The sequence below is a fragment of the Streptomyces sp. NPDC089919 genome, from assembly GCF_040684615.1.
Lineage (GTDB): Bacteria > Actinomycetota > Actinomycetes > Streptomycetales > Streptomycetaceae > Streptomyces.
Genome location: NZ_JBFBGK010000061.1, coordinates 1 through 49,261, shown reverse-complemented (window position 1 = coordinate 49,261; position 49,261 = coordinate 1). Strand labels below are relative to the sequence as shown.

Genomic DNA, 49,261 nt, shown 5'->3' with positions numbered 1-49,261 from the left:
CGCGCTGCCGCTGCCGCTCACCGTCATCTGCGAGTACCTGGGCATCCCGGTCGAGGACCGGCCGCTGTTCCTGCGGTGGAGCCACGTCCTGAGCCCGGCGAGGGGGAACGGCAGACCCCCGCGAGGGGGGAAAGGCAGAGCCCGGCGAGGGGGAACGGCAGACCCCCGCGAGGGGAAAGGCAGAGCCCTACGTGAACGACCCCACGTTCCGTTCGTACACCAGCCGCAGGCCGATCAGCGTCAGCCACGGTTCGTGGTCGTCGATGGCGGTGGCCTCGCCGAGGACCATGGGGGCCAGGCCGCCGGTGGCGATGACGCGGACGTCCGAGGGGTCGCCCTCGGGGCCGACCAGTTCGCGAGTCATCCGCGCCACCACGCCGTCGACCTGGCCCGCGAAGCCGTAGACGATGCCGGACTGCATGGCCTCGACGGTGTTCTTGCCGATGACGTTCCGCGGCCGGGCCAGTTCGATCTTGCGGAGCTGCGCCCCGCGCACGCCCAGCGCCTCGACCGAGATCTCGATGCCCGGGGCGATCACCCCGCCGACGTACTCGCCGCGCGCCGAGACCGCGTCGAAGGTGGTGCCGGTGCCGAAGTCGACCACGATCGCCGGGCCGCCGTAGAGCTCGACCGCGGCGACCGCGTTGATGATGCGGTCCGCGCCGACCTCCTTGGGCTGGTCGGTGAGGATCGGGATGCCGGTCTTGACCCCCGGCTCGACCAGGACGGCCGGCACGTCGCCGTAGTACCGGCGGGTGACCTCGCGCAGCTCGTGCAGCACCGACGGCACCGTCGAGCAGATCGCGATGCCGTGGATGCCGTCGCCCAGCTCGCTGCCGAGCATCGGGTGCATGCCCATCAGGCCCTGCATCAGCACGGCCAGTTCGTCGGCGGTCCGGCGCGGGTCGGTGGAGACGCGCCAGTGCTCGACGATCTCCTCGCCGTCGAACAGGCCCAGCACCGTCTGGCTGTTGCCGACGTCGATGGTGAGCAGCATCAGCGCGCCTCTCGCAGGTCGAGGCCGATGTCCAGGACCGGGGAGGAGTGGGTCAGCGCGCCCACCGCGAGGTAGTCCACGCCGGTGTCGGCGTACGCGCGGGCGTTGGCGAGGGTCAGGCGGCCGGAGGACTCCAGGATCGCGCGGCCCTGGTTGTGCTCCTTGTTGAGGGCCACCGCCTCCTCGGTCTCGGTCGGCGTGAAGTTGTCGAGCAGGATCAGGTCGGCGCCCGCGTCCATGACCTCGCGGGCCTGGTGCAGGGTGTCCACCTCGACCTCCACCGGTACGCCGGGGAAGGCCTCGCGGACGGCCTTGAAGGCCTGGGCGACGCCACCGGCCGCGACCACGTGGTTGTCCTTGACCAGCGCCGCGTCCGAGAGGGACATGCGGTGGTTGACGCCGCCGCCGCAGCGCACCGCGTACTTCTCCAGGGCGCGCAGCCCCGGGGTGGTCTTGCGGGTGTCGCGGACGCGCGCGGCGGTGCCCTCCAGGGCGTCGGACCAGGCGCGGGTGGCGGTGGCGATGCCGGAGAGCCGGCAGAGGATGTTCAGCGCGCTGCGCTCGCCGGTGAGCAGGTCCCGGGTGCGGGCGGTGACGGAGAGCAGGACCTGGCCGGGCTCGACGCGGTCACCGTCCTCGGCGTGCCGCTCGACCTCGAAGGCGTCCTCGCAGACCACGGAGAGCACGGCCTCGGCGATCCGCAGACCGGCGACCGTACCGGCCTCGCGGGCGGTGAAGTCGGCGGTGGCGACGGCCTCTTCGGGGACGGTGGCGACCGTGGTGACGTCCACCCCGCCGTCCAGGTCCTCGGCCAGGGCCATGTGCGCGATGTCCTCGACCTCGATCGGGTCCAGGCCCGCGTCGGCCAGCAGCTGCGCGAGCGCCGGGTCCAGGCCGCTCTCGGCGGGGCCGCAGGCGCAGTCGTCGCCGCAGCCCTCGTCGGTGCTCACAAGGGGGAGTTCGGGGGTGCTCACGGTCACTGCTCCTGCATCAGAGGGTGGCGTACGGACGGGAAGTCCGCCGTCTCGGTGGTCGTCACGACCAGCGCGCGCCGCTGCGACGCCGACAGCCGTACGACGAGGTGGCGGCGCCAGGCCGCGTCGTCCCGGTCGGGGTGGTCCTCGCGCCAGTGGCAGCCGCGGGTCTCCGCGCGCCGCTGGGCCGCCGCGACCAGGACGCGGGCCACGCAGAGGAGGTTGGTGGCCTCCCAGGTGTCCACGCCGGGCTCGGCGGTCTTGCCGTGGGTCTCGAGTTCGTTCAGGGCGCGGCAGTACAGGGACTCCAGCGCGTCGGCGGCGTCCCGCAGGCTCTCGGCGGAGCGCAGCACGCCGGCGCCCTCCGTCATGATCCGCTGGATCTCGAAGCGGGTCTCCCCGGACAGCAGCGGTCCGTGGGCGGGCACCGGGCCGCCGCCCGGGAGCGCGGCGGCCGTGCCGGCGCCGTCGCCGGCCCCCGCGATGATGTCCTCGGCGATCCGCTCGGCGAACACCAGGCCTTCGAGGAGGGAGTTGGAGGCCAGCCGGTTCGCGCCGTGCACGCCGGTGCAGGCCACCTCGCCGCAGGCGTACAGGCCCGGCACGGTGGTCCGGCCGTGCAGGTCGGTCCGGACGCCGCCGCTGGCGTAGTGCGCGGCGGGGGCGACCGGGATCGGCTCGGTCACCGGGTCGATGCCGTGGGCCCGGCAGGCGGCGAGGATGGTGGGGAAGCGCTGTTCCCACATCTGCGCGCCGAAGTGCCGGGCGTCCAGGTACATGTGCTGGGTGCCGGTCTCCTGCATGCGCCGCATGATGCCCTTGGCGACGATGTCGCGCGGGGCCAGCTCGGCCAGCTCGTGCTGGCCGGTCATGAAGCGCACCCCGTCGGCGTCGACGAGGTACGCGCCCTCGCCGCGCACCGCCTCGGAGACCAGGGGCTGCTGGCCCTCGGCGTCCGGGCCGAGGAAGAGCACCGTCGGGTGGAACTGGACGAACTCCAGGTCGGAGACCTCGGCCCCGGCGCGCAGCGCGAGGGCGACGCCGTCGCCGGTGGAGACGGCCGGGTTGGTGGTGGCGGAGAAGACCTGGCCCATGCCGCCGGTCGCCAGGATCACGGCGGGCGCGTGCACCGCGCCGACGCCGTCGTGCTGGCCCTCGCCCATCACGTGCAGGGTGACGCCGGCGGTGCGCCCGGCCTCGTCCTGGAGCAGGTCCAGGACCAGGGCGTTCTCGACGGTCTCGATGCCGGAGGCGTGCACCGCCTCGACCAGGGCCCGGGAGATCTCGGCGCCGGTGGCGTCGCCGCCGGCGTGCGCGATCCGGCGGCGGTGGTGGCCGCCCTCGCGGGTCAGCTCTATCTCGCCGGAGTCGGAGGTGTCGAAGACGGCGCCGGTAGCGATCAGGCGGCGGACCGCGTCGGGGCCCTCGGTGACCAGGAGGCGGACGGCGGCCTCGTCGCAGAGGCCGGCGCCGGCCACCAGGGTGTCGTCCAGGTGCTGTTCGGGGGTGTCCCCCTCGCCGAGGGCGGCGGCGATGCCGCCCTGCGCCCAGCGGGTGGAGCCGTCGTCCAGCCGGGCCTTGGTGACGACCACCGTACGGCGGCCCGCGGCCGCGCAGCGCAGTGCGGCGGTCAGGCCCGCGACGCCGGAGCCGACGACCACGACGTCGGCCTCCAGCGCCCAGCCGGGGGCCGGGGCGTGCAGGCGTATGCCGGTGCGGGTGCCGGTCGCGGCCGGGCGGGCGCCCGTACCGGTCCGGCTGCTGGGGCTGCCTGTGGTGGTCACGTGTGCGCTCCGAAGTCCAGCGGGATGTTGTCGATGAGCCGGGTGGTGCCGACCTTCGCGGCGACGGCCAGCACGGCCGGGCCGGCGAAGCCGTCGGGCACCTCGGTGAAGTCGGCGGGGTCGACCAGCGCCAGGTAGTCGAGGACCAGCGGCGGTTCGGCGGTGGCGGCCTCGGCCAGCACGGCCCGGGCGGCGGACCGCACGGCCTCGGGCAGGCCGTTGCCGGCCACCGAGACGGCGTGCGCGTCGGCGGAGGCGCGGGCCTCGCCCATCTTGGCCAGGGCGGTGGCGCGTTCGTCGGTGGCCGGGGCCGAGGAGGCCCGGGCGGCGAGCGCGGCCTGGGCGGCGAGCCGGTCGCGGCCGGCGAACAGGGCGCGGGAGAGGGTCAGTGCGGTGGTCCGCTCGGCGTCCGAGAGGTAGCGGTTGCGGCTGGAGAGGGCCAGGCCGTCGGTCTCCCGGACGGTCGGCACCCCCACCACCTCGACACCGAAGTTCAGGTCCCGCACCATCCGCCGGATCAGCGCGAGCTGCTGGGCGTCCTTCTGGCCGAAGAGCGCGAGGTCGGGGCGGGTGAGGTGGAGCAGCTTGGCGACGACGGTGAGCATGCCGTCGAAGTGGCCGGGGCGGGTGGCGCCTTCGAGGCGGCCGCCCATCGGTCCGGCGGTGATCCGGACCTGCGGCTCGCCGCCCGGGTAGACCTCCTCGACGGTCGGCGCGAAGACGGCGTCGGCGCCGGCCGCGCCCGCGATCGCCAGGTCGGCGTCGAGGGTGCGGGGGTACCGGTCCAGGTCCTCGCCGGCACCGAACTGGAGCGGGTTGACGAAGACGGTGACGACCACCTGGCCGTCCGGGCCGGCGCTCTCGCGGGCGGTCCGGACGAGGGTGGCGTGGCCCTCGTGCAGGGCGCCCATGGTCATCACGACCGTACGGCGGCCCTTCGCGGGGAGGGCGTCGAGCTCGGCGGCGGTGCGCAGCACCGGCGGGAGCGGGCGGTTCATCGGTCCCCTCCCTGGGGGTCGTGCGGGTCGCCGGCGGCGGGCGGCGGCTCCGGGGCGGGGCCCGGGGGGCGGCCCGCCTCGCCGAGTACGCCGAGCAGGTCCTCGGCCAGTTCCGGCTTGAGGAGGCCGTGCGCGAGGGCGCGGTCGGCGGTGGTGCGGGCCATGGCCAGGTAGCCGGCGACCGTGCCGGGGGCGTGCTTGCGCAGCTCGGAGACGTGCGCGGCGACGGTACCGGCGTCGCCGCGGGCGACCGGGCCGGTCAGGGCGGCGTCCCCGGAGCGCAGGGCGTTGTCGAGGGCGGCGCCGAGCAGCGGGCCGAGCATCCGGTCGGGGTGCTCGACCCCGGCCTTGCGGAGCAGTTCCATCGCCTGGGCCACCAGGGTGACGAGGTGGTTCGCGCCCAGTGCCAGGGCGGCGTGGTAGAGCGGCCGGGCCTCCTCGGCGATCCACTCGGGCTCGCCGCCCATCTCGATGACCAGCGCCTCGGCGGCCAGCCGCAGCTCCTCGGGGGCGGTGACGCCGAAGGAGCAGCCGGCCAGCCGCTGCACGTCCACGGCCGTGCCGGTGAAGGTCATGGCGGGGTGCAGGGCCAGCGGCAGCGCCCCGGCCCGGCGGGCCGGGTCGAGCACGGCGGTGCCGTACCGGCCGGAGGTGTGGACGATCAGCTGCCCGGGGCGCACCGCCCCGGTCGCGGCCAGTCCCTCGACGAGCCCGGGCAGGGCGTCGTCGGGCACGGTCAGCAGCACCAGGTCGGCCAGGGCCAGGACCTGGGCGGGCGGCACGAGGGGGACGTCGGGCAGCAGGGCCGCGGCGCGGCGCCGGGAGGCGTCGGAGACGCCGGAGACGGCCACCGGACGGTGTCCGGCGAGCTGCAGGGCCGCGGCGAGGGCCGGGCCGACACGGCCGGCACCGACGACTCCCACGGTGAGCCGGGCGGGGCGGGGCTGCGGTGTTGCGTTCACGCGGGGCGGGCCTTCCGTTCCAGTCCGCGGGGGGTACCGGACGATACGTCGCCATGCTATCCGCTGGGCCCCGCGCCGGAATTTCCGTGGCCGGGGTGCACGCTGCCGGGTGATGATCGGCGGCATGGACGACGTGACGGACGGTGTGGTGGACGGGGTGGCTCCGGTGACGGACGAGCAGGCGGAGGCAGCTGGTGAGGACGCGGCGGCGGCCGGGTCCGGAGTGGACGAGGCGGCGCTGCGGCGGCGCCGGGCGGCGGCCTGGCGGTCCTGCCGGCGGGTGCTCTCGCGCAACGCCTTCGAGCCGACCATCGCCGAGCAGCTGGCCGACCTGAGCGCCGCCGCGGGCTCGGTGTACGACCTGGACCAGCCGCTGGACCGGTACGGCGACGGGGTGGTGGCCGAGCTGGAGCGCCGGGTGGCGCAGCTGCTGGGCAAGGAGGCGGTGGCCTTCTTCCCGTCCGGGACGATGGCGCAGCAGGTGGCCCTGCGGTGCTGGGCCGGACGGACCGGCAATCCGGTGGTGGCGCTGCACCCGCAGTCCCATCCGGAGATGTGGGAGGACGACGCGTTCTCGATCGTCTCCGGACTGCGGGTCACCCATCCCACGACCGAACCGCGGCAGATGACCGCCGAGGAGGTGCGGGCGGCGCCGGAGCCCTTCGGGGCGCTGATGGTGGAGCTGCCGCTGCGGGATCCGGGCTTCCTGCTGCCTTCCTGGGAGGAGCTGACGGAGCTGGTGGCGGCGGCCCGGGAGCGGGACGCGGTGGTGCACTTCGACGGGGCGCGGCTGTGGGAGTGCACCGAGCACTTCGGGCGGCCGCTGGCGGAGATCGCGGACCTGGCGGACACCGTCTACCTCTCCTTCTACAAGTCGCTGGGCGGCTACTCGGGGGCGGTGCTGGCCGGGCCGGCGTCCCTGGTCGAGGAGGCGCGGGTGTGGCGGCACCGGTACGGGGGCCTGGTCTTCCAGCAGTTCCCGCAGGCGCTGGCGGCGCTCGTCGGACTGGAGCGGGAGCTGCCGCGGCTGCCGTCGTACGTGGCGCACGCGAAGGTGGTCGCGGGGGCGCTGGCGGACGGCCTCGCGGCGGCGGGGGTGCCGTACTTCCGGCTGGTGCCGGAGGTACCGGTGACGCACCAGTTCCACCTCTGGCTGCCGTACCCGGCGGACGTGCTGTCGGCGGCGGCGCTGGCCCAGGCGGAGGAGGACGGGGTGTGCCTCTTCACCCGCTTCTTCGCGGAGGGCCCGACGGGGCTGGCGCTGACGGAGATCACCGTGGCCTCCGAGGCCCTGGACTGGACGGCGTCCGAGGTCGCGGAGGCCGTCCGCGGCTTCGTGGCCCGCCTCCCCCGCTAGCGGGAGCCGCCGCCGCGGGGCCGGGAATCCGGCCCCGCGCAGGGCCGGGGCACAATGGGGCCATGGGGGTCACGATCGAGGTGGGGGGGCTGCCCCCGGAGCGGATCCGGTTCGCCGTGTCGCCGCTCGCGGAGCTGTGCATGGTGCTGCACGCCCTCGCCCAGCCCGACCACCACCCCCGCCTCGCCTCCTGGACCACCGCCACCAACGCCCGGCTGGCCCCCGACCTCGCCGACCGGCTGCTGGAGGCCGGCACGCTCTGGCAGACGTCGTTCTCGGACGTCTTCATGCCCTTCGCCGGGATCGAGGGCGGCGACGGCCTGCCGCACCCGACCCTGGCCGGCGAGCTGGACCGGCTCGACCTCCTCCCGGAGGAGCGGTTCGTCGGCGCGGCCCTCGAACACTGCGCCCTGACCCACTACAACGAGGGCGGCGGCCCCTCGCCCCTGACGGACGCCGGGGCCCGGGCCCGGGCCCTGGAGATAGCCGCCGCCCGGGGCCCCCGGCAGCTGGACTTCACGGTCCGGCTGCTGGAGGACCCGCCGGGCGTGCGGGCCTGGCTGCGCCGGCTGCTCGAGGACTGCGAGAGCGCCTTCTTCGGGGAGACCTGGGAGCGGATCCGGCCCGGGCTGGCCGCCGACGCCCGGCACAAGACCGAGGTGCTGCGCCGCAAAGGCCTGCCCGCCGCCCTGGAGGCCGTCTCGGCCGCGCTCTCCCTGGACCCGTCCGGCACCCTGATCACCGTCGACAAGATGACCCGGGGGGACGCCACCGCCCTCGATCCGGAGCTGGGCCCGGGGCTGGTCCTCGTCCCCTCGACCTTCGGCTGGCCGCACCTGATGGTGCTGCACGCCCGCGGCTGGCGCCCGGTGGTGCACTACCCCGTCGGCTCGCCCGAGCTGCCCGGGCCCGGCCAGCTCGAACTGCTCCAGCTGCGGATGGAGGCGCTTGCGCACCCGCTGCGGATGCACCTGTGCCGGACCCTGGCCCGGGGCCCGTACACCACGGGCGAGTTGGCGACGACGTACGGCATCACCGCGCCCGAGGTCTCCCGGCACCTGTCGGTCCTCAAGAAGGCGGGCCTGCTGACCACCCGCAGGCAAGGACGGTACGTCCACCACCAGTTGGACCTGACCGTGGTGGCCCGTCTCGGCTCCGACTTCCTCGAGGGCATCCTGCGCTGACCGGCTCCGGGGCCGCCCCGGGGGCGCCCGGAGCGGTGCAGGAGTGGTCGAGGAGCGGCTGGGATCCGGTGGCGGATTGGGCCATCCGGCCCCACTGACCCGCCGTCACCACTCGCGCAACAGTGCGGTCATACCGATATATGGAATTCATAAACCGGAATCAGCGAAAACCCTGGCGCCGCAGCCGCCTCCTGCATAGCGTGCGTCCACCGATCATCCGCACCGTGCGCGCTTCTTCCTGCCTGTCGTGAAAGGACCTCCATGCCCTCACGTCGTATAGCCGCAGCGACCGCCGCCCTGGCAGCCGCGGCTCTCGTCTCCCCGCTGCTGCTCTCGGGCCCGGCCGGCGCCACCCCCGGCCCGGACAGCCCCAGCTGGGCCAACAAGGGAGACGCCCTGGCCAGGAAGCTGGTCAAGGACGCGACCGCGAAGGACGCGTACAAGCACCTCCAGGTGCTCCAGTCGATCGCCGACTACAACAACGGCACCCGCGTGGCCGGTTCCAAGGGCCACGAGCAGTCCGCCAAGTACATCGAGGCGGTGCTGCGCGGCGCCGGCTACCAGCCGGTCCGGCACGAGTTCGACTTCGTCTACACGGAGACGATCGCCGAAACCCTCGAGGTGGTCTCGCCGACCGGCCGCCAAGTGCCGATCAAGCTGATGTCGTACACCGCGAGCGGCCCCGAGGGGGGCATCACCGCGGCCCTCGCGGCGGCCCCGGTCGACGCCGACGGCACCAACGGCTGCGACGCCGGGGACTTCGCGGCCGGCGCCTTCACCGGGAAGATCGCCCTGATCAAGCGCGGCGGCTGCACCTTCGCCGTCAAGCAGGCCAACGCCGCGGCGGCGGGTGCGGTCGGCGCGGTCATCTACAACAACACCGCGGGCGCCCTCAACGGCACCATCGGCGACCCGGCCGCGGGCAAGATCCCCACCGGCGGCGTCACCCAGGCGGAGGGCGAGGCGCTGGCCGCCGAGGTGGCCGCCGGCCCGGTCGAGGTCAGCCTGGACATCCGCGAGCTGCGGGAGAACCGCAAGACCTTCAACGTCATCGCGGAGACCCCGGGCGGCGACGCCGACAACACGGTCTTCCTCGGCTCGCACCTGGACTCGGTGACCGCCGGTCCCGGCATCAACGACAACGGCTCCGGCTCGGCGGGCATCCTCCAGGTCGCCCTCAAGCTCGCCAAGTCGAAGGAGAAGATCAAGAACAAGGTCCGCTTCGCCTGGTGGTCGGCGGAGGAGTTCGGCCTGCTCGGCTCCGAGGCGTACGTGGGCTCGCTGACCGAGGCGCAGAAGAAGCAGGTCAAGCTCTACCTGAACTTCGACATGATCGCCTCGCCGAACCCGGCGTACTTCGTCTACGACGGGGACGACTCGGACGGCGTCGGCTCCGGCCCGGGCCCCGAGGGCTCGGCGCAGATCGAGAAGGGCATCACCGACTTCCTCGACTCGAACTCCGTCCCGCACGAGGGCACGGACTTCACCGGCCGCTCGGACTACGGGCCCTTCATCGAGGCCGGCATCCCGGCCGGCGGCACCTTCACCGGCGCCGAGGGGATCAAGACCGCGGCCCAGGCGGCCCGGTACGGCGGCACCGCCGGGGTGGCCTACGACGTGAACTACCACGCCAAGGGCGACACGATCGAGAACATCAACATGCCGGCCTTCGACGTCAACATCGACGTCATCGCCGACGCGGTGGGCCACTACGCCTACGACCTGTCCCCGCTGTCCCGCCCGGTGGCCTCGGTCCCGACCGGCGGCGAGGCGGGCAGCGGCGGCGGCCTCCACGAGGGCCACGGCCCGGAGGCCACCGAGTAACCACCCCGCTCACGGGCAAGGGGGCCGGCCTCACGCCGGCCCCCTTCCCCGTACCCGCACGCCCTACAGCACCGACCCGATCCCCCGGCCCTCCAGCAGCCAGCCGAAGTCCCCGAGCCCGCCGCGGGCCGTCAGTTCCGCGGCTTCGCCGGCTGCGGACAGGGCTCGGACGTAGGCGGTGGGATCCGAGGACGCCAGGGTCAGGGGTGGGCGGCTGCCGGAGACGCCGAGGGCGGTCAGGGCCTCGCGCTGGGTCAGCAGGCGGGCGCCGGGGCCCGCGCAGGCGTCCAGGGCCACGTGCGCGGTCACGTCGCAGCCGCCGTCCGGGACCGGGCGCACCTCGCGGCCCTCCCGGAAGCCGGTCAGCGTGCCGTAGGGCGGGCGGGCGTCGCGGGCGTGGGCGTAGTCCACCGCCACCGCCAGCCCCCGCTCCAGGCAGCCGGCCGCCGCGGCCCAGGCCTCGTCCCGGGGCCGGCCGATCTCGGCCCGGCCGGTCCGCCAGCCGGGCCACCACCGCTCCAGCCAGGCCAGGTCGGCCCCGGTGACCTCCTCGCCGGGGCTTTCGGCGCCGTCCGCGCAGACCAGGACGTACCGGCCGTCCTCGGTGACGTCGAGCGGGACGTTGTCCAGCCACTCGTTGGCGAAGAGCAGGCCGGTGACCCCGGCCGGCGGCTCCGGCAGCCACCGCACCCGCTCGTCGAGCCCGGCCGGCCGGGCCGCACGCTCCACCGCGTACGGACGCACCCGTCCGGCGGTCTGCGGTCCGAGCGCCGCCAGCACCCCGGTGACCAGCTCGCCGCGGCCCGCGGCCATGTCGACGAAGGCCAGCCGCTCCGGCCGGCCCAGCGCCTCGTCCACCCGCTCCAGGAGGGCCGCGACCGCCCCCGCGTACAGCCCCGAGGCGTGCACCGAGGTCCGGAAATGACCGGCCGGACCGGGCCCCTCCGGGCGTACGTAGAACCCCCCGGGCCCGTACAGCGCCCGCTCCATCGCCCGGTGCCAGCGCACCGGGCCCGCCTCTTCACCCTCGGTCCACATCCCACAAAGGCTAGGTTCACCGTCCACCTTGGGGAGTACGCGCCCGCGGAGTGGATCGCTCCTGCGGTTGACTCCGGCACCTATTCCTTTTCCCTACGCTGGGTCACGTGCAGCGCTTCTATGACTTCCTCCGCCGACACCCGACGGGTGTGGACAGCCTCTGGGCCGTCCTGCTCTTCGGGATCTCGACGCTGGAGATCGCCTCGGAGCAGAGCATCAGCGGCATCAGCCCGCTCGTGGACCGGCTGCTGGCGATGGTCTCGGTCACCGCCCTCTGCGTGGTCCTCGCCCTGCGGCGGCGCTTCACCGCCCCGATGTACTGGCTGGCCGTGGGCGCCGGCGCGTACCAGCTGGCCCTCGGGGTCCGGCCGGACTCGGCCGACCTGGCGATGCTGGTCATCCTCTACACCGTCGCCGCCTCCGCCGAGGTGCCGCGCTGGCTGTCCCGGGTCGCCTTCGGCTCCGGGCTGCTGGCCGCCCCGCTGGCGGCCGCCCGCTGGGGCTTCAACAAGGCCGACTCGGCCAACGACATCGCCATGATGGTGATGGTCATGGTGCCCTTCGCGCTGGCCTGGGTGCTCGGCGACTCGATCCGCACCCGGCGGGCGTACTTCGCCCAGCTCGAGGAGCGCAACCGGCGGCTGGAGAAGGAGCGCGAGGCCCAGGCGAAGGTCGCGGTGGCCGCCGAGCGGGCCCGGATCGCCCGCGAGCTGCACGACGTGGTGGCGCACAACGTCTCCGTGATGGTGGTCCAGGCCGACGGAGCGGCGTACGTCATGGACGCCGCCCCGGACCAGGCCAAGCAGGCCCTGGAGACGATCTCGGGGACCGGCCGGCAGGCGCTGGCCGAGATGCGCCGGCTGCTGGGCGTGCTGCGCACCGGCGAGCCGCAGGAGTCCGAGGACTACGTGCCGCAGCCGGACGTGGAGCAGATCGAGGTACTGGTCGAGCAGGTGCGCACGGCCGGCCTCACGGTCGACTTCGACGTGGAGGGCACCCCCCGGCCGCTGCCCAGCGGTGTGGAGCTGACGGCCTACCGGATCGTCCAGGAGGCCCTGACCAACACGCGCAAGCACGGGGGCCCCGACGCGAAGGCGCGGGTCCGGCTGGTCTACTTCGACGACGGGCTGGGCCTGCTGGTCGAGGACGACGGCCGGGGCGCGGCCCACGAGATGTACCGGGACGGCGGCGCGGACGGCGCCGGCCACGGCCTGATCGGGATGCGCGAGCGGATCGGGATGGTGGGCGGCACGCTGGACGCCGGACCGCGGCCCGGCGGGGGCTTCCGGATCAGCGCACTCCTGCCGCTGAAGGGAAAGGGAAACTAGGAAATGTCCATCAGAGTCATGCTGGTCGACGACCAGGTGCTGCTGCGCACCGGCTTCCGGATGGTCCTCGCGGCCCAGCCGGACATGGAGGTCGTGGCGGAGGCGGGCGACGGGCTGGAGGCGCTGGAGGTGCTTCGGGCGACCACCGTCGACGTGGTGCTGATGGACGTGCGGATGCCCAAGCTCGACGGGGTCGAGGCGACCCGGCGGATCTGCGAGCCGGAGACCCACCCCAAGGTGATCATCCTGACCACCTTCGACCTGGACGAGTACGCCTTCTCCGGGCTGAAGGCCGGGGCGAGCGGCTTCATGCTGAAGGACGTGCCGCCGGGCGAGCTGCTCGCGGCGATCCGCTCGGTGCACAGCGGTGACGCGGTGGTCGCGCCGTCGACGACCCGGCGGCTGCTGGACCGGTTCGCGCCGATGCTGCCGAGTTCGGTGGCGGAGCCGGAGCACAAGGAGCTGGAGCGGCTGACGGAGCGCGAGCGGGAGGTCATGCTGCTGGTGGCGCAGGGCCTGTCCAACGGCGAGATCGCGGCGCGGCTGGTGCTCTCCGAGGCCACGGTCAAGACCCACGTGGGCCGCATCCTGACGAAGCTGGGCCTGCGCGACCGGGTCCAGGTGGTGGTCCTCGCCTACGAGACCGGCCTGGTCCGGGCCGGCGGCGGCCACCCGTCCTAGCCGGGGGCGACCGGCCGGCCCCGCCGGCTACCCGGCGGGGCCGGTCATCCAGCGGTCCGGGGCGGCGGTGCGGCGGCCGGTGTGGGAGCGGGCGGCCTGGGCCGTGAGGAGTTCGGCGGCGGCCGGCGCGGGGCGCAGCCGGGCGGTGACCGTGCCGTTCGCGCCGTGGTCCACCGACACGTCCGCCACCCCCCGTACCCGCTCCCAGGGCCCCTGCGTCAGGCGGACGCTCTGTACCTTCGCGTGCGGCACGATCTCGGTCCGCCGGCACAGCCGCCCCCGCCGCGCCGCGAAGACGGCCGGGGTGACGGCCAGCCCGTACCCCTTCCACCACACCGGCACCACCCAGCGCGACCCGCGCCGCGGCGCCGGCTCGAAGACCAGGGCCGGCAGGTCCACGCCCGGCAGCACCCGCGCCAGCACCGCCTCGGCCGCCTCCCGGGCGGCCACCGGTACCAGGACGTCGTTGCTGGAGCCGGCCACCGCCAGCTCCACCCGCACCCACCCGCGGCGCCGCCACAGCAGCGGCTCCACCAGCCGCACCGCCTGCACCCGCCCGGGCGGGACGGTCTCGTGGGCCCGGTCGAGCAGGCCGTGGTCGATCCGCAGCCCGTCGGGGGACTCGGCGACCGTCCAGTCGTACTCGCCCAGGAAGCGTCCGCCGGTGGCCGCCCAGATCCCGCCCAGCACCGGCAGCAGCACCGCGGCCGCGGCGAAGGCGCTGCTGCTGAACGTCCAGATGAGGACCGGCGCCGCCAGCCCGGCCGCCAGCGCGCCCAGCACCGACAGGCTCAGCAGCAGGGAGAGGACCAGCTGCCGGGGCGCCACCCGCAGCAGCTCCCGCATCGGCGCCTCGCCGACCTCCCGGGCCTGCTCGGGGGCGAAGCCGGCGGCCCGGGCCAGCAGTTCGGCGCGCAGCGCGCGGGCGTCCCGCTCGCCGAGGTACGCCAGCTCGTCCTTGGCCTCGGTACCGACCACGTCCAGCTTGAGCTTGGCCACCCCCGCGATCCGGGCGAGCAGCGGGCGGGTGACGTCCACGGCCTGGAGGCGGTCCAGCCGCAGGTGCGCGGTGCGGCGGAAGAAGAGGCCGGTGCGGATCCGCAGCTCGGTGTCGGTCACGGCGTAGTGGGTGAACCACCAGCTCAAGAATCCGTACAGGCCCGCCAGCGGAACGGCCGCGGCCACGATGAGCGCACCGGTGGCCGAGGACAGCCCCTCGCCCCAGGTCCGGGCCCGCTCGGGGTCCTGGAGGCCGAGGCCGGCGACCAGCGCGACCGGCGCCCAGGCCCGGCGCAGCGGGGTGACGGGGTGCAGCCGGCGCTCCCCCGGAGCGGCCGGCGCATCCTGGGCGTCGGGCGCGTCCGTCCCGGACTTCTCGAAGGCGCTCACAGGCCCGCCGACCTCGCCTCGCCCAGCTCCGTGAGCCGGTCCCGCAGGCGTTCCGCCTCGCGGGGCTCCAGCCCCGGGATCCGGGCGTCGGTGGCCGCGGCGGCCGTGTGCAGCTGGAGCGAGGCCAGCCCGAAGCGGCGTTCCAGCGGGCCGGAGGTGACCTCGACCAGCTGCATCCGGCCGTAGGGCACCACCGTCTCCTCCCGCCACAGCACGCCCCGGCTGATCAGCAGGTCGTCGGCGCGCTCCGCGTACCGCCAGGAGCGCCAGTTGCGGCCCAGCAGCACCCATCCCCAGCCCAGCAGGGCCAGCGGCAGCAGGGCGACGGCCGCCCAGCCGGGGCCCGCCAGCACCCCGAGGAGCACCCCCGCCGCGAGGGCCAGCGCCCCCAGCCAGAACACCAGCAGCAGCCGGCGCACCGTGAGCAGCCCCCTGGGCAGCCCGCTCCACTCGGGCGCCGCCCGCTCAGGTCCCGTCCCCGTATCCATCCACCCAGACTAGGGCTGCGCCCGAGGTTGCGGACGGGGCTGAGACACTGTCCCCATGACGGAGACCACGGTCGGCATCGGCGGTGCCGCGGAGAGCACCGACATGGTGCTCAACATCGGCCCCCAGCACCCTTCCACGCACGGCGTGCTGCGCCTGCGCCTCGTCCTGGACGGCGAGCGGATCATCAGTGCCGAGCCCGTAGTCGGGTACATGCACCGCGGCGCCGAGAAGCTCTTCGAGGCCCGGGACTACCGGCAGATCATCATGCTGGCCAACCGGCACGACTGGCTCTCCGCCTTCTCCAACGAGCTGGGCGTGGTGATGTCCGTCGAGCGGATGCTCGGCATGGAGGTCCCGGAGCGGGCGGTGTGGCTGCGCACCCTGCTGGCCGAGCTGAACCGCGTGCTCAACCACCTGATGTTCCTCGGGTCGTACCCGCTGGAACTGGGCGGGATCACGCCGATCTTCCACGCCTTCCGGGAGCGCGAGGAGCTTCAGGCCGTGATGGAGGAGGTCTCCGGCGGCCGGATGCACTACATGTTCAACCGGGTCGGCGGCCTCAAGGAGGACCTGCCGCTGGGCTGGCTGGGCCGCGCCCGGGCCGCGATCGCGGACGTCTCCACCCGCATGCACGTCTACGACGACCTGGTCCGCGGCAACGAGATCTTCCGGGGCCGCACCCGCGGGGTCGGCGTCCTGTCGGCGGAGACGGTGCACGCCTATGGCGTGAGCGGGCCGATCGCCCGGGCCTCGGGCGTGGACTTCGACCTGCGCCGGGACGAGCCGTACCTGGCGTACGGCGAGCTCCAGGACGTGCTGAAGGTCGTCACCCGCCAGGAGGGCGACTGCCTGGCCCGGTTCGAGTGCCTGCTGGAGCAGACGCACAACGCCCTGGAGCTGGCGGTGGCCTGCCTGGACCGGCTCGAGCAGCTGCCGCCGGGGCCGGTCAACCAGCGGCTGCCGAAGGTCCTGAAGGCGCCCGAGGGCCACACCTACGCGTGGACCGAGAACCCGCTCGGGATCAACGGCTACTACCTGGTGTCCAAGGGCGAGAAGACCCCGTACCGGCTCAAGCTCCGGTCGGCCTCGTACAACAACATCCAGGCGCTGGTCGAGCTGCTGCCGGGCACGCTGGTCGCGGACATGGTCGCGATCCTGGGCTCGTTCTTCTTCGTGGTCGGCGACATCGACAAGTAGCCGTACCCCGGTACGTACGCCGACGGGCCCGGAGCGCTGGTGGAGCGCTCCGGGCCCGTCGGCGTACCGGGTGCTACGAGATGGCGGTGCGCAGCGCCGCCACGTCGATGACCTCGGTCTCGTCGTGCGCGGTGAGGTCGATGACCTGGCCGGCGTCGGGGAGCGCGGGGTCGCGGGGCTTGAACTCGGGGTCGGCCGACTCGGCCTTGTGGACCGCCAAGGCCTCGGCGCCGACCACGTCCGCGAGGTCTTCGTTCTGCACGGCCTCGATCGCGGCCCGGGCCTGGGCGGCGGTCTTGGTGCCGAAGAAGTCGAAGCCGCCCTCGACGCGGGAGGCGGTGCGGCGGGCCGCGTCGTACGGGGCGACCGCGCCGGCCGGGCGGCGGGCGGGCAGCGCCGCGGGGACGGCGGGGGCCGGCAGGGCGGGGGTCAGTCCGAGTCCCCCTTTGGCCGGCCGGGCCGGGGTGGCCGCGGGGGGCGTGCTGCCGGTGGTCGTGGCGGCGGGGGCGGTGGCGCCGGTGGTCGTGGCGGCCTGCTCGGCGGCGGCGGCCCGGGCTCCGGCGCGGGCGCCGGCCTGGGCGGAGACCGCGGCCCGGGCGGAGGCCTCGGCCTTGTGCAGCAGCGCGGTCAGCGCGGCGTTGGCCCGGGCGTAGCCGGCCCGGGTCGGGGCGCCGGCGGGGGTGAGGTCCTGCGAGGGGGCCGGGAGTTCCCGGGCCGGGGCGGGGGCGGCGGCCTCGATGGCCAGCAGCCGGCGGCCCTCCAGGGCGGTGGCGCGCTCGGTCTCGGCGGTGGCGTACCGGCGCAGCAGCGCGGCGTGCTCGCCGCGCAGGCCGGCCAGTTCCACGCGCTTGGCGCGCAGCTTGGCGTCGAGCTTGGTGCGCAGCGCCCGCGATTCCTCGAGCTCGGACTCGAGTTCGGCTATGCGGTCCTCGGTGCGCCACTCCTCGCGGACCCGCTCGCGGGTGAGCTCGGCGACCCGGCGGCCCGCGGCCCGGTCCCAGTTGCGCATCACCACGGCGCCGCTCACCCCGGCGGCGGCGGTGAGGGCCACCAGGAGGCGGAGCGCCACCGGTTCCGCCAGCAGCCAGGCGACGGCGGCGCTGGTGACGGAGACACCGGCGACGGTCGTGGGAGTGAGCAGCCTGTGCAGGGGCGGGGAATGGCGGTGGCGTCCACGTGGCATGGCCTGAAATTTACAGGGCGTAGCCCTACCGCGGGTATCCGCCCGGGAATCTGTTTCCAGGCGGTTACCCGTCGGTGGGTGAACTCCCGCGGGCTACTTGGCGATCAGGCCCTTCTGCGTCAGCCACTCCTTGGCGACATCGGCCGGTTTGGCCCGCTCGCCGTCCACCTTGCGGTTCAGTTCCACCAGATCGGCCGTGGTCAGCGCCTTGGTGACCTTCTCCAGGGCGGCCGCGATCTCGGCACTTCCGGCGTCCTTCGCATTCACCACCGGGAGGACGTTGTCGGCATTCTGGAGCTTCTTGTCGTCCTCGAGCAGGACGAGTCCGAAGGAGTCGAGGGTGGCGTCCGTGGTGGTGGTCAGCGCCAGCTGGTCCACCCCGTCCTTGACGGCCTGCTTGGAGGCGGGGGTGCCCACGCCCTTGGGGTCGATACCGGAAACGTCGATTCCGTACGTGGACTTCAGACCCACCGCGCAGAAGGGACGGACCGCGCATTCGTCACCGGCCGCGATCTTCACCTTGATCTTGGACTTGCCGAGGTCCGAAAGGGTCTTGAGCTTGTTCTTCTCGGCGAATTCCTTGCTGACCGCGAAGGCGTTCTGGTCGACGGCCGAACCGGCCGGCAGCGCCTTCAGCCCGCGCGGGGCGCCCAGCTTCTCCAGGGCGGCCACCGTGGCGGTCGCGTCGCTGCTGGCGACCGGCTTGTCGGTGGGCGCCTTGGGGCCGTTCACCTTGGCGTTCAGGAACTCGGCGAGCGTGGCGGCGTATTCCGGGACCACGTCGATCTCGCCCTTTTCCAGGGCGGGCTCGTACAGCTCGCGGTTGGCGACGGTCTTGATGGACGTGCCGTACCCGGCGTCGCGCAGGACCTGGGAGTAGAGCTCGGCCAGGATGTCCGACTCGGTGAAGCCGGCCGCGCCGATCACCAGGGAGCCCTTCCCGCCGGAACTGGCGGAGGCGCCGCCGTCCTTGCTCTTCTCCAGGCTGTCGCCGCCGCAGGCGGTCAGCGAACCGGCCAGCGCCAGCGCGCCCAGGGCCGCACCCAGCAGGCGCGTGGTCTTACTCATCGGAACTCCGTTCAACGGACGGGCGGTACTCGGGACGAGGGGGATCGGGGGACGGGGGCGGCTCAGCGGCGGGCCGGCGCGCACAGCCGGTCGGCCACCAGCAGCACCCCCTCGACCAGCAGCGCCAGCCCGGCGACCAGCAGGGCGCCCGCGACCACCTGGCCGGTGTCGTAGGTGTTGAAGCCGGCGGTGATGATCCGGCCCAGACCGCCCTGGCCGACCATGGCGGCGATGGTGGCGGTGGCCACCACCTGCACGGCGGCCGAGCGCAGGCCGGTCATCACCAGCGGGTAGGCGAGCGGGAGTTCCACCCGGCGGAAGAGCTGGCCGCCGGACATGCCCATGCCCCGGGCGGCCTCCACCACCGAGCGGTCCACCTGGCGCATCCCGACGTAGGCGTTGGTCAGCAGGGGCGGGATCGCGAACAGCACCAGGGCCGTGATGGTCGGCAGGTACCCGGAATTGCGCAGCGGCGAGACCATGAAGAGGGCCAGCACCGCGAAGACCGGCACCGCCCGGCCGACATTGGACACCTGGGCGGCGAGGGTGCCGCCGCGGCCGAGGTGGCCCAGCCACAGCCCGACCGGCAGCGCCACCGCGCAGGCCACCGCGAGGGCGACGCCGCTGACGTAGGCGTGCTCGGCGAGGCGGTGCCAGACGCCGGACTCCCCGGACCAGTTGGCCCCGTCGCTCAGCCAGTCCCAGGCATCGGTCGGCACGGACATCGCTCAGGCCTCCTTCGCCGCGCGGGTCCAGGGCGTCAGCAGCCGCTGGAGGCCGAGCAGCAGCAGATCGGCGACCAGGGCCAGCAGCACGCACAGCACCGAGGCGGTCAGCACCTGCGCCTTGAAGGAGCTCTGCACGGCGGGGGCGATGAGGTTGCCCAGCCCGCCGGCGCCCACGATCGAGCCGACCGTGGTCAGCGCGACCGTGGAGACCGTGGCGATCCGCACCCCGGCCAGCAGCGCGGGCAGCGCCAGCGGCAGCTCGACCTGCCACAGCAGCCGCAGCGGGCCGTACCCCATGCCCCGGGCGGCCTCCCGGACCTCCTCGGGGACGGCCTCCAGGCCGGCCAGCAGATTGCGCACCAGGATGGTCAGCGAATAGAGCACCAGGCCGGTCACCACCACCGACGCGGACAGCCCGAACAGCGGCAGCAGCAGGGAGAACATGGCCAGCGAGGGGATCGTGTAGAGCAGGGTGGTCACGGCCAGCACGGGGGCGGCGAAGGCCCGCCCGCGGCGGGCGAGCAGGGCGAGCGGCACGGAGACGGCCAGCCCGATCGCCACGGAGAGCAGCGTGATCCAGACGTGCTGGACCGTCGCGTCGGTCAGCTCCTGGCTGCGCGAACGAACGTACTCCCAGCAGATCCAGTCGTTCGCCACCAGGCAGTTGTCCGCTGCCATCCCGCTCACCCCCTCCCCCGGCGCGTACCGGCACCGTGATCACAGCGACCATAACCCGCCGCACCGACAACACCCGGGATCCTTCGCACGGTGGCAACACCGCCTTCACGAACACGCTGCGAAGATGGGCGGGTGATCCGATTCGAGCATGTGACCAAGCGCTACGACGACGGGACGACCGCGGTCGACGACCTCTCCTTCGAGGTGGCCGAGGGCGAACTGGTCACGCTGGTGGGGCCGTCGGGCTGCGGCAAGACGACCACCATGAAGATGGTGAACCGCCTCATCGAGCCCACCTCCGGGCGGATCCTGCTGGCCGGCGAGGACATCGCGAGCGCCGATCCGGTCGAGCTGCGGCGCCGCATCGGGTACGTCATCCAGCAGGTCGGGCTCTTCCCCCACAAGACCGTGCTGGAGAACACCGCGACCGTCCCGCACCTGCTGGGCGTCAAGAAGGACAAGGCCCGGGCCCGGGCGGCCGAGCTGCTGGAACTGGTCGGGCTGGACCCGGCGGTGCACGGCCCCCGCTACCCCGACCAGCTCTCGGGCGGCCAGCGGCAGCGGGTGGGGGTGGCCCGGGCTCTGGCCGCCGACCCGCCGGTGCTGCTGATGGACGAGCCGTTCGGCGCGGTGGACCCGGTGGTGCGCGAGCGCCTGCAGAACGAGTTCCTGGCGCTCCAGCGCACGGTCCGCAAGACGATCCTGCTGGTCACCCACGACCTGGACGAGGCGGTCCGGCTCGGTGACCGGATCGCCGTCTACGGCCAGGGCACCGTCGAGCAGTTCGCGGCCCCGGCGGCCGTCCTGGCCGCGCCCGCCACCCCGTACGTGGCCTCCTTCGTCGGCTCCGACCGGGGCCTGAAGCGGCTGGCGGTCACCCCGGTGACCGAGGCGGACCTGGAGCCCGCGGCCGGGGCCCCGGCGGCGGACGGCGCCCGGCTGCCGCTCGGTGCCTCGCTGCGCGAGGCGCTGGCGCTGCTGCTCCAGGAGGATTCGGGCCGGCTCGCGGTGGTCGGCGCGGACGGCTCCGCGGAGGTCCTGGGCGTCCTGACGCCGGCGGCCGTGCACCGGGCACTGCGCCGCGCGGGCGAGCGCGAGACCGAGAGCGAAGGCGGGAGCGGGGCCTGAGCGGTCAGGCCTGGAGGCGGCCGCTGAGCCAGACGAGCGTGGGGGCGATCTCGCGGCGCCAGGTGTTGAAGTTGTGGCCGCCGCTGTCGAGGATGATCGAGGAGACGCGGTCGGGGGACTTCACGTCCGCGATGAACTTCTTGGTGTCGGCGAGGTTGCCCTCGCCCGACTTGCTGCTGGTGACCAGGAACGACGTCGCGGCCGGAGCCTTGGCCCGGAGGCTGGCCAGCAGGTCCGACCGCTTCTTGAGGGCCTTGTCGCCGTGGAAGAGGTCGCCGGTGGTCGGGTCGTCGGCGGCCTTGTAGTAGGCGGACAGGCCCGCGGCGGCGCCGAAGGTGCCGGGGTGGTGGATGCCCATCTTGAGGGCGCAGTAGCCACCGGTGGAGTTGCCCACGAAACCGAGGTTCTGCGGCTTGCGGCCGACGCGGTAGGCCTCGCTGATGGCCTTGGGCAGGTCGGTGGCGAAGAAGGTCTCGGTCTGCGGGCCGCCGGGTATGTCCACGCATTCGGTGTCCCGCGGCGGCGCCACCGTCGGCCGCAGCATCACCAGGATCATCGGCTTCATCTTCCCGGCCTTGACCTGCTTGTAGGCGGTCATCGGGTAGTTCAGCCCTTTGATCAGGTTCTCCGCGGTGCCCGGGTAGCCGGTCAGCACCACCGCGGCCGGGAAGTCCTGCTTGGCGTACTGCGGCTTGAAGTACTCCGGCGGCAGGTAGACGTAGGCGGGGCTGGCTATCTTCGAGCGCTCGCCGGCCACCACGACCTTCTGGATCTGGCCGCCCACCGAGGGCTTCGCGCCGCCCGGCACGTCCAGCTGCTGGGTGCCGACGACCTTGATGTCCTTGCTGCCGGCCGAGTGGTCGACCACCACGCCCATCTCGGTCTCCTGGCCGAACAGGTCGGCCCAGGACCCGTAGAAGAGAAACGATTTGTTGGCTGCCAGGCCGACCGCCGAGAAGAGCGCCAGCTGGGTCGCGAGCAACAGGGCCACCCGGCCGAGCACGGCGCGCCAGGAGCGGCCGGACAGCCGCGGCCACAGCACGACGGTCGCCGCGAAGAGCAGGACTCCTGCGGCGACGGCGAGCGCCAGGACCGTGTTGCTGGTGAGACCCATGAGCAGTCAGCGACTTTCTGATGGCGGAAACGAGTATTTTTTCGCGGACAGTGAACCCGCTTCCCTCGAGCGTCGTCCTAGTGGTCGCACATGTCCGGATGCCGCTGTGGCCTTCGGTCACAGGATCTCTCGCGGAGCTGCAGGAAGCGATGTCTAGCAGGATAGATGGCGATAAGTCGGGACAGGTTCCGAGCAAGGCCCGCCGCTTCCTCAGCGGCCCACGTCCCGAGTCCGTACCCCCTCTCGTCGGCACCGCCTGCACGGTCGTGGGCCTGCTCGACATCGCCGCCGGCGTGTTCCCGCGCTTCCGGCACAGCCGCGTCCACGCCCTCGCCGAGGTGCTGCCCGGCGCCATGAGCCCGGTGGCCGCCGCCCTCGCGATCAGCGCGGGCGTCCTCCTGCTGCTGCTCGCGCACGGCCTCAAGCGGCGCAAGCGGCGGGCCTGGCGGGCCGCCGTGGTGCTGCTGCCGGCCGGGGCCGTGGCGCAGTTCACGTACCGGCACTCGATCCTCGGCGTGCTGATCGCCGCCGCGATCCTCGGACTGCTGCTGCGCCACCAGAGTGAGTTCGACGCCCTGCCGGACCCGCGCAGCCGCTGGAAGGCGCTGGCCAACTTCGTGCTGATGAGCGCCGGCTCCATCGGGCTCGGCCTGGTCATCGTCAACTCCCACCCGCACCGCCTGGTGGGCGACCCGTCCATCGCCGACCAGCTCACCCACGTCGTGTACGGGCTCGTCGGCGTCGAGGGACCGGTCGACTACGCCGGCCGGGTGTCCTGGACCGTCGGCTACTCGCTCGGCGCCCTCGGCATGCTCACCGCGCTGACCACCGTCTACCTCGCCTTCCGCCCCGAGCACCCGGCGGCCCGGCTCACCCCGGCGGACGAGACCCACCTGCGCGACCTGCTCGCCAAGCACGGCGGCCGGGACTCCCTCGGCCACTTCGCGCTCCGCCGCGACAAGGCCGTGGTCTTCTCCCCCAGCGGCAAGGCCGCCGTCACCTACCGCGTGGTCTCCGGCGTGATGCTCGCCTCCGGCGACCCCATCGGCGACGTCGAGGCCTGGCCCGGCGCCATCGAGCGGTTCATGGAGGAGGCCCGGGCCCACTCCTGGACCCCCGCCGTCATGGGATGCAGCGAGACCGGCGGCGAGGTCTGGACCCGGGAGACCGGCCTGGACGCCCTGGAGCTGGGCGACGAGGCCATCGTCGACGTCGCGGACTTCTCCCTGAGCGGCCGCGCCATGCGCAACGTCCGCCAGATGGTCAAGCGCATCGAGCGCAACGGCTACACCACCAAAGTCCGGCGGGTGAGCGAGCTGACGCCGGAGGAGCTGGCGGCCGTCCGCGGCGCCTCCGAGGCCTGGCGCGGCACCGACACCGAGCGCGGCTTCTCGATGGCGCTGGGCCGGGTCGGCGACCCGGGCGACGGCGACTGCGTGATCGCCACCGCGCACCGCGTGGAGGAGGGCGACACCAGCCCCTTCGGCGACCTCAAGGCCATCCAGCACTTCGTCCCCTGGGGCCGCGACGGCATGTCGCTGGAGCTGATGCGCCGCGACCGGGCCGCCGACCCCGGCATGAACGAACTGCTGATCGTCGCGGCCCTGGCCGCCGCCCCCGGCCTGAAGATCGAGCGGGTCTCGCTCAACTTCGCGATGTTCCGCTCCGCCCTCGCCCGCGGCGAGAAGATCGGCGCCGGCCCGGTGCTGCGGATCTGGCGCGGCCTGCTGGTCTTCCTGTCCCGCTGGTTCCAGATCGAGTCGCTGTACAAGTTCAACGCGAAGTTCCAGCCCCGCTGGGAGCCCCGCTTCGTGGTCTTCCGCACCACCCGCGACCTGCCCCGCATCGGTTTCGCCGCGATGCAGGCCGAGGGCTTCGTCACGCTGGCCATGCCCCGGCTGCTCGGGCGGCTGCGGCCGGCCCGCCAGCCCCGGCCCTGCCAGCACCCGGCCGCCCGCGGCGGCGCCGACGGCCCGGCCGCCGCCCGTACCGCGGTGCCCGCCAAGGAGCGCGAGGTCCAGGCGGCGTAGCCCCGGCGCGGCGGCCCTACTCTGGGAGGATGAACACCGTGAACGGCGCAGCCGCCAGGGGCCGCATCGACGGCCTTCCCGAGTGGGGCCGCTGCGCGGTCATGGGGGTGGTCAACGTGACCCCCGACTCCTTCTCCGACGGCGGCCGCTGGTTCGACACCACCGCCGCCGTCAAGCGCGGCCTGGACCTGGTCGCCCAGGGCGCCGACCTGGTCGACGTGGGCGGCGAGTCCACCCGGCCCGGGGCCAGCCGCGTCGACGCCGACGAGGAGCTGCGCCGGGTCGTCCCGGTGGTGCGGGGCCTGGCCTCGGAGGGCGTGACCGTCTCCGTCGACACCATGCGGGCCGCCGTGGCCGAGCAGGCCGTCGCGGCCGGCGCGGTCCTGGTCAACGACGTCAGCGGCGGGCTCGCCGACCCGGGCATGATCCCGGCCGTCGCGGCCTCCGGGGTGCCCTTCGTCGTCATGCACTGGCGGGGCTTCAGCGAGGACATGAACAGCCGCGCCGTCTACGCGGACGTGGTCGGCGAGGTCGCCGCCGAGCTGCGGGCCCGGATGGACGCGGTGATCGACGGCGGGATCTCCCCCGACCGGCTGGTCGTCGACCCCGGCCTCGGCTTCGCCAAGCGGGCCGAGCACGACCTCGCCCTCCTGGCCCACCTGCGCGAGCTGCGGGCGCTGGGCCGGCCGGTGCTGGTCGCCGCCTCCCGCAAGCGTTTCCTCGGCCGGGTGCTGGCCGGCGCCGAGGGCGCCGCGCCGCCGCCGGCCCGCGAGCGGGACGCCGCCACCGCCGCCGTCTCGGCCATCGCGGCCCACGAGGGTGCCTGGGCCGTCCGGGTCCACGAGGTACGGGCCACCGCGGACGCGGTCCGCGTCGCCCGGGCCGTCGAGGGCGCCCGGTGAGCCGACGACAGACCGACATCGAGGCCGTCGAGCAGACCAACACCGCGTTCTACGACGCGATGGAGCGGGGGGACTTCGAGACCCTGTCCGGGCTCTGGCTGGACGACGAGATCTCCTGCGTGCACCCGGGCTGGCCGGTGCTCGCCGGCCGCGGCGAGGTGCTGCGCTCGTACGCCCTGATCATGGCGAACACCGAGTACATCCAGTTCTTCCTGACCGACACCAAGGTGACCGTGATCGGCGACACGGCCGTGGTCACCTGCACCGAGAACATCCTCAGCGGCGGCCCGGCCGAGGAGGCCGGCGAGCTCGGTCCGCTGGTCGGCCAGCTGGTCGTGGCGACCAATGTGTTCAGGCGCACATCCGGGGGGTGGCGGCTCTGGTCCCACCACGGCTCTCCCGTGCTGACCGAGACCGAAGAAGACGAGGAAGACGACGCCTCCTGACCCCCATGGGCAAGCGATGTCGGCTCCCGCAGGTAGATTCGAAGGAGGACGACGCCGACCGCACTCGGCGTAGGCCCATGGCCGCGGGCAGTTCCGGGGCCGGAAGAACCTACGAAAGCAGGAGTGATTCGCGTGGATCGTGTCGCGCTGCGCGGCCTCAAGGCCCGCGGGCACCATGGCGTCTTCCCCCGGGAGCGCGAGGAGGGCCAGACCTTCATCGTCGACCTGGTGCTGCACATCGACACCCGCCCCGCGGCGGCCGACGACGACCTGGCCAAGACGGTCCACTACGGCGTCGTGGCCGAGGAGGTCGTGGCCGTGGTCCAGGGCGAGCCGGTGGACCTGATCGAGACCCTCGCCGAGCGGATCGCCCAGCAGTGCCTCAAGCACGACGCGGTCGCCCAGGTCGAGGTGGTCGTGCACAAGCCCGACGCGCCGATCACGGTGCCCTTCGACGACGTGACCATCACCATCACGCGGAGCCGCGCATGAACCACGCCCAGAGCGATCCCACCGTCCAGCCCGTGCCCGCCTGCGTCGTCGAGACCGTGGACGCGGCGGACGTGACCCTGTCCAACCCGAAGTTCGCCGTGGTCGCCCTCGGCTCGAACCTCGGCAACCGCCTGGAGACCCTGCAGGGCGCGGTGGACGCCCTCGGGGACACCCCCGGCGTCCGGGTCAAGGCCGTCTCGAAGGTCTACGAGACCGAGCCGTGGGGCGTGGACCCGGGCTCCCAGCCCTCGTACTTCAACGCGGTGGTGCTGGTGAAGACCACCCTGCCGCCCACCTCCCTGCTGGAGCGCGGCCAGGCCATCGAGGAGGCCTTCGACCGGGTCCGCGAGGAGCGCTGGGGCCCCCGCACCATCGACGTCGACATCGTCGCGTACGCCGACGTGGTCTCGGACGACCCGCAGCTGACGCTCCCGCACCCGCGGGCCCACCAGCGCGCCTTCGTGCTGGCCCCCTGGCACGACGTCGACCCCGAGGCGGCCCTGCCCGGCCACGGCCCGGTCCAGGCCCTGCTGGCGGCCGTCGGCACGACCGGCGTCACGCCGCGCCCCGACCTGGAACTCCGTCTGCCGGAGTAGTCGTTAGCGTCTTCGGATGCGTCCGGGAACTGTGCGAGCCTGTGAGCTGCCACCGGAGCGGAAAGCGGGGAACAGGCACGTGAAGCAGTTGCGGTTGGGGGTCCTGGCGGGCATTTTCGTGATCGCCGGGGTGCTGTCCTGGGCCGGTGCCCGGCTGTGGAACGCCTACGGCACGCTCCCGGGCGTCCCGCTGGCCGCCCCGATCGTGCTGGCCGTGATCGCCGTGGTGCTGCTGGCCACCGCCCTGTCGCTGCGTTCCCGGCTCAAGGCCCAGCGCGAGCGCCGGCCGGGGGCCAAGGGCGTCGAGCCGCTGATGGCGGCCCGGGCCGTGGTCTTCGCACAGGCCAGCGCCCTCGTCTCGGCCGTCGTGGCGGGCCTGTACGGCGGCGTGGGGGTCTTCCTGGTCTCCGACAGCCTCGACGTGCCGGCCCGCCGCGACCAGGCCATCTACGCCGGTTCCTCGGTGCTCGCCGGGCTCGGGGTGATCGCCGCCGCGCTCTTCCTGGAGCACGTCTGCAAGCTCCCCGAGGACCCCGACAAGAACGACGACAAGGCCCCCGCCCGCGCCTGAGGGCGCGCGACGGGGGCCGGCGGGGCTCCGTAGGGGGTCCCGCGGGTCAGCGGGCCAGGATCAGGCTCATCGCCTCGCCACGGGTCGCGGGGTCGCGCAGCTGGCCGCGGACCGCCGAGGTGGTGGTCTTGGCGCCCGGCTTGCGGATGCCGCGGACCGACATGCACATGTGCTCGGCCTCGACCACCACGATCGCGCCGCGCGCGTCCAGGATCCGCATCAGGGAGTCCGCGATCTGCGTGGTCAGCCGCTCCTGCACCTGCGGGCGGCGGGCGAAGACCTCGACCAGGCGGGCCAGCTTCGACAGTCCGGTGATCTTGCCGCTCTCCGCCGGGATGTAGCCCACGTGGGCGACGCCGTGGAACGGCAGCAGGTGGTGCTCGCACAGGGACACGATCTCGATGTCCTTGACCAGCACCATCTCGTCGTGGCCGAGGTCGAAGGTGGTCGTCAGCACGTCCTCCGGCCGCTGCCGCAGACCGGCCAGGATCTCCCGGTAGGCCCGGGCCACCCGCGCCGGGGTCTCGACCAGGCCCTCGCGGTCCGGGTCCTCGCCGACCGCGATGAGCAGTTCGCGGACGGCGGCCTCGGCCCGCTTCTCGTCGAACTCGCCGATCGTGCCCTCGTCGCGCAGGGTCACTGGGTCGGTCATCTGTGCCTCGTTCCTGTCTTCGATCGCGCAGGCATACAAAAGTGCCGCGCCCCCCAGGCTAGAACCTGGGGGGCGCGGCATCCATTCCGGTGACCGGCGTCACGCCTCGGGGCGGTCCTCCGGGGCGACCTCGAGACCCTTCTCCGTGGAGACCGGGCCCGCGGCGGCGGAGCTGCCGTTGGCCGTGTTGGTCAGCTGGAGCTCCTTGGGAGAGAGCACCGGCGGACGGGTGGAGGGGGTGCGGCGGGCCGAACCGGTCCACGCGGGACGGGCCGGGCGCTTGACGATGGTCGAGAAGACCTCGGCGATCTCCTCCTTGCCCAGCGTCTCCTTCTCCAGCAGCGCGAGGACGAGGTTGTCGAGCACGTCGCGGTTCTCGACCAGGATCTCCCAGGCCTCGTTGTGCGCCGTCTCGATGAGCTTCTTGACCTCTTCGTCGACCAGCGCGGCGACCTCTTCCGAGTAGTCGCGCTGGTGCGCCATCTCGCGGCCGAGGAAGGGCTCGGTGTTGTCGCCGCCGAACTTGATGGCGCCGAGCCGCTCGGTCATGCCGTACTGGGTGACCATCGCGCGGGCCGTGGCGGTGGCCTTCTCGATGTCGTTGGCCGCGCCGGTGGTCGGGTCGTGGAAGACCAGTTCCTCGGCCGCCCGGCCGCCCAGCATGTAGGCCAGCTGGTCCAGCATCTCGTTGCGGGTGGTCGAGTACTTGTCCTCGTCGGGCAGGACCATGGTGTAGCCCAGGGCCCGGCCGCGGGACAAGATCGTGATCTTGTGGACCGGGTCGGAGTTCGGGGAGGCCGCCGCGACCAGGGCGTGTCCGCCCTCGTGGTACGCGGTGATCTTCTTTTCCTTGTCCGACATGATCCGGGTCCGCTTCTGCGGGCCCGCCACGACGCGGTCGATCGCCTCGTCCAGCATGTGGTTGTCGATCAGCTTCTTGTCCGAGCGGGCCGTGAGCAGCGCGGCCTCGTTCAGGACGTTGGACAGATCGGCACCGGTGAAGCCGGGGGTGCGGCGGGCGACGGCCGAGAGGTCGACGTCCGGAGCGACCGGCTTGCCCTTCTGGTGGACCTTGAGGATCTCCAGCCGGCCCTGCATGTCCGGGCGGTCGACCGCGATCTGCCGGTCGAAGCGGCCCGGGCGCAGCAGCGCCGGGTCGAGGATGTCGGGCCGGTTCGTGGCGGCGATCAGGATGACGCCGCCCTTCACGTCGAAGCCGTCCATCTCGACGAGGAGCTGGTTGAGGGTCTGCTCGCGCTCGTCGTGACCGCCGCCGAGACCCGCACCGCGGTGCCGGCCGACGGCGTCGATCTCGTCGACGAAGACGATGGCCGGGGCGTTCGCCTTGGCCTGCTCGAAGAGGTCCCGGACCCGGGAGGCGCCGACGCCGACGAACATCTCGACGAAGTCGGAACCGGAGATCGAGTAGAACGGGACGCCCGCCTCACCCGCGACCGCGCGGGCGAGCAGGGTCTTGCCGGTGCCGGGCGGGCCGTACAGCAGCACACCCTTGGGGATCTTGGCGCCGACCGCCTGGAACTTCGCGGGCTCCTGGAGGAACTCCTTGATCTCGTGGAGCTCCTCGACCGCCTCGTCGGACCCGGCCACGTCGGCGAAGGTCGTCTTCGGGGTGTCCTTGGTGATGAGCTTGGCCTTGGACTTCCCGAAGTTCATCACCCGGGAGCCGCCGCCCTGCATCTGGTTCATCAGGAAGAGGAACACCACGACGATGAGCACGAAGGGGAGCAGGGAGAGCAGCACGCCGAGGAACGGGTTGGTCTTGTCCGGCGTGACGGAGTAGCCGTCGGGGATCTGGCCCCCGTCGGACTTGGTCTGGAGGTCCTGGGCGATCGAGACGCCCTGGTCCCCGATGTAGTTGGCCTGGAACTTGGAGCCGCTCTCGTCGTCGAGCTTCTGGCCGTCCTTCAGCTCGATCTTGATCATCTGAGAGTCGCCGGTGGTCAGAGACGCCTGCTTGACCTGGTTCTGGCTGATCGCGTTCAGAACCTTGCTGGTGTCCACCGACTTGTAGCCGCCACCCGAGCCGACGACATTCATCAACACGACCACGGCGAGGACGGCCAGCACGATCCACATGACCGGCCCACGGAAGTATCGCTTCACGTCCATCCATACGGGGCGGTGATCGCCCCGTCCCTCCTGCCCGTAGGTAAATGCTGCTGTGAGTAAAGACTGTTCTTCGGAAGGTACCCCAGCATTGTCACCCGTGGCCTGGTTGGACGGCTGACAAACCCGCCTTCCCATGCTCCAACGGCGGGAACGGGGCAGGGGTTCCCCGGCGGCACCCGGCCGCCGGGGTCACGCACCCGGGAGGGTTCAGCCGCCGTACACGTGCGGGGCGAGCGTGCCCACGAACGGCAGGTTGCGGTACTTCTCCGCGTAGTCGAGGCCGTAGCCCACGACGAACTCGTTGGGAATGTCGAAACCGACCCACTTGACGTCGATCGCGACCTTGGCGGCGTCGGGCTTGCGCAGCAGCGTGACCACCTCGAGGGAGGCCGGCTGCCGGGAGCCGAGGTTCGACAGCAGCCAGGACAGCGTCAGACCCGAGTCGATGATGTCCTCGACGATCAGGACGTGCTTGTCCTTGATGTCGGTGTCCAGGTCCTTGAGGATCCGGACCACGCCCGAGGACTGGGTGCCGGCGCCGTACGACGAGACGGCCATCCAGTCCATCGTGAGCGGGGTGGACACGGCGCGCGCCAGGTCCGCCATCACCATCACGGCGCCCTTGAGGACACCGACGATGAGCAGGTCCTTGCCCGCGTACTCCGCATCGATCTTCGCGGCCAGCTCTGCCAGCTTCGCGTCGATCTCTTCCTTGGTGATGAGCACCGACGCCAGGTCGCTGCCCATGTCCTTCTCGTCCACCCGCATCACTTTCGTTGTCGGCCGGGGCTCCGGGGGGGTGCCCCGGAGGACTCAGCCGTGTTTCAGCACCTTCAGCCCTGCCGGATGACAAGTCTGCCACCCTGCCGCTGGGCCTCGACGCGGCCGGGCAGGTTGATGGCCCGCTGACCGCGCCAGCCGGTGATGAGCCGGTCGACTTCCTCGATGTGCCGGGCGAAGAGCGAACCGGCGGGGGAACCGGCTGCGACGACCGCCCTGCGCAGCACCCGGCGGCGGACGGCCGGGGGCAGGGCGTACAGCTTGGCGCACTCCAGCTGGCCGGCCTCGTCCCGGACCGAGACGTCCGCCTGGGCGGCCCAGGCGTCCAGCGCGTCGGCGTCGTCGCGGGAGAGCTGGGCGGTCCGGGCGAGCGCCTCGACCACGCCCTTGCCCAGGGCCTTCTCGAGGGCGGGAAGGCCCTCGTGGCGCAGCCGGGAGCGGGTGTAGGCCGGGTCGGCGTTGTGCGGGTCGTCCCAGACCGCCAGGGACTGGGCCATGCAGGCCTTGCGGGCGGTCTGCCGGTCGACGTCGAGGAAGGGGCGGCGGTAGCGGCCCGTACCGGAGCCGGCGCCGGTGCCGCCGGACTTCTCGGCCATCCCGGACAGGGAGCGGATGCCGGAGCCGCGGGCCAGGCCCAGCAGGACGGTCTCGGCCTGGTCGTCGCGGGTGTGGCCGAGCAGCACCGCGGCCGCGCCCAGCCGCTCGGCGGCCTCGTCGAGGGCGGCGTACCGGGCGTCGCGGGCGGCGGCCTCGGGACCGCCGTCGCGGCCGACGCGGACGGCGACGGACTCGACCGGGTCGAGCTGGAGGGCGGTCAGCCGGGCGACCACCTCGGCGGCCCGCAGGTCGGAGCCGGCCTGGAGGCCGTGGTCGACGGTGATGCCGCCGGCCCGGAGGCCGAGCTTGGGCGCCTCGAAGGCGAGTGCGGAGGCCAGCGCCATGGAGTCGGCGCCGCCCGAGCAGGCGACCAGCACCAGCGGCCGGTCACCGTCCGTGACGAGCGCGGTGCGGCCCCGGCCGCGCGCCTCGGAACTGGGGGTTTCGGAGCCGGCACGGCGGCCCGGGAGGGTCTGGCCGGTGTGCTGGGTGAGGTCGGTGAGGACGTCGTGGAGTACGCGGCGGACCGCCAGGCGTATCGCCGCGACCGCAGGATGGGGACCCATGTCCGCTGCCCTTCGGTGGAGTTGGGGTGCCTCGGGGGGAGTGCTGGGGGTGGTGCGCTCGGGAGTGGCCCCGGAGGGACCGAGAAGTCACTCAGAGTGCGTCGATGGTGACAGAGCCGAGCCGTTCCCTGAGCATCGCACGCCTATCCACGGCCCACGGTCCCTCGGATGGGTGATGCTGGCGCCTTCAATGAGACGTCAATGGTCGCTTTGCGTCACTCCGGTTCCGGCGCCTTGCGGTGCACCCGCTGGACCCAGTCGGCGGGACGGGCGATCTCGGCCTTGGTCGGCAGGGTGTTGGGGGAGGTCCACACGCGGTTGAAGCCCTCCATGCCCACCTGGCCGACCACGGCCCGCACGAACCGCTCGCCGTCGCGGTACTGGCGCAGCTTGGCGTCGAGGCCGAGCAGCTTGCGCAGCGCCGCGTCCAGCCGGCCCGCGCCGCTGGCCCGGCGCTTCTGGAACTTCTCCCGGATCTCCGCGACCGAGGGCACCACCGCGGGCCCGACGCCGTCCATGACGTAGTCGGCGTGCCCCTCCAGCAGGGACATCACCGCGGTCAGCCGCCCCAGCACCTCCCGCTGCTCGGGGGTCTGGACCAGCTCGACCAGCGAGCGGCCGGAGCCGTCCTCCTCGCCCTCCGGCCGGCCGCCGGAGAAGGCCTGGGCGGCCTCGCGCAGCCGCTCCAGGACGTTCATCGGATCCATCTCGGTGGCGCCCAGGAACGACTGGATCTCGCCCTCGAGGTGGTCGCGCAGCCACGGCACGGCGGTGAACTGCGTCCGGTGCGTCTCCTCGTGCAGGCACACCCACAGCCGGAAGTCGTGCGGGTCCACCTCCAGCTCCCGCTCGACGTGCACGATGTTCGGGGCGACCAGCAGCAGCCGGCCGCCGCCCGCCGACCCCGGCAGCTCCCGGCTCGCCGGGGCGAAGGTCTCGTACTGGCCGAGGACCCGCGAGGACAGGAAGCTCAGCAGCATCCCCAGCTCCACACCGGTGACCTTGCCGCCGACCGCGCCGAGCACCGCCCCGGGAGAGCCCCCGCGGCGCTCCTGCATCTTGTCGAGCAGCGGCCCCAGCAACTGCCGGAAACCGGCGACGTTCGCCTTGACCCAGCCCGCCCGGTCCACCACCAGGACGGGCGTGTCGGCCACCGGCGCGTCCTCAGGGAGCATCCGCACGTAGGAGCGCACGTGCTCCTCGGCGGCCTTGGCGTGCCGCCGCAGCTCGGCGACGACCGCCCGCGCCTCGTCCCGGGTGACCTCCGGGCCGGGCCGTACCAGCCGGGTCGCGGTCGCGACCGCGAGGTTCCAGTCGACCATCTCCGCACCACCGATGCTCGTCATGCGTCAACCGTACGTGGACCGGGCCCCATCCGTAGAGGGGCCGGACGCGTGCCGCCCTGCCGTTGCCGCCGCTGCGCGGAGCCAGCCCCCACCCCGCCCCTTCCCGAAACCGGTGGGCAGCCGCCCCCGGGCGTCACCCGCCGGCCACCGCCACCCCCAGCCGGTCCAACGCCCCCTGTGCCGCGTCCTTCGAGGCCGTGCCCTCGGCCAGGAACGCGAAGGCGAGCAGGCGTCCGGAGGGGTCGACGACGGTGCCGGCCAGGGCGTTGACGCCGTTGAGGGTGCCGGTCTTGGCCCGGAGCAGGCCGGCGGCCGGGGAGCCACCGGTGTTGCGGGCCTTGAGCGTGCCGGAGAAGCCGGCCACCGGCAGACCGGTCAGGACCGGCCGCAGGTCGGGCCGGGCCGGGTCGGCGGCCCGGGCGAGCAGGGCGGCGAGCAGCCGGGCGCTGACCTTGTCGTCCCGCGACAGGCCGCTGCCGTCGGCGAAGCGCGCGCCCCGCAGGTCGACGCCCAGGGCCTTGAGCCGGCCGGTGACGGCCCGCTCGGCGGTGCCGAAGTCGGCGGTGGGGCGCTCGGCCAGGGCGGTCTGCCGGGCCAGCGCCTCGGCCAGGTCGTTGTCGCTCTCGGTCAGCATCCGCTCGACGAGCAGTCCGAGCGGGGCGGAGGAGGTGGCCGCGACCGGGGCGGCCTTCGGCGCCGGGCGGCCGGCGGAGACCTCCGGGGCGACCTTGATCCCGCGCTTGCCGAGCAGCGCGGCGAAGCTGCGGGCGGTGTCCCCGGCGGGGTCCTCGCTGCGGGTCGCGGTGCCGGAGTACGAGCCGTCCCGGCGGCCCTCGTCGGTCATCAGGGCGGTGACCGGGGCGATGTTGTCGTTGCCGGGGCCGATGGGGTGGACGGCGGTGCCGGAGTAGAGCGAGGCGTCGTACCCGAGGGTGACGGCGGCCTTGCCGGCGGCCTTCAGCGCGGCGGCGGTCTCGTCGGCCAGCTCGACCAGGCTGCCGCCGGTGGGCACGCCGCCGCGGGCGGCCGGTCCGGCGCGGCCGGCGGGCTCCTCGTACGGCCGGCCGGCCCCGACCGGGGTGCCGGCGGTCAGGGTCGGGTCGCCCGCGCCGACCAGGGTGATCCGCCCGGCGCCCGGGTCGGCGAGCACCCGGGTCTCGATCCGGTGGTCGGGCCCCCGGGCGGACAGCACCGCCAGGGCCGTGGCGATCTTGACCGTGGAGGCGGGGGTCATCGGCCGGTCCGCGTCCGCGGCGAAGAGCGGGGTCCCGGTGGCCACGTCGAGGATGCAGCCGCTCCGCAGGGCCCCCAGGGCCGGGTCGGCCATCAGGGGGGCCAGGGCGCGCCCCAGCGCGCCACCGGCGGCCGGCCGGACGCCGCCGGCACCGGTGCCGGCGGCCAGGGCGGCGAGCACGCCGGGGGCCCGCGGCGGCCCCGCGGGCCGGCCTCCGGGGGCCCGCCGGCCGTGATCTGCGCCACCCGCCGGCTCCCGGGCGGCCGCCCAGTCCCGCTCGGCCTTACGCTGGCCCGAGTCCCAGGGCCCGGCCGCCACCACGGCACCCGCCGCCAGGGCGAGGCCCGCCACGGCCGATCCCGCGGCGACCTGCCACGTCCTGTCGAGCCGCACCTCGGACCAGCCCCTTTCGCGATCACACGACTGCGTGAGGGACACTTAACCACTGCGTCTTGCCGCGAGCATGGCACCCCGGCCCCCGGGTGGACGCGCTGTCACTCGAAGCACGTGATCATGGAGGAGCAGGACGTGGAGTTCGACGTCACCATCGAGATCCCCAAGGGTTCGCGGAACAAGTACGAGGTGGACCACGAGACCGGCCGGATCCGTCTGGACCGTCGCCTCTTCACCTCGACCAGCTACCCGGCCGACTACGGCTTCGTCGAGAACACCCTCGGCGAGGACGGCGACCCGCTGGACGCGCTGGTCATCCTGGACGAGCCCACCTTCCCGGGCTGCCTCATCAAGTGCCGCGCCATCGGCATGTTCCGCATGACGGACGAGGCGGGCGGCGACGACAAGCTGCTCTGCGTGCCGGCCTCGGACCCGCGCGTCGAGCACCTGCGCGACATCCACCACGTCTCCGAGTTCGACCGCCTGGAGATCCAGCACTTCTTCGAGGTCTACAAGGACCTGGAGCCGGGCAAGTCGGTCGAGGGTGCGAACTGGGTGGGTCGCGCCGAGGCCGAGGCCGAGATCGAGGCCTCCTTCAAGCGTCTGCAGGAGTCCGGCGGCCACCACTGACGCGCCGCGTCCCTGCTCCGACGGGCGGCCCCCTCCTGGGGTGCCGCCCGTCGGCTTTCTCCCCCCGGCTCGGAGAGCAGCCCGCACCCCGACATGGAGCAGCCCGCCTTCGCCCTGGATGAAACGGTTCCGCATACTGATACCCGGGTGGTCAGGGACAGGAGTGCGCGTGGCGGACGCCGTGGGGGCAGAGGACGGCCGGGAGCAGCAGAAGCCGGTCTCCGACGAGGCGCACAGCGCGTTCACCCAGCCGGACGGGGTCGGCGATCCGACGGCGCCGGAGGACGAGCAGCCGACCTCCGAGTTCACCGTGCCGGAGGGGCTGGAAACCCTCCAGGCCGAGCCCGAGGGCTCCGCCTTCGCCCCGCCGAGCACGTACAGCGCCCAGCACTCCCCCGCCGCGTACACCGGCGTCCCCGGCATGCCGATGGCGCGGATGACCGAGTCCCCCTGGCAGGACCGGATGCGCACCATGCTGCGCATGCCGGTCGGCGACCGGCCGGTGACGGAACCGGCCCAGCGGCACGGCGAGGCCGGGCCCGCCGTCCCCCGCGTGCTCGACCTGACCCTGCGCATCGGCGAGCTGATGCTCGCGGGCGGGGAGGGCGCCGAGGACGTCGAGGCGGCCATGTTCGCGGTGGCCCGCTCCTACGGCCTGGACCGCTGCGAGCCGACCGTCACCTTCACCATGCTCTCCATCACCCACCAGCCCTCCCTGGTGGACGACCCGGTGTCGGCCAACCGCACGGTCCGCCGCCGGGGCACCGACTACACCCGGCTGGCCGCCGTCTTCCGGCTGGTGGACGAGATCAGCGCGCCCGAGGTGGACGTCTCCCTGGAGGAGGCCTACCGCCGGCTGGCGGCCATCCGGCGCAACCGGCACCCGTACCCCGGCTGGCTGCTGACCTGCGCCGCCGGGCTGCTCGCGGGTGCCGCCTCGACCCTGGTCGGCGGCGGGGTGCTGGTCTTCTTCTGCGCGGCGCTGGGCGCGGTGCTGGGCGACCGGCTGGCGTGGTTCTGCGCGGGCCGCGGGCTGCCGGAGTTCTACCAGTTCGTGGTCGCGGCGATGCCGCCGGCCGCGCTCGGGGTGGCGCTGAAGCTGCTGGAGGCCGATGTGAAGGCCTCCGCGGTGATCACCGGCGGGCTCTTCGCCCTGCTGCCCGGACGGGCCCTGGTGGCGGCCGTGCAGGACGGCCTGACCGGGTACTACATCACGGCCTCGGCCCGGCTGCTGGAGGTCATGTACCTCTTCATCGGCATCATCATCGGCGTGCTGGTGGTGCTGTACCTGGGCCTCCAGCTGGGCGCCCAGCCCAATGCCGAGGAGGTCCTGCAGATCACCCAGCGGCCGCTGGTCCAGATCGCCGCCTCGATGGTGCTGGTGTGCACCTTCGCGGTGCTGCTCCAGACGGAGCGGCGGACCGTGCTGATCGTCTCGCTCAACGGCGGCGTGGCCTGGGTGACCTTCGGGGCGCTGCACTACGCGGGCGACGTCCCGCCGGTGCCGTCCACCGCGGTGGCCGCCGGGCTGGTGGGTCTCTTCGGCCAGCTGCTCTCCCGGTACCGGTCGGCCTCGGCGCTGCCGTACGTGACGGCGGCGATCGGTCCGCTGCTGCCCGGTTCGGCGACGTACTACGGGCTGCTGTCCATCGCCGAGAACCGGCTGGACGCCGGCTTCGCCTCGCTCACCAACGCGGCGGCGCTGGCCCTGGCCATCGCGATCGGGGTGAACCTCGGCTCCGAGGTCTCCCGGCTCTTCCTGCGGCTGCCCGGCCGCGCCAAGCGCGGCGCGGCCAAGCGCACCCGCGGGTTCTAGGGCGGCCCGCCGCCGTTGAGCCGGGCGGCCTGCCGGGTGAGGTGGTCGCGCTCGGCCAGGGTCGGGGCCCGGTGGGCGGCCTCGGCGTAGAGCCGGGCGGCGCCGGCCCGGTCGCCCTCACGCTCGTGCAGCCAGGCGTCGACGGCGGTGTACCGGGGCAGCTCCGGGTCCAGCCCGGCCAGTGCGGCGCGCCCGGCCCGGGGCCCGTCGGCCTCCCCCACCGCCACCGCGCGGTTGAGCCGGGCGACCGGGCTGTCCGTGAGGCGGACCAGCTCGTCGTACCACTCCACGATCTGCGGCCAGTCGGTCGCCGCCGCGGTGGGGGCGTCCGCGTGCAGGGCGGCGATGGCCGCCTGGGCCTGGTACTCCCCGAGCCGGTCGCGGGCCAGGGCGCCCTGGAGGATCCCGATGCCCTCGGCGATGGCCGCGGTGTCCCAGCGGCCGCGGTCCTGGTCGGCCAGCGGCACCAGGCCGCCGTCGGGGGCGGTCCGGGCGGCCCGGCGGGCGTGGTGCAGCAGCATCAGCGCGAGCAGGCCGGCCGGTTCGGGGTGGTCGACGGCGGCGGCCAGCCGGCGGGTGAGCCGGATGGCCTCGGCGGCGAGGTCGACGTCCCCCGAGTACCCCTCGTTGAAGACCAGGTAGAGCACCCGCAGCACGGTGGCGACGTCGCCGGGCCGGTCGAGCCGGACGCCGGAGACGGTCCGCTTGGCGCGGCTGATGCGCTGCGCCATGGTCGCCTCGGGCACCAGGTAGGCGCGGGCGATCTGGCGGGTGGTGAGTCCGCCGACGGCCCGCAGGGTGAGCGCCACGGCCGAGGACGGCGTCAGGGCCGGGTGCGCGCACAGGAAGTAGAGGCTGAGGGTGTCGTCGGCGCCGGGCGCCGGGCCCGGCTCCGGCTCCCGGTCGACCAGGTCCTCGCGGCGGCGCCGGGCCGCGTCGGCCCGGGTCGCGTCCAGGAAGCGCCGCCAGGCGGCCGTGACCAGCCAGCCGCGCGGGTCCCGGGGCGGGTCGGCCGGCCAGGCCCGGACGGCGTCGAGCAGGGCCTCCTGCACGGCGTCCTCGGCCGCCGCGAAGTCGGCACCGCGCCGGACCAGGATGCCGAGGACGGCCGGGGTGAGCTCCCGCAGCAGGGCCTCGTCGACGGCGGCGGCCGCCCCGCCGGGGACCTCGGGGTCCGGGGCGGGGCGGGAGCCGGGGGCGGGCGCGGTCATCGGGGACCGCTCACTCGGTGATGGTGGGCGGCTCGGACATGAACGGCCGCAGCTCCAGCCACTCGTGGATCGGCCGGCCGCCGGCGCCGGGGGCCGCGGACAGCTCGGCCGCCAGCTCCAGGGCCCGGTCGTAACTGTCCACGTCGATCACCATCCAGCCGGCGATCAGGTCCTTGGTCTCGGCGAACGGCCCGTCGGTGACGGCCGGCCGGCCCTCCCCGTCGTACCGCACCCAGGTGCCCTCCGGGGCCAGCGCCTGGGCGTCGACGAACTCGCCGGTCTCCTCCAGCTTCGCGGCGAAGTCGCGCATGTGCTGGATGTGGGCCGAGACCTCCTCGGGGGTCCAGCGGTCCATGGCGATGTCGTTGCTGGGGGCCGGGGCGCCGCGGTAGTGCTTGAGCAGCAGGTACTTGGCCATGACGGTTCTCCTCGATCCGGTCCGACGCGGCCATTCTGGCCGCGCTCACCCCTGGGACGGAGCAGGCTGCCGCTTCTCGACATCCCCGCCGGAAGTTTTTTCCGGAGACCGTGAAGACCTACCGCTTGGCGTGCCGGCGGCGCTGCGGGGCGGCCTCGCCGGACTCGCCGGCGGCCTGGGCCCGGGCCGCCTCCTTGCGGGCCTTCATGACCTCGAAGACCACCGGGATCACCGAGACCAGGACGATCACCACGAGGATCGCCTCGACGTTCTTCGCGATGAAGTCGATCTGGCCGAGCCAGTACCCGGCGACGGTCACGCCCGCGCCCCAGCCGATGCCACCGATGATGTTGTACGTGATGAAGGTGCGGTACTTCATGCGGCCGGCGCCGGCCACGATCGGGGCGAAGGTGCGCACGATCGGCACGAAGCGGGCCAGCACGATCGCCTTGGGGCCGTGGTGGTCGATGAACTCGTGCGCCTTGTCCAGGTTCTCCTTCTTGAAGACCTTGGAGTTCGGCCGGCTGAAGAGCTTGGGCCCGAAGAACTTGCCGATCAGGTAGCCGACCTGGTCGCCGAGGACCGCCGCGGCCACGATCAGGGTGCACACCAGCCACAGCGGCTGCTTGATGTACTCGCCGTTGGCCACCAGCAGGCCGGCCGTGAAGAGCAGCGAGTCACCCGGGAGGAAGGCGAAGAGCCCCGACTCCGCGAAGACGATCACCAGGATGCCGATCAGCCCGAATTCGGAGATCAGGTAGTCCGGCGTCAGCCACTCGGGGGTGAGCGACGCGAGCGTGGTCGTGTACACGGATCCGGACTCCTGGGTTCGGGGGGCAGGGCGGCGGAGCGCTCATATGGGGGACGTCCATATGGAGGGGGTGCCTTCAATTATCAACGCATGCCGCTCCCGCCCGGTTCCGGGATCCGGGCGGGAGACTTTGCCATCCGATTACCTTCTGCCGGGCCGGCGGCCTCAGCCGCCGTGCCGGGCGGCGTTGGCGGCGATCGCCCCGTTCAGGAAGACCGCCAGGCCCGGCCGGACCGCGTCGTAGGTGGCCGTGAAGCGCTCGTCGGCGACGTACATCTCACCCAGGCAGCGGTGCATCTCGTACGAGCAGTCGTAGCTGTACGCGATCCAGCCCCGGTGCTCCTCGGCGAGGTCCATGGCCGCCGCCGAGTCCGCCGCGGCACCCGCCGCCATCAGGTCGGCCAGCCGGGCCGCGATGTCCGCGTGCTCGGCCATGGCCCGCTGCCAGTCCTCCTTCGTGTACTTCGCCGTCCGCTCCCGGGACTGGCGGTACTGCTCGGTGTGGCCCCAGCGCTCCTGCGCCTCGGCCGCGTACTGGTCGGGGTCGTGCTCCCCGAACACCTCGAACTTCTCCTCGGGGGTGAGGTCGACGCCCATCTTCTGTGCCTCCATCGCGCGCTCCACGGCCGCCGCCATCTCCTGGAGCCGGACGATCCGTCCCTCCAGCAGCTCGTGCTGCCGGCGCAGGTGCTCCTGCGGGTCGGTGTCCGGGTCGTCCAGCAGGACGGCGACCTCGTCGAGCGGGAAGCCGAGCTCCCGGTAGAACAGGATCCGCTGCAGCCGGTCGAGGTCGGCGTCGTCGTAACGCCGGTGCCCCGCATGGCTGCGCCCGCTCGGGGAGAGCAGGCCGATCTCGTCGTAGTGGTGCAGCGTGCGCACCGTCACCCCGGCGAGACCCGCGACCCGGCCCACGGAGTAGCTCATCTTTCCGCTCCTTGTCGTTCGGTACGTGCACCAGCCTGGGTCCTCACGTCGCGTGAGGTGCAAGCCCGGGCCGGGGGAGATCTTTTCGACCTGCTGATCCGGTTTCGTCCCGATACCGTGATCCCGTGGTCCGCACCGCGGTACGCCCCGCGTCCCTCCTGACCCGGCTCGCCCTGCCCGCGCTGGCCGTGGGCGTGGCCTCGAGCCTGCTGCTGATCGCCGTGAGCGAGGTGGCCCAGGCACTCGAGGACGTGCTGTGGCGGACGCTGCCGGACGCGCTGGGCGTGGGCCGGTACGCGGCGGGCTGGGTGATCGCCGTGCTGACCGCCGCCGGGATCGCGGTGGGGCTGGTGGTGTGGCGGGTGCCCGGGCGGGCCGGACCCGACCCGGCGACCACCGCGCTGGTGGACCCGCCGCTGCCGGCCCGGGTGGTGCCGGGGCTGCTGCTGGCCGCCGTCCTGTCGCTGGCCGGGGGCGTCAGCCTCGGCCCGGAGAACCCGATCACCGCCGCCAACATCGCCCTCGCCTACTGGCTGGGCCGCCGGTACGCGCCGGCCGGCCCCGGCGTCCTGTGGGTCTCGCTGGCCGCGGCGGGCACGGTGGGCGCCCTCTTCGGCACCCCGGTGGCCGCGGCCCTGGTCCTCACGGAGGCCCTGGCGGGCCCCTCCGGCGCCCTGAACGCACCGGAGGACGGGGACGGCGGTACGAAGGACCCGGGCACGGGCGGGGGCGGTACGGGCGGTCCCGGTACGGACCCGGCGGACGCGGGAGACGCGGGTGTCACGGGAGACGCGGCCGGATCGGCCGGCGGCCCCGGTGCCGCGCTGCTGACCGGGCCGCTGTGGGACCGGCTCTTCGCGCCGCTGGTCGCGGCCGGGGCCGGCGGGCTGACCACCACGCTGATCGCCCACCCGGTCTTCGAGCTGACCCTGCCGGCCTTCACCGGGCCGGGCTGGGGCGATCTGCTCGCCGCGCTGGTCACGGCCACCGCGGGCGCCCTGGCCGGGCTGGCGGCCGTCGCCCTCTTCCCCCCGGCCCACCGGGCCTTCCACGCCCTGCGGCACCCGGTCGCCGTGCTCACCGCCGGCGGGGTGGTGCTCGGCCTGCTGGGCGTCCTGGGCGGGCACCTGACCCTCTTCAAGGGGCTGGACCAGATCCGCGAGCTGACCGCCGGGCAGCACTCCGCCGGCGCCCTGCTGCTGATGACCGGGGTCAAGCTGCTGGCCCTGACGGCCGCCTCGGCGGCCGGCTTCCGCGGCGGCCGGATCTTCCCGACGGTCTTCGCGGGGGTGGCCCTGGGCCTGGCGGCGCACGCGCTGGTGCCCGCCGTGCACCCGGCGGTCGGGGTGAGCGCCGCGGTGCTCGGCCTGCTGCTGGCGGTCACCCGCCAGGGGTGGCTCAGCCTCTTCACCGCGGCCGTGCTGGCGCCCGTACCGGGGGTGCTGCCGCTGCTGGTCCTGGCCACCCTGCCGGCCTGGCTGCTGGTCACCGGCCGCCCGCTGATGCAGCTGGACGAGCGGGGCCGCCCGCTGCGCTGAGCGCGGGCGGCGGCCCGTACGGCTCAGGCGGTCTTCGCGGCCTCGGCGACCAGCTCGAAGGCGGTCTTGCCGTCCAGGGACTCGCGGATGATGTCGGCGTGCCCGGCGTGCCGCGCGTCCTCCTCGACCAGGTGCAGCAGCAGCCAGCGCATCGAGACCCGGCCGTCCTTGGGGAACCAGGGCTGGTCCGGCAGCGGGAAGGTGTCGTCCAGGCTCGGCACGGCGCGGATGAACTTCTCCAGCTCGGCGCTCACCCCGTCCCAGAAGCCCAGGATCTCCTCGATGGTCTCCTCGCCGGTCAGCCGGAAGCTGTCGCCCCAGGTCTCGACCGTGCGCTGCTTCTCGTTCGGCTGCTGCTGGGCCATCCGCAGCCAGTTCAGCTCCGTCTCCGCCACGTGCTTGACCAGGCCGGACAGCGAGAGCTCGCTGGCGCTGGGGCGGCTCGCGGCCTGCTCGGGGGTGAGGCCGAGGACCGCGCGGCGGAGCCCGCCGCGCTGCGCCTCGACGAAGGAGAGGAGCGCGCCGCGCTCGTCGCCGAAGGACTCCGCGGGAACGTGGGTGACCATGACTTGACCGCCTTCTTCGTCGCTTCCTGCTGACAAGGAAAAGACTAGGAAGGGATGCGGTCAGCTTCTGTCCTCAATCGAGGACACGACCACGGGAATCGAGGACCGGGCGGCTCAGAAGGGGAAGCGGGTCCGCCCGTGCTGGATGGAGATCCACTTCTGGGTGGTGAAGGCCTCGACGGTGGCCTCGCCGTTCAGCCGGCCGAGCCCGGAGGCCTTCTCACCCCCGAAGGCGGCCAGCGGCTCGTCCCCGATGGTCGAGTCGTTGACGTGGATCATGCCGGTCTCGATGCGCTTGGCGAAGCGCACGCCCCGCTCCACGTCCCGGGTGTGCACCGCGCCGCTGAGGCCGTACGGGGTGGCGTTCGCGAGCCGGACCGCGTCGTCCTCGCCGTCGAAGGGGACGAGCAGCGCGACCGGCCCGAAGATCTCCTGGCCCAGCAGCGGGGAGTCCTCCGGGATCCCGGTCAGCACGGTGGGTTCGACCAGGTTGCCGCGCGTAGCACCGCGCACCAGAGCGGTGGCGCCGTCCTCGACGGCCCGGTCCACGAGCGCGGTGAGGGCGTCCGCCTGGAAGGAGTTGATCAGCGGGCCGATCTGGACGTCGTCCTCGTGCGGGTCACCGGTGTTCAGGGAGCGCACCCGCTTGACGAAGCGCTCGGTGAAGTCGTGCTCGACGGACCGGTCCACCAGGATCCGGTTGGCCGCCATGCAGACCTGGCCCTGGTAGACGAACCGGCTGAAGACCGCGGCGTCCACGGCGTAGTCGAGGTCGGCGTCGTCCAGGACGACCAGGGCGCTGTTGCCGCTGAGCTCCAGGACGGTGCGCTTGAAGTGCCGGGCGGCGACCGCGCCGACGTGCCGGCCCACCCGGTCCGAGCCTGCGAAGGAGATCACCTTGGGGACGGGGTGGGTCAGCAGCGCGTCGCCGATCTCGGCGATGTCGGTGACCAGGACGTTGAGCAGGCCGGCCGGCAGCCCGGCGTCCTCGAAGAGCTTGGCGATCACCCCGCCGCCGACCACCGGGGCGTTCTGGTTCGGCTTGATCACGCACGCGTTGCCCAGGGCCAGGGCGGGTGCGACGGACTTCAGGGTGACCAGGAAGGGGAAGTTGAAGGGGCTGATGACGGCGATCACCCCGACGGGCAGCCGCTCGACCCGGTTCTCCTTGCCCTCCATGGGCGAGGGCAGGATGCGGCCCTCGGGGCGGACCGCGAGCTGCATGGCCTCGCGCAGGAACTCCTGGGCCAGGTGGACCTCGTACTGGGCCTTGGTGCGGGTGCCGCCGAGCTCGTCGATCATCGCCTCGACGATCTCGGCCTGACGCTCCTCGGTCAGCCGCAGGGCCCGCTCGAGGACGGCGCGTCTGGCGTACGGGCTCACCTGCGCCCACTCGCGCTGGGCCCGCTCGGCGGCGCGGTAGGCCCGGTCGACCTGGTCGGTGGTGGCCACGGTGATGGCGGCCAGCTTCTCGCCGTTGTAGGGGTTGACGTCGATGATGTCCCACGAGCCGGTGCCGGCCAGCCACTCGCCGTCGATGTACTGATGAGCCAGCTCGGTGAATATGGACATGTCATCCCTTACTGCGAGCGCGCACCGTTGCGCTGCACTGGACCCTGAATGGCCGTCATCCTACTTGTGTGTCAAGAGAGTTGGAGCAGTCCTCGGAGAAGATCCCGGGTGCCGTCCGGGTCCGGGCAGTCGCCCTGGAGCCGGGTCATCGCCCGGTCGTACTGGGCCACCTCTTCGTCCTTGTCGAGGTAGAGGGCACTGGTGAGCTGTTCGAGGTAGACGATGTCCTGGAGGTCGGACTCGGGGAAGCGCAGCAGGGTGAAGGCGCCGCTCTCGCCCGCGTGTCCACCGAAACTGAAGGGCATGACCTGGAGGCGGACGTTGGGCCGCTGGGAGATCTCGATCAGATGCTCCAACTGCCCCCGCATGACGGCTCGGTCGCCGTAGGGGCGGCGCAGCGCCGCCTCGTCGAGCACGGCGTGGAAGAGCGGGGCGTTCTCCGAGACGAGCACCTTCTGGCGCTCCAGGCGCAGTGCGACCCGCCGGTCGATCTCGGCGGCGGAGGCCCCGCGCATGCCACGGCTGACCACCGCGTGCGCGTACGCCTCGGTCTGCAACAGGCCGTGCACGAACTGCACTTCATAGATACGGATGAGAGAGGCCGCGCCTTCGAGGCCGATGTAGGTCTGGAACCACCCCGGCAGGACGTCGCCGTAGCTGTGCCACCAGCCCGCCGCGTTGGCCTCGCGCACGAGGCCGAGGAGCGACTCGCGCTCCGCGCCGTCGGTCACGCCGTAGAGGGTCAGCAGATCCTCGACGTCCCTGGCCTTGAAGCTCACCCTTCCCAACTCCAAGCGGCTGATCTTCGATTCGGACGCGCGGATCGAGTAGCCGGCCGCCTCACGGGTGATCCCGCGGGATTCACGCAGTCGCCGCAGCTGTGATCCCAGCAGGATGCGTCGCACCACGGAGCCGCCACCCACGCCGTCGGCATGGTGGGGCCCCCAGGCCTGCCCTGCGGTCACTTCTCCAACCCTCCCCATCGCTCGTGTGCACCCTCGACGCCCTGCGGCGAGGAAGGACCCCGGTGGGACCCCCGTACCCCGGGGTCCCGCAGTCTGCCACCAAAACGCAGTGGGCCGTACTCGTTCTGTAACGGAATCCGGCTTCCCGGAAAAGAAGTCCGTAAGTCGTCGTAGGGAGAAATGAGCAAGAACCGCTACAGGAACGGACAGGTCCGGCGCGTGCACGTGCATCTGCCCTTGCATCTGCCCTACGCATTGGGAAGCATGGTGCCGCGCACTCGCGTGCAATCCGCGCGGGCGCAAGGCGCCACCCTGCAGTTACCGCTCCGTCCGCGACTCCCGGGAGTGCCTCGCATGGGGACGAATGGATCGACCATGCTCGAGCCTTTACGGCAGGGGCTGCCCCCGGTCGACCCCTCGGCCGTCTCCGGGTCCGCGTCCTGCGCCCTGCCCGCCCAGTTCGAGGCGGTGCGGGGCGCCCGCTCGTTCACCCGGTCGACCCTGGGCCAGTGGGGCCTTGACGACCGCTTCGACGACGTCGCCCTCGTGGTCTCCGAACTCGTCACCAACGCCCTGCGGCACGCGCTGCCGGCCGGCGCGGGCGGCGAGCAGGAGTCGGGCGTCCGGCTGCACCTGATGCGCTGGAGCAGCCGGCTGGTCTGCGCGGTGCGCGACCCCAGCGAGGAGTCCCCGACACCGGGCGAGGACGAGCTCTTCACCCCGGAGACCGAGGACAACTGCGACCTCGAGTCGGGGCGCGGGCTGTTCCTGGTGGACTCGTACAGCGACGGCTGGGGCTGGCACCCGCTCGCGGGCCGGCTGACCGGCAAGGTCGTCTGGGCGCTCTTCCTGCTCCAGGACTGAGCCGGCGGGACCTCTCTCACACGCGCGTGCCGTGCCGCCCCGGAAGGGGGCCGCACGGCACGGCCGCGTGCGCTCGCGGGCGCGCCCGCGGTACGGCGGGGGCGCGGTGCGCGGGTACGGAGCGGGTGCCGGGCTCGGTCAGGGCGCGAGGAGGTGGTCGAACTCGCCGTCCTTGACGCCGAGCAGCAGTGCCTCTATCTCCGCCGGCGTGTAGACCAGGGCCGGGCCGTCCGGGAAGCGCGAGTTGCGCACGGCGACGTTCCCCCCGGGCAGCTTGGCGAACTCCACGCAGGAGCCCTGCGAATTGCTGTGCCGGCTCTTCTGCCAGACGACTCCGCCGAGTTCTGTGGCGGCCATGCCGTTGTACGCGCGGTCCACAGGATTCCCCCGAAAGCAGATGTCAACTGCTTCGGATCATAGCTGTGTTCATATGCGGCTGCATGGGCAGATGCACGTGCACGCGGGGTGTCCCACTCGTCACTCGCAGGCGCCGTAACCAGTAGGGAAACACTCCGGATCTCAGTGCCGCAGGGCCTCGGTCAGCTCCTCCAGGGCGGCCGCCAGCAACTCCCCCGCAGTCCGGAAAGGACCCTCCGCACAGGCCGGCAGCGCGGCCCGGACCTCGGCGAACTCCGGCACCCGGCGCTCGCGCACCGCCTTCGCACCCCGGGCGGTCGCCGCCTCCACCGCCTCGGCGAGCGCCGCCGCCCCGGCCGTGACCGGCGGGGCGGCGGCCGGCGGCACGCCGGGGGCGGCCGGGACTCCCGCGACCGGGGCCGGCGCCCCGCCGGCCGGCAGCACCGGCGTGTGGGACTCCAGCAGCATCGCGGTCCGGGTGAAGGCCGCCAGCGCGTGCGCCGCGTCGGCGGCCGCGACCCGGGACAGCCCCCGGTGCCGCACCGGCTCGCCCGCGGCCCGCGCGTCCGCCTCCTGCCAGGCCACCCGCGCGTCCCGGGCCGCCAGCAGCGCCGCCCGCACCCCCGCCCGGTCCGGCTCCGGATCCGCGTACTGCCGCAGCACGGCCGCCGCGTACCGCCCGTCCGCCACCAGCCGGTCGGCCAGCCGGGTGCGCAGCCGGGGCGTCTCCCAGGCCGGGTAGAGCGCGTACCCCGCCATCGCGAGCAGCCCGCCGACCAGCGTCAGGCCCACCCGGTCGGGCACCGTCTGGTCCCAGCGGACCCCGCCCATGCCCAGCAGGAAGACCACGTACGCCGAGACGCAGACCTGCGCCACCGCGTACCCGGTGCGCATCAGCACGTACATCAGCCCGGCGCAGAGCACCGCCAGCGCGCCCGAGAGGTACTGCCCCGGCGCCGCGAGCTGCACCACGGCGGTGGCCAGCCCGACCCCGACCAGCGTGCCGCCGAAGCGGGCCACCGCCCGGGAGTAGGTCTGCCCGAAGTCGGGCCGCATGACCATCACGGAGGCCATCGGAGCCCAGTAGCCGTGCCCGAACGGCAGCGCCTCGCCCACCAGGTACCCGGCACAGGCCACGGCCGTCACCCGCCAGGCGTGCCGCAGGATCGGGGAGCCGGGCCGCAGCTCGGCCCGGACCGCCCGGACCACCAGCGGCACCAGCGCCGGCAGGGTGGGCCGCAGCATCGACTCCTCCACGCGCGCGGTGCGGCCGGAGCCCGGCTCGGCGGTCTCCACCACGTCGTCGAGCAGCGAGGCCAGCCGGTGCGCGGCCCGCCCGGCCGGCCCGGTCAGCAGCTCCCGGTCACCGGGGGACTTGAGGACCGCGAGCGCCGGTCCGGGCAGCTCGACGGGGGTGCCGTGGCGGATGGCCCGGGCCGCCGCGTCGAGCACGGTCGCGGCCGCGGCGAGCAGCGCCCGCACCCGGTCCCGGGCCGGCCCCTCGGCGGGCGCCCCGACCGAGGGGTCGGCCAGCAGGGCCAGCACCGGCCGGATCCGCTCGGCCAGCCCCCGGGCGCCGTGCAGTTCGGCGGGCCGGCGCCGGGCCTGCCGGGGCGTGACCCGGGCCGCGGCCCGGGCGGCCATCAGCGGCGCCGGATCGAAGGGGGCGCCCGGGTCCTGCCGCAGCCGCCGCGCGTAGTCGGCCTCCGCGGCCAACGCGTCGGCGAGCGCATCCCGCTGCGCGCCCCAGGGCCGCACCGGGAACAGCACGATGAGCAGCGCCTGCACCACCCCGCCCGCCGCGATCAGCGCGGCATGGCCGGCGGCCTGCCCGACCGAGGTCGGCAGCGTGACGGTGACCAGCATGATCGCGACGTTCCCCGAGGCGATGATGCCGGCGGTCGGCCCGGCCGCCCACAGCAGCCCGGCGGCGAAGGTCCACACCGCCAGCAGCGCGAGGAAGGCCGCCGTGTGCGAGGCCCCCACCAGGTACCCGAGGAAGGTGCTGACGGCCAGCGTCACCCCGGCCACCAACGCCAGCACGGGCCGCGGCCGCCAGCTCCGCTGGAAGGTGACGATGGCCGCCTGGAAGGCCCCGAAGGCCGAACTCGCCGCGGACCCCGGCCCCAGGAACGCCAGACTGAGCCCCACCACCAGCGCCAGCCCGGCGGTCGCGCGCAGGGCGATCAACGGCTCCAGCCGGGTGCGCTCGACCTTCATCCCGGATCGGGCGGTCTCCTTCAGCGCCCGCAGCCAGCTCATGGCCCCGAGCGTAACCGCCATTTCGCCCCTTTTGCGGCCTCCTGAGCGCCCTTCAGGGCTTCTTCAGATTTGTCCGGCCCCCCGGACGGGTGTTCCATGGGCCCGCCGTGCCCATTCCACGAACCGGCGGGAGCCCTCATGCTGCGCAACGCCCTCGAACCCTGGCACCTGGTCGTCCTGGTGGTCGTCTGCCTGTTGGTCTTCGGCTCGAAGAAGCTTCCCGAGATCGCGCGGGGCCTGGGCAAGTCGGCCCGCATCCTCAAGGCCGAAGCCGCGGCGCTCCGCGAGGACGGCACCCCGGCCTCGCCGCCGCCGCCCCCTTCGGCGAAGCCGCCGACCGCCTGACGTGTACGCCCTGCCGCGGGTGGTCGGGATGTGTGGGGAGCGCCGCTTGACGGGGGTGGCAGGCTGGTCCGGAGGCAGGCCCGGGCCTGGGATGCCCGAAGGGCACGGCGAAGCCGCGAAGTCCCAGGGGTGGGCCTGCCGCAGGG

The 49,261-nt window shown here is 73.5% G+C and carries 45 protein-coding genes and 1 pseudogene; 18 read left to right on the top strand and 28 right to left on the bottom strand.

Annotation, left to right across the window (positions count from 1 at the left end):
- Nucleotides 1–187: 187 nt before the first annotated feature.
- The 5 genes from AB0O40_RS23315 to AB0O40_RS23295 all read right to left on the bottom strand — a co-directional run bounded on the left by AB0O40_RS23315 (nt 188) and on the right by AB0O40_RS23295 (nt 5,715).
- Nucleotides 188–997 carry a type III pantothenate kinase gene (locus AB0O40_RS23315; RefSeq protein ID WP_365044905.1) on the bottom strand — a complete coding sequence of 270 codons (810 nt, stop codon included), beginning with the start codon at nt 995–997 and terminating at the stop codon, nt 188–190.
- The gene (gene nadC, locus AB0O40_RS23310; protein WP_365044902.1) at nt 997–1,971 is read right to left on the bottom strand and encodes a carboxylating nicotinate-nucleotide diphosphorylase; all 975 of its coding nucleotides are present in this window, start codon (nt 1,969–1,971) and stop codon (nt 997–999) included. Before nadC ends, AB0O40_RS23315 begins: the two co-directional genes overlap by 1 nt.
- A 2-nt stretch (nt 1,972–1,973) precedes the next feature.
- On the bottom strand, nt 1,974–3,680 hold the full coding sequence (locus AB0O40_RS23305; RefSeq protein ID WP_365044914.1) for an L-aspartate oxidase: 1,707 nt from the start codon (nt 3,678–3,680) through the stop codon (nt 1,974–1,976).
- 71 nt (nt 3,681–3,751) lie between these two features.
- On the bottom strand, nt 3,752–4,753 hold the full coding sequence (panC, locus tag AB0O40_RS23300; protein ID WP_365044899.1) for a pantoate--beta-alanine ligase: 1,002 nt from the start codon (nt 4,751–4,753) through the stop codon (nt 3,752–3,754).
- Nucleotides 4,750–5,715, bottom strand: coding sequence for a DUF2520 domain-containing protein (locus tag AB0O40_RS23295; RefSeq protein ID WP_365044896.1), 966 nt, complete (start codon nt 5,713–5,715; stop codon nt 4,750–4,752). Before AB0O40_RS23295 ends, panC begins: the two co-directional genes overlap by 4 nt.
- A gap of 124 nt (nt 5,716–5,839) precedes the next feature.
- On the opposite strand from AB0O40_RS23295, the gene AB0O40_RS23290 reads away from it, so the two are divergent.
- The 3 genes from AB0O40_RS23290 to AB0O40_RS23280 all read left to right on the top strand — a co-directional run bounded on the left by AB0O40_RS23290 (nt 5,840) and on the right by AB0O40_RS23280 (nt 10,080).
- Nucleotides 5,840–7,072 (top strand): beta-eliminating lyase-related protein, encoded by a 1,233-nt coding sequence (locus AB0O40_RS23290; RefSeq protein WP_365044893.1) that lies wholly within the window; start codon nt 5,840–5,842, stop codon nt 7,070–7,072.
- A gap of 62 nt (nt 7,073–7,134) precedes the next feature.
- Nucleotides 7,135–8,256, top strand: a complete 1,122-nt coding sequence (locus tag AB0O40_RS23285) for a DUF5937 family protein (protein WP_365044890.1) — start codon at nt 7,135–7,137, stop codon at nt 8,254–8,256.
- Nucleotides 8,257–8,517: 261 nt separating this feature from the next.
- On the top strand, nt 8,518–10,080 hold the full coding sequence (locus AB0O40_RS23280) for a M28 family metallopeptidase (RefSeq protein ID WP_365044887.1): 1,563 nt from the start codon (nt 8,518–8,520) through the stop codon (nt 10,078–10,080).
- Nucleotides 10,081–10,143: 63 nt separating this feature from the next.
- Here the strand turns inward: AB0O40_RS23280 and AB0O40_RS23275 are convergent, their stop codons facing one another.
- Complete coding sequence (locus AB0O40_RS23275) at nt 10,144–11,118, bottom strand: SAM-dependent methyltransferase (RefSeq protein WP_365044884.1); 975 nt, start codon at nt 11,116–11,118, stop codon at nt 10,144–10,146.
- Nucleotides 11,119–11,225: 107 nt separating this feature from the next.
- Between AB0O40_RS23275 and AB0O40_RS23270 the strand changes: the two genes are divergently transcribed.
- Both AB0O40_RS23270 and AB0O40_RS23265 read left to right on the top strand, forming a co-directional pair.
- Nucleotides 11,226–12,446, top strand: a complete 1,221-nt coding sequence (locus AB0O40_RS23270) for a sensor histidine kinase (protein ID WP_365044881.1) — start codon at nt 11,226–11,228, stop codon at nt 12,444–12,446.
- A 3-nt stretch (nt 12,447–12,449) separates the two neighbouring features.
- Nucleotides 12,450–13,127: a response regulator transcription factor gene (locus tag AB0O40_RS23265; RefSeq protein ID WP_365044878.1), complete on the top strand. Its 678-nt coding sequence runs from the start codon at nt 12,450–12,452 to the stop codon at nt 13,125–13,127.
- 27 nt (nt 13,128–13,154) lie between these two features.
- Here AB0O40_RS23265 and AB0O40_RS23260 read toward each other — a convergent pair whose 3' ends face one another.
- Nucleotides 13,155–14,441 carry a PH domain-containing protein gene (locus AB0O40_RS23260; RefSeq protein WP_365044911.1) on the bottom strand — a complete coding sequence of 429 codons (1,287 nt, stop codon included), beginning with the start codon at nt 14,439–14,441 and terminating at the stop codon, nt 13,155–13,157.
- Between the two features lie 71 nt (nt 14,442–14,512).
- Nucleotides 14,513–15,004 carry a PH domain-containing protein gene (locus AB0O40_RS23255; RefSeq protein ID WP_365044875.1) on the bottom strand — a complete coding sequence of 164 codons (492 nt, stop codon included), beginning with the start codon at nt 15,002–15,004 and terminating at the stop codon, nt 14,513–14,515.
- Between the two features lie 55 nt (nt 15,005–15,059).
- On the opposite strand from AB0O40_RS23255, the gene AB0O40_RS23250 reads away from it, so the two are divergent.
- Complete coding sequence (locus AB0O40_RS23250) at nt 15,060–16,202, top strand: NADH-quinone oxidoreductase subunit D (protein WP_365044872.1); 1,143 nt, start codon at nt 15,060–15,062, stop codon at nt 16,200–16,202.
- Between the two features lie 73 nt (nt 16,203–16,275).
- Here AB0O40_RS23250 and AB0O40_RS23245 read toward each other — a convergent pair whose 3' ends face one another.
- The 4 genes from AB0O40_RS23245 to AB0O40_RS23230 all read right to left on the bottom strand — a co-directional run bounded on the left by AB0O40_RS23245 (nt 16,276) and on the right by AB0O40_RS23230 (nt 19,859).
- Nucleotides 16,276–17,385, bottom strand: a complete 1,110-nt coding sequence (locus tag AB0O40_RS23245; RefSeq protein ID WP_365044870.1) for a hypothetical protein — start codon at nt 17,383–17,385, stop codon at nt 16,276–16,278.
- Between the two features lie 93 nt (nt 17,386–17,478).
- Entirely contained in the window at nt 17,479–18,453 is a 975-nt protein-coding gene (locus AB0O40_RS23240) for an ABC transporter substrate-binding protein (protein ID WP_365044867.1), read from the bottom strand.
- Between the two features lie 62 nt (nt 18,454–18,515).
- Complete coding sequence (locus AB0O40_RS23235; protein ID WP_365044864.1) at nt 18,516–19,178, bottom strand: ABC transporter permease; 663 nt, start codon at nt 19,176–19,178, stop codon at nt 18,516–18,518.
- Nucleotides 19,179–19,181: 3 nt separating this feature from the next.
- Nucleotides 19,182–19,859, bottom strand: coding sequence for an ABC transporter permease (locus tag AB0O40_RS23230; protein WP_365044861.1), 678 nt, complete (start codon nt 19,857–19,859; stop codon nt 19,182–19,184).
- Between the two features lie 132 nt (nt 19,860–19,991).
- Here AB0O40_RS23230 and AB0O40_RS23225 point away from each other — a divergent pair, with 132 nt between their 5' ends.
- Entirely contained in the window at nt 19,992–20,987 is a 996-nt protein-coding gene (locus tag AB0O40_RS23225) for an ATP-binding cassette domain-containing protein (RefSeq protein ID WP_365044858.1), read from the top strand.
- A gap of 4 nt (nt 20,988–20,991) precedes the next feature.
- Here AB0O40_RS23225 and AB0O40_RS23220 read toward each other — a convergent pair whose 3' ends face one another.
- Nucleotides 20,992–22,101, bottom strand: coding sequence for an alpha/beta hydrolase-fold protein (locus AB0O40_RS23220; RefSeq protein WP_365044856.1), 1,110 nt, complete (start codon nt 22,099–22,101; stop codon nt 20,992–20,994).
- Nucleotides 22,102–22,250: 149 nt separating this feature from the next.
- Between AB0O40_RS23220 and AB0O40_RS23215 the strand changes: the two genes are divergently transcribed.
- The 6 genes from AB0O40_RS23215 to AB0O40_RS23190 all read left to right on the top strand — a co-directional run bounded on the left by AB0O40_RS23215 (nt 22,251) and on the right by AB0O40_RS23190 (nt 27,138).
- Nucleotides 22,251–24,131, top strand: coding sequence for a phosphatidylglycerol lysyltransferase domain-containing protein (locus AB0O40_RS23215; protein ID WP_365044853.1), 1,881 nt, complete (start codon nt 22,251–22,253; stop codon nt 24,129–24,131).
- A 29-nt stretch (nt 24,132–24,160) separates the two neighbouring features.
- Nucleotides 24,161–25,033: a dihydropteroate synthase gene (folP, locus tag AB0O40_RS23210; RefSeq protein ID WP_365044850.1), complete on the top strand. Its 873-nt coding sequence runs from the start codon at nt 24,161–24,163 to the stop codon at nt 25,031–25,033.
- Nucleotides 25,030–25,479: a nuclear transport factor 2 family protein gene (locus AB0O40_RS23205; RefSeq protein ID WP_365044847.1), complete on the top strand. Its 450-nt coding sequence runs from the start codon at nt 25,030–25,032 to the stop codon at nt 25,477–25,479. The genes folP and AB0O40_RS23205 overlap by 4 nt, the downstream gene beginning before the upstream one ends.
- Nucleotides 25,480–25,611: 132 nt before the next feature.
- Nucleotides 25,612–25,971: a dihydroneopterin aldolase gene (folB, locus tag AB0O40_RS23200; RefSeq protein WP_365044844.1), complete on the top strand. Its 360-nt coding sequence runs from the start codon at nt 25,612–25,614 to the stop codon at nt 25,969–25,971.
- A complete protein-coding gene (folK, locus tag AB0O40_RS23195; RefSeq protein ID WP_365044841.1) occupies nt 25,968–26,567 on the top strand; it encodes a 2-amino-4-hydroxy-6-hydroxymethyldihydropteridine diphosphokinase in 600 nt (199 codons plus the stop codon). Before folB ends, folK begins: the two co-directional genes overlap by 4 nt.
- Before the next feature lie 79 nt (nt 26,568–26,646).
- Nucleotides 26,647–27,138, top strand: coding sequence for a DUF3180 domain-containing protein (locus AB0O40_RS23190; RefSeq protein ID WP_365044838.1), 492 nt, complete (start codon nt 26,647–26,649; stop codon nt 27,136–27,138).
- 46 nt (nt 27,139–27,184) lie between these two features.
- Here the strand turns inward: AB0O40_RS23190 and folE are convergent, their stop codons facing one another.
- From folE to dacB, 6 genes are all read right to left on the bottom strand, one after another.
- Nucleotides 27,185–27,790, bottom strand: coding sequence for a GTP cyclohydrolase I FolE (folE, locus tag AB0O40_RS23185; RefSeq protein ID WP_365044835.1), 606 nt, complete (start codon nt 27,788–27,790; stop codon nt 27,185–27,187).
- A 99-nt stretch (nt 27,791–27,889) separates the two neighbouring features.
- Nucleotides 27,890–29,920: an ATP-dependent zinc metalloprotease FtsH gene (gene ftsH / locus AB0O40_RS23180; RefSeq protein WP_365044832.1), complete on the bottom strand. Its 2,031-nt coding sequence runs from the start codon at nt 29,918–29,920 to the stop codon at nt 27,890–27,892.
- Between the two features lie 207 nt (nt 29,921–30,127).
- Nucleotides 30,128–30,688, bottom strand: a complete 561-nt coding sequence (gene hpt / locus AB0O40_RS23175) for a hypoxanthine phosphoribosyltransferase (RefSeq protein ID WP_365044829.1) — start codon at nt 30,686–30,688, stop codon at nt 30,128–30,130.
- Between the two features lie 65 nt (nt 30,689–30,753).
- Entirely contained in the window at nt 30,754–31,863 is a 1,110-nt protein-coding gene (gene tilS, locus AB0O40_RS23170; RefSeq protein ID WP_365044827.1) for a tRNA lysidine(34) synthetase TilS, read from the bottom strand.
- A 215-nt stretch (nt 31,864–32,078) separates the two neighbouring features.
- A complete protein-coding gene (locus AB0O40_RS23165) occupies nt 32,079–33,209 on the bottom strand; it encodes a zinc-dependent metalloprotease (RefSeq protein ID WP_365044824.1) in 1,131 nt (376 codons plus the stop codon).
- A 133-nt stretch (nt 33,210–33,342) separates the two neighbouring features.
- Nucleotides 33,343–34,836: a D-alanyl-D-alanine carboxypeptidase/D-alanyl-D-alanine-endopeptidase gene (gene dacB, locus AB0O40_RS23160; RefSeq protein ID WP_365044821.1), complete on the bottom strand. Its 1,494-nt coding sequence runs from the start codon at nt 34,834–34,836 to the stop codon at nt 33,343–33,345.
- 135 nt (nt 34,837–34,971) lie between these two features.
- Between dacB and AB0O40_RS23155 the strand changes: the two genes are divergently transcribed.
- Entirely contained in the window at nt 34,972–35,466 is a 495-nt protein-coding gene (locus AB0O40_RS23155) for an inorganic diphosphatase (protein WP_365044908.1), read from the top strand.
- A 118-nt stretch (nt 35,467–35,584) separates the two neighbouring features.
- Nucleotides 35,585–37,282, top strand: coding sequence for a threonine/serine exporter family protein (locus AB0O40_RS23150; RefSeq protein WP_365044818.1), 1,698 nt, complete (start codon nt 35,585–35,587; stop codon nt 37,280–37,282).
- Here AB0O40_RS23150 and AB0O40_RS23145 read toward each other — a convergent pair.
- The 4 genes from AB0O40_RS23145 to AB0O40_RS23130 all read right to left on the bottom strand — a co-directional run bounded on the left by AB0O40_RS23145 (nt 37,279) and on the right by AB0O40_RS23130 (nt 40,646).
- Nucleotides 37,279–38,493: a DUF6596 domain-containing protein gene (locus AB0O40_RS23145; RefSeq protein ID WP_365044815.1), complete on the bottom strand. Its 1,215-nt coding sequence runs from the start codon at nt 38,491–38,493 to the stop codon at nt 37,279–37,281. The two genes, AB0O40_RS23150 and AB0O40_RS23145, sit on opposite strands and share 4 nt — an antisense overlap.
- A gap of 10 nt (nt 38,494–38,503) precedes the next feature.
- On the bottom strand, nt 38,504–38,911 hold the full coding sequence (locus tag AB0O40_RS23140) for a YciI family protein (RefSeq protein ID WP_365044812.1): 408 nt from the start codon (nt 38,909–38,911) through the stop codon (nt 38,504–38,506).
- Between the two features lie 118 nt (nt 38,912–39,029).
- On the bottom strand, nt 39,030–39,722 hold the full coding sequence (locus tag AB0O40_RS23135; RefSeq protein ID WP_365044809.1) for a VTT domain-containing protein: 693 nt from the start codon (nt 39,720–39,722) through the stop codon (nt 39,030–39,032).
- A 165-nt stretch (nt 39,723–39,887) separates the two neighbouring features.
- On the bottom strand, nt 39,888–40,646 hold the full coding sequence (locus AB0O40_RS23130) for a MerR family transcriptional regulator (protein WP_365044806.1): 759 nt from the start codon (nt 40,644–40,646) through the stop codon (nt 39,888–39,890).
- A 125-nt stretch (nt 40,647–40,771) separates the two neighbouring features.
- Between AB0O40_RS23130 and AB0O40_RS23125 the strand changes: the two genes are divergently transcribed.
- Nucleotides 40,772–42,184 carry a chloride channel protein gene (locus AB0O40_RS23125; RefSeq protein ID WP_365044803.1) on the top strand — a complete coding sequence of 471 codons (1,413 nt, stop codon included), beginning with the start codon at nt 40,772–40,774 and terminating at the stop codon, nt 42,182–42,184.
- A 23-nt stretch (nt 42,185–42,207) separates the two neighbouring features.
- Here the strand turns inward: AB0O40_RS23125 and AB0O40_RS23120 are convergent, their stop codons facing one another.
- The 3 genes from AB0O40_RS23120 to AB0O40_RS23110 form a co-directional block, all read right to left on the bottom strand.
- Complete coding sequence (locus AB0O40_RS23120; protein ID WP_365044800.1) at nt 42,208–42,750, bottom strand: DinB family protein; 543 nt, start codon at nt 42,748–42,750, stop codon at nt 42,208–42,210.
- A 114-nt stretch (nt 42,751–42,864) separates the two neighbouring features.
- A complete protein-coding gene (locus AB0O40_RS23115; protein WP_365044797.1) occupies nt 42,865–44,322 on the bottom strand; it encodes an aldehyde dehydrogenase family protein in 1,458 nt (485 codons plus the stop codon).
- Between the two features lie 71 nt (nt 44,323–44,393).
- Nucleotides 44,394–45,305 (bottom strand): helix-turn-helix transcriptional regulator, encoded by a 912-nt coding sequence (locus tag AB0O40_RS23110; protein ID WP_365044794.1) that lies wholly within the window; start codon nt 45,303–45,305, stop codon nt 44,394–44,396.
- Between the two features lie 357 nt (nt 45,306–45,662).
- On the opposite strand from AB0O40_RS23110, the gene AB0O40_RS23105 reads away from it, so the two are divergent.
- The gene (locus tag AB0O40_RS23105) at nt 45,663–46,151 is read left to right on the top strand and encodes an ATP-binding protein (protein ID WP_365044791.1); all 489 of its coding nucleotides are present in this window, start codon (nt 45,663–45,665) and stop codon (nt 46,149–46,151) included.
- Nucleotides 46,152–46,289: 138 nt separating this feature from the next.
- On the opposite strand, the gene AB0O40_RS23100 is transcribed toward AB0O40_RS23105, so the two are convergent.
- On the bottom strand, nt 46,290–46,529 hold the full coding sequence (locus tag AB0O40_RS23100; protein WP_365044788.1) for a DUF397 domain-containing protein: 240 nt from the start codon (nt 46,527–46,529) through the stop codon (nt 46,290–46,292).
- A 141-nt stretch (nt 46,530–46,670) separates the two neighbouring features.
- The gene (locus AB0O40_RS23095) at nt 46,671–48,770 is read right to left on the bottom strand and encodes an FUSC family protein (protein WP_365044785.1); all 2,100 of its coding nucleotides are present in this window, start codon (nt 48,768–48,770) and stop codon (nt 46,671–46,673) included.
- Between the two features lie 138 nt (nt 48,771–48,908).
- Between AB0O40_RS23095 and tatA the strand changes: the two are divergent.
- Nucleotides 48,909–49,073 (top strand): annotated as a pseudogene (gene tatA / locus AB0O40_RS23090) (Sec-independent protein translocase subunit TatA); the annotation flags it as partial.
- Nucleotides 49,074–49,261 lie beyond the last annotated feature (188 nt).

Bases quoted from the DNA above. Each gene is read 5' to 3' on its own strand.
- AB0O40_RS23315 (WP_365044905.1), bottom strand. From the start codon at position 997: ATGCTGCTCACCATCGACGTCGGCAACAGCCAGACGGTGCTGGGCCTG.
- panC (WP_365044899.1), bottom strand. From the start codon at position 4,753: ATGAACCGCCCGCTCCCGCCGGTGCTGCGCACCGCCGCCGAGCTCGAC.
- AB0O40_RS23290 (WP_365044893.1), top strand. From the start codon at position 5,840: ATGGACGACGTGACGGACGGTGTGGTGGACGGGGTGGCTCCGGTGACG.
- AB0O40_RS23285 (WP_365044890.1), top strand. From the start codon at position 7,135: ATGGGGGTCACGATCGAGGTGGGGGGGCTGCCCCCGGAGCGGATCCGG.
- AB0O40_RS23280 (WP_365044887.1), top strand. From the start codon at position 8,518: ATGCCCTCACGTCGTATAGCCGCAGCGACCGCCGCCCTGGCAGCCGCG.
- AB0O40_RS23275 (WP_365044884.1), bottom strand. From the start codon at position 11,118: ATGTGGACCGAGGGTGAAGAGGCGGGCCCGGTGCGCTGGCACCGGGCG.
- AB0O40_RS23265 (WP_365044878.1), top strand. From the start codon at position 12,450: ATGTCCATCAGAGTCATGCTGGTCGACGACCAGGTGCTGCTGCGCACC.
- AB0O40_RS23255 (WP_365044875.1), bottom strand. From the start codon at position 15,004: ATGGATACGGGGACGGGACCTGAGCGGGCGGCGCCCGAGTGGAGCGGG.
- AB0O40_RS23250 (WP_365044872.1), top strand. From the start codon at position 15,060: ATGACGGAGACCACGGTCGGCATCGGCGGTGCCGCGGAGAGCACCGAC.
- AB0O40_RS23245 (WP_365044870.1), bottom strand. From the start codon at position 17,385: ATGCCACGTGGACGCCACCGCCATTCCCCGCCCCTGCACAGGCTGCTC.
- AB0O40_RS23240 (WP_365044867.1), bottom strand. From the start codon at position 18,453: ATGAGTAAGACCACGCGCCTGCTGGGTGCGGCCCTGGGCGCGCTGGCG.
- AB0O40_RS23235 (WP_365044864.1), bottom strand. From the start codon at position 19,178: ATGTCCGTGCCGACCGATGCCTGGGACTGGCTGAGCGACGGGGCCAAC.
- AB0O40_RS23230 (WP_365044861.1), bottom strand. From the start codon at position 19,859: ATGGCAGCGGACAACTGCCTGGTGGCGAACGACTGGATCTGCTGGGAG.
- AB0O40_RS23220 (WP_365044856.1), bottom strand. From the start codon at position 22,101: ATGGGTCTCACCAGCAACACGGTCCTGGCGCTCGCCGTCGCCGCAGGA.
- AB0O40_RS23215 (WP_365044853.1), top strand. From the start codon at position 22,251: ATGTCTAGCAGGATAGATGGCGATAAGTCGGGACAGGTTCCGAGCAAG.
- folP (WP_365044850.1), top strand. From the start codon at position 24,161: ATGAACACCGTGAACGGCGCAGCCGCCAGGGGCCGCATCGACGGCCTT.
- folK (WP_365044841.1), top strand. From the start codon at position 25,968: ATGAACCACGCCCAGAGCGATCCCACCGTCCAGCCCGTGCCCGCCTGC.
- folE (WP_365044835.1), bottom strand. From the start codon at position 27,790: ATGACCGACCCAGTGACCCTGCGCGACGAGGGCACGATCGGCGAGTTC.
- ftsH (WP_365044832.1), bottom strand. From the start codon at position 29,920: ATGGACGTGAAGCGATACTTCCGTGGGCCGGTCATGTGGATCGTGCTG.
- hpt (WP_365044829.1), bottom strand. From the start codon at position 30,688: ATGCGGGTGGACGAGAAGGACATGGGCAGCGACCTGGCGTCGGTGCTC.
- tilS (WP_365044827.1), bottom strand. From the start codon at position 31,863: ATGGGTCCCCATCCTGCGGTCGCGGCGATACGCCTGGCGGTCCGCCGC.
- AB0O40_RS23165 (WP_365044824.1), bottom strand. From the start codon at position 33,209: ATGACGAGCATCGGTGGTGCGGAGATGGTCGACTGGAACCTCGCGGTC.
- AB0O40_RS23150 (WP_365044818.1), top strand. From the start codon at position 35,585: ATGAAACGGTTCCGCATACTGATACCCGGGTGGTCAGGGACAGGAGTG.
- AB0O40_RS23145 (WP_365044815.1), bottom strand. From the start codon at position 38,493: ATGACCGCGCCCGCCCCCGGCTCCCGCCCCGCCCCGGACCCCGAGGTC.
- AB0O40_RS23140 (WP_365044812.1), bottom strand. From the start codon at position 38,911: ATGGCCAAGTACCTGCTGCTCAAGCACTACCGCGGCGCCCCGGCCCCC.
- AB0O40_RS23130 (WP_365044806.1), bottom strand. From the start codon at position 40,646: ATGAGCTACTCCGTGGGCCGGGTCGCGGGTCTCGCCGGGGTGACGGTG.
- AB0O40_RS23120 (WP_365044800.1), bottom strand. From the start codon at position 42,750: ATGGTCACCCACGTTCCCGCGGAGTCCTTCGGCGACGAGCGCGGCGCG.
- AB0O40_RS23115 (WP_365044797.1), bottom strand. From the start codon at position 44,322: ATGTCCATATTCACCGAGCTGGCTCATCAGTACATCGACGGCGAGTGG.
- AB0O40_RS23110 (WP_365044794.1), bottom strand. From the start codon at position 45,305: ATGGGGAGGGTTGGAGAAGTGACCGCAGGGCAGGCCTGGGGGCCCCAC.
- AB0O40_RS23105 (WP_365044791.1), top strand. From the start codon at position 45,663: ATGCTCGAGCCTTTACGGCAGGGGCTGCCCCCGGTCGACCCCTCGGCC.
- AB0O40_RS23095 (WP_365044785.1), bottom strand. From the start codon at position 48,770: ATGAGCTGGCTGCGGGCGCTGAAGGAGACCGCCCGATCCGGGATGAAG.